The following is a 57208-nucleotide window of genomic DNA, read 5'->3' as shown; positions in this document are numbered from 1 at the left end:
TCGTCGTCTGCCGGGGATATTTGCGTGGTGCCCGGTGTCAGCGTCGACCACCGAGATGGATGCCGGATGTCCACACGATGCATTCCCCGTGAACTGACCCCTCCGGAGTCCGACCAGCGCGCCGAACGCGGCCGGGGTGACAGCAACAGCGACCGTGCATCAACAGCGCCCGTCTTATTTTCTTGGATGCGAAACACGCGCCCACCCGCGCCATCCGGGTCGCCGAGGTCTCCGAGGTCTCCGAGGTCTCCGAGGTCTCCGAGGTCTCCGAGGTCTCCGAGGTCTCCGAGGTCTCCGAGGTCTCCGAGACCATCGGGCACGTCACCGGTACCGACTGTCGCCGGTCGGACCTCGCTCGATCGCAGGAGCCCAGCACGGACCGTCCGGCGGCGGAGTGTGCTCGTAGCCCGGATCGCAGGGCAGCACCTGCGGCACGACCCCTGCCCGTGCCGACGCCTGTGCCGGTGGCGATTGCGGCGCGGATTGTGGAGTCGGTGTGCGTGGGGCCGCTTCCTCCAGTGCAGGAGCATCCGCGAGCTGCGTTTCCGTCTGCGGTGGCGCCTGCACCGATCGCGCCCGCCCCGCAGCCGCCGGGTTCGTCGCCGCGGTCGGCGCCGTCGCCGATGGCGGCGAGGCCGGCCGCGCCGCGCTCGACACCGGGGCGGGGCCGGCGACCTCCGGCGAGGACGATCCCGACCCGAGGATCACGCCGCCGACGACAGCGAGGATCGCCGCGAGCGCAAGGCCGGCGACCATGACCCGGCGGCCCCAGTCGACCGGAACGCGCACAGGAGTGAGCCCGGCGGCGGGCGGCGGCGGTATGGTCGCCGCGCGAGTGGCAGCGGGCTCCGGTGGTGTCGCCGCCGCGCGAGCGGTAGCGGCCAGCTCGCCCACCGACCGATAGCGCCGCGCGGGTTCGACTGCCGTTCCGCGGGCGATCACCGCATCCAGGCCGACGGGCACCGTCGCGATCACCGACGACGGGCGCGGCGGCAACTCGGTTCCGCTCGACGACGGAAACAGCGTGCCGGTGAGGCATTCGTACAACACGGCGGTCAGGCCGTAGACGCCCGACGCGGCGCCGACAGACGTGGGGAGCCCGACGTCGGTCAGTTGGATCAGCCCGCCGTCCTGCACGAGGACGTTCGCCGACGCCACCTCCGGCTCGACCAGTCCGGCCGCACGGCCTCCAGCGCCGACGCCAGCTGCTCGACCACTCCGACCGCACGAGGGACCTCCATCGCGCCGGTGGACCGGAGCATCGTCCGCAGTGTCGTGCCCGGGGTGATCGGCGTGGCGAGGAAGAGCCGGTTGCCGATCTGCCCGAAGTCGTGGATCGGCAGCACATGCGGGTTCCGGATGTGCGCCGCGATGCCGGCTTCCCGGTCGAAACGATCGCGGTACTCGTCGTCCTCGGTAGCTTCCGGCGGCAGCGCCCGCACCGCGACGTGGCGAGACGTGACGGTGTCGAACGCCGCCCAGACCTCGCCGGTCCCGTCCACCGACAGCGGACGGCCCAGCCGGTACCTGCCGAATAGGGCTCCACCCTGCATCGTCACTCTCCCCCGCTCGAACCGGCCGCGCCCGCGGCACCGGGCACTGGGCAGGGCCGACCCCCGCCGCCACCGGAATTCTATGCGGTGGATGCCGGTGGCGTCGCGCTCGATTCGTGAACCGCCTTCGTGTGCAGCACCTTTCGTTTCCGGGGTTGAGGAACATCACTTCCCGATCCGGTCCTGAGCGGCGATCCGGTGCGCAGCGGAGCTCCGATCAGGGGACACCGCAGGTGGCCGGCACCGGCCCGCAGGGGCAGTGACACCTCACCGGTGCGGCCTTCGGGAGGCGGCTGGCGCCGAGGTGGGGTTCGGGGGGTGCACGGCAATGGGAGCGGGTTGTCCGAGCAGCGGGAGCCGCTGGTTTGGGTTTTGGGCGCGTTCAACAAAGTTGCGGCCCCCGGGTTCGGCACACTAGGGGGCATGGCGGATCAGCAACGGGAGAAGTCGTGGTCGGCCCGGTACGTGTCGCTGTTGGCGACCGAACTCGCCGCCCGCGGCGTGCACTACCCGGACGAGATACTGGCGGTGTTCATCGACAGCAACGCCGCCACGGTCGCCGCGATCGCCGGCATCAGTGAGCTCGACGACCCAGCGTTCGTCCGCATCGATTGGAAACACTAGCCCGCTCCGGGGCGGGCTAGTTGATGCGTTCCCCGGACGAGTCCGGCGTTGCGCGGCGGAAAGGGTTCGCCATCGTTGTATTCGCGTTCGAGAACCGCGAGGTAGTGGGCGAGGGCTTCGTCGACGAGGTCGGACCAACTGTCGGGGGCGCCGGCGATGTGGCCGATCGCGGCGACGGCATTCAGGCCGTCTTCGACCTTGGCGCGCGTGATATAAACCAATTCCTGCTTCGTGTCCGCGGGAACCCGTCTGGTGGTCTTCTGTTCCTCACCGAGGACCACCGACCCCGATTGGGGTTCGGCGAGGGTGGCCGCTTCTCGTGCGACGTCCACGCCCTGCTCGACCAGGTTCGGCAGTCGCCGCTTGCGGCGTTCGACGGGGCTGTTGGCGAGTCCGGGCTCACGTGTCACGCTGATCAGGAGATCCTTCCGACGAGTTCTCGAGCACGTCCCACCCTGAGGGACGCCTGCGCGGGTCTGGGGGCGGCGTTCGAGGGGGTTGTTGGCGAGTCCGGCTTTACGTGTCGCGCTCATCAGGAAATCCTTTCGACGAGTTCTCGGGCGGCGTCGCGGTAGGCGCGTGCCGCGGACGAGGACGGCGCCCACCTGACGACGGATTCTTCGGCGCTGTAGCTTTCGCTGACACGGACCGACTTCGGGATGATGGTCCGCATCGTCTGGTCGGGATAGCTCTCGCGGAGCGCGGCAAGGACCTGCTGGTCGATGACCTGGCCGAGTTCGACGCGGCCGCACAGAATGTGATTGAGCCGCGCAGTCGGGTTGAGCAACTCGACCTGCTCGCTGATGTAGTTCTCGATCCGCATGAGCGCTTCGAGTTCCATCGCGCCCGTCATGACAGCGGCGAGCACCTCGGTGCAGGCGACGAGTGCGCTGATGGTCAGGTGGTCGAAGTCTCCGGGGCAGTCGAGGAGATTGAAGTCGACGTCGGGGGCGCCGGCGAGGGCTTTGCGCAGGACGCCGTGCGCACCGGGCTTCTTGAGGAAATAGGGCCCGACGGAATCGAGTTCCTTGGTGGCAGGAACGAGGTGGATCCCGGACGCGGTGATCGTGGTGGCATCTTCGATGCTCGCCACCATCATCAGCACCGACAGGACATCGTTGTCGACGGCTTCGGGCGTGGCGCCGAGCCAGGTGGTGGCGTTGCATTGCGGATCGAGGTCGACGACACGGACGGTGTAGCCGGCTTCGACGAGGGCTTGGGCGAGGTTGACGGTGCTCGTGGTTTTGGTGGAACCACCTTTATGGTTGACCACCGCGATGGTGCGGGTCATGGGCCTGTCCCTTCGTGAAAAAATAGTGACGTAACTTGCACTGATCCGTCAGGGCGTTCAGTGTCGCGTTGACGTTTCTCGTTCCGGCGGAGTCCCGCGATCATCGCTGACGGCGGACGATCTACTGTCACTATCGCGACGAGCAAACAGGTCGCCACTCACTGCCCAGACCGGTGATCCGTCACCGTCCTGATCTGCGGGGTTCCGCGGATTGGTGTGGCGGCCTGCTTCTCCCGAATCGATGCCATCAGCTCGGTCAGGCCGGTGTCGGCCGCGATCAGCGCCGCAATGTAGTCGTTCGCGGTCATGCCATGTGCCTTCGCGGCGCTGGCAGCTGCTTCTTTGAGCTCCGGTGGCACCAGCGCCTTGACTACAGCACGGGTTCCCTTACTGGGCCGCCCTCGGCGGCGGGAAGCAACGATCTCGGCCATGCCCGCAATTCTGGGACCCGAAAGTCGAACGACCTAACCGCCACGCCGCACCCTCAGAATTTCTCGCGGCCGGTCATTGCTTGCAGTGTTGCAGAACTCGACGACAGGAAGTACTGACCTACAAACGTTTTCGGACGGGTTTTGCGACACTCAACGATTCGATAACGAAAGGTCGCCGGCGTGTGACTCCCAGCGCTGTCTGGCACGTTTTTGCCGGCGCTATTTGGCACGGTGCCGATCGGGCGAGGTGGCGGCAACACGGGCGACCCTGCACGCCGAGCACCTCGGTGCCCTGGTTCGTGGATCGGCTGGGCATGCCGTTCACGGTCGATGGTTGACTGGTGTCGTGCCGACCTCAGACGCCGTACGACGGCTCGCCGAGCAGCTCATGGCCGAGTTGTCCCCGCAGCAGCAACAGATGGTCTTGGGCGCGATCGGGGCGGATCGTTCGATGGCGTTGATCGAGAATGCGCTGCGAATCCCCGAGCCCATGGTCGGTGATGCCCCGACCCGCATCCGCGGCTTTCGGGTCCGGCTCGACCTGGTCGGTGCCAAGCCCCCGGTGTGGCGGCGGCTCGAGCTGCCCGGCGACCTCGCCCTCGACCGGCTGCACGTGGTGATCCAGGCCGCGATGGGGTGGCTCGACGGCCATCTGCACCGGTTCCGCACGGGCAGCGATCCCCGGTCGCCGTACTTCGTCACACCGTTCGACGTCGAGGAGGGCGAGGACGGCGTGCTCGAAGACGGGGTCCGGCTCGATCAGGTGCTGACCGGCACCGGTGACCGCCTCTGGTACCAGTACGACTTCGGTGACGGCTGGGACCACGTGCTCGCGGTGGAGGCGGTCCTCGATGAGCCGCCCGCCGAGGTGCGCTGCACCGGCGGTCGGATGGCCTGCCCGCCCGAGGATTGCGGTGGGATCTGGGGTTACACGGAGCTGGCGGCGTGGGTGCACGGCGGGTGCGACCCGTCGTCCGTCCCGCCCCCGTTCGAGGACGCCGGCCACGCCCGCGACTGGCTGCCGCTCGACTGGCACCCCGACCAGTTCGACGTCGACGAGGCCAGCACCGCCCTCGCGGCGGCGGTGGCCGCGCCGGTCCCCGTGGCCGGGGAACTGGCCGCGCTGCGCGAGCAACTGGAGCGGGGCGGCAACCGGGCACTCACGCAGCTGCTGGAACGGTCGGCGTCGCCCGCCGCGGTCGAGGTGACCGAGGCAGACGCTGCACACCTGATCGAGCCGTACCTCGTACTCCTCGACCTGATCGGTGACGGGGTGCGGCTGACGAGCGCCGGCTACCTTCCGCCGGCACTGGTCGAGCAGCTCGCCGAGCGGACCGGCGTAACCGGTTGGTGGATCGGCAAGGCGAACCGCGAAGACCTCACGTGGCCGGTCGCGCAGCTCCGCGACAGCGCGCGAGTGCTCGGCCTGGTGAGTGTGCGCAAGGGCCGGCTGGCGCCGACCGCGCTCGCCCGCCGGAGCGGTAACCAGCCACTGGCGCTGTGGCGGCACATCCTGTCCCGACTACCGGTGAGCAGAACCGAGTTCGACCGACAGGCGGGCTGGCTGGCACTCGCCGTCGTCGGGAGCGGCATCCCGGCCGAGGAATGGAAGCGCGAGATCCGAAACCTGCTGCTCGGCCTCGGCTGGCGCGTCCAGGGCAGTCCGTCCCCCGACCGCGTCGCCGTCGCCAGCCCCACGCTCGACGTCCTCGAGCTCCTCGTCGGGAAGACACGCGGCAAGATCACCGGCACGGATCCCGCCGTTGCCGCCACCGCCCTCGCCGTGATCGGCCCCGACCGCTGACCCGAGCACCCCTCGGACTCAACCGCCCCTGGTTCTATGTCATGGAAACGATGGTTCGCGAGACATCGACCGTTTCCCCAGGTCACGGGTGTCACGTTTCCCGTGTCCGCGGCTATGGCACGTGCTCGGGGGTTCGTTTTACGCTGGACGGGTGCGGATCGGTCTGGCCCGGGTCTCCACCCGCGATCAACACCCCGAAGCGCAGCAGGACGCGCTCCGCGCGGCCGGGTGTGAGCAGGTCTTCACCGACACCGCCTCCGGGGTGCTGGCCCGCCGGCCCGGTCTGGACCAGGCGCTGTTGGCCGCCCGGCGTGGCGACCAGCTGGTGATCACCCGGCTCGACCGGTTGGGGCGGTCGTTGGCGAATCTGATCGAGTTGTCCGCGATGCTTCAGGAGCGCGGGATCGATCTGGTGGTGCTCGATCAGGGGGTCGACACCTCGACGGCTGCGGGGCGGATGTTCTTCTCGATCCTCGGGGCGATCTCGGAGTTCGAACATGCGCTGCTCTCCGAACGGACCGCAGAGGGGTTGGCCGCGGCCCGCGCCCGCGGCCGAACCGGCGGCCAGAAGCCGAAGCTCGGCCCGCGTCAGGTCGCCCTCGCGCGGGCGATGTACGAAGAGACCGGCGACGACGGCAAACGTCGATACACGGTGGCGCAGATCGCCGCCGAGTTCGGGGTGACCCGTCCGACCATCTACCGGCACCTGAGCGCGGCGATCTCCGCCGGCGGCGCGCGCGGTGCTGTTACCGGCCCGGCTCGATGAGCACCCCGGGCCGGGGCCGGGCCGATCCGATGACGGTGCTGCGCCCGCATCTCGAGCACGGCGTCCCGCTGACGCGGGCGGCGGCCGCCGGTGGGGTATCGGTCCGCACCGCCCGCCGCTGGCTCGCCGCCTACCGGGCGGGTGGGCCGGCCGCGCTGGCCCGGCGTCCGCGCGCGGACCGCGGCACCCGCACGCTGCCCAACGAGTGCGTCGAGCTGGTCGAGGGACTGGCGCTGCGGAGGCCGCAGCCGTCGACCGCGCACATCCACCGCACCGTCACCACGATCGCGGCCCAGCGGGGCTGGCCCGCACCGAGTTACGAGACCGTGCGCACGATCGTCGGCGGGCTCGATCCAGGTTTGGCCACCCTGGCCCATCAGGGCGCGACCGCCTACCGGGACCGGTTCGAGCTGGTCTATCGCCGCGAGGCGGCCCGCCCGAACGAGGTGTGGCAGGCCGACCACACCGAACTCGATCTGATGATCCTCGACGCGGCCGGCACACCGGTCCGGCCGTGGCTGACGACCATCCTCGACGACCGCAGCCGTGCGGTCGCCGGATACACCGTGTTCCTCGGCGACCCGTCCACGCTGCAGACCGCGTTGGCACTGCGGCAGGCGATCTGGCGCAAGACCGACCCGCGGTGGGCGGTGTGCGGGCTGCCGGATGTGCTCTACAGCGACCACGGAGCCGACTTCACCTCCGCCCATCTCGACCAGGTGTGCGCCGACACCCGGATCCGGCTGGTGCACTCCACCCCCGGCGTGCCGCAGGGCCGCGGAAAGGTCGAGCGCCTCTTCGGCACCGTCACCACCGAACTCCTCCCGAGGTTGCCCGGCCACATCCCGCACGGAACCCACGGCAAGCCCGTGACCGCACCGACATTGACGCTGGCCGAAGCCGACGCCGCGATCGGCGAATTCATCGTCGACACCTACCACCGGCGCGCACACTCGGAAACCGGTGTCCCGCCGCAGCAGCGGTGGCTCGCCGGCGGATGGCTGCCGCGGATGCCCGACTTGCTCGAACAGCTGGACTTGCTGCTGCTCACCGTGACCCGCCCGCGCGTGGTGCACCGCGACGGGATCCACTGCCACGGGCTGCGCTACCTCGACCTGACCCTGTCGGCGTATGTCGGCGAACGGGTCACCGTCCGCTACGACCCCCGCGACCTCGCCGAGATCCGCATCTACTACCGCGACCAATTCCTATGCAGGGCCGTGTGCGCGGAGCTCGCCGACGCCACCATCTCCCTCAAGGACCTCCAACGAGCCCGCACCCAACGGCGCCGCGAACTGCGCGGCACGCTCACCTCCCGGCGCAGCCTCGCCGACGCGCTGACCACCACCGGCGCAGGCCCGATCCCCGACACCGCACAACTCACCCCGCGCGACCGCGGCGCCGCGGACTCCGACCATGACCGGCCGGCACCGCAGAGGCCGCGCCGGCGATTGAAGACCTACCGCGAGGACTGACCCGACAACCACCCGAGGCGAGGTACCCGTGAGCACATCGAAAACCCGCGAACCGCCGCTGCCTCCCCGGCAGAGCGACACCGCCGCCGCACTCATCGGCGACGCCACCCCGGTGCGGCGCGACGGTCCACCGTTCCTGGTGACCAAGGAACACCGCCGATTCGTCGAGTTCGCCGACGCGGTGCGTCGCAACCGCTACATCGGAGTGTGTTTCGGGCCCGCGGGGATCGGCAAGACCCTGTCCTCACGGGTCTACAGCGGCGCCGACAACTGGGAGCAATGGTTCCTCGACCGCTACCTCAAGGACCCCGCCATCCCGAAAATCATCGACACCGCCCGCACCGCGATGTGGACCCCGAAGGTCACGACCACACCCCGCAAACTCGACCGGGCGATCCCCGCGCTGTGCCAACAGGTGTCCTGGGCGATCGAATGCCACCACCACCCCGACTACGACCCGCTCGCCTACAGCGACGGCCGCGGCTGCGGCTACACCGAACTGCTCATCGTCGACGAGGCCGCCGACTGAAAGCCACCGGCCTCGAACAGCTTCGGGACTTCTTCGACCGCCATCACCTGGGCCTGATCCTGGTCGGCATGCCCGGACTGGAACGCCGGCTCGAACGCTACCCACAGCTCTACAGCCGCATCGGCTTCGCCCACCAGTACCGGCCGCTGAGCGATGACGAACTCGCCTTCGTGCTCGAGCGACACTGGAACCGGCTCGGCCTGGCGCTCAACGCCGACGACTTCACCGACGCCGAGGCGATCGCCGTGGTCGCCCGCATCACCGGCGGCAACTTCCGGCTCATCCACCGCCTGTTCGGTCAGGTCCAACGCGTCCTCGAACTCAACGACCTGCACACCATCACCCGTGAGGTCGTCGACGCCGCCCGCGACACCCTCGTCATCGGCACCTGACCACCGACAATCACCCGAGGACGATCTGATGACCAGGATGCTCGGATACGCCCGCATCACCTCGCTCGACCGGAGCCGCCTCGCGCTCCAACACGACACGCTCGCCTCGGCCGGCTGCGAACGCATCTTCACCGACACCACCCCCGCAGCGGGCGCCCCGCAACCGCAGCTCGAGACCGTCCTCGCCGCGCTCGAACCGACAGACCTGCTCGTCGTGTGGTCCCTCGACCGGCTCGCCCACTCGCTGACCCACCTGCTCGGCACCGCCACCCGAATAACCGATAACGGCGCCGGCCTCTGGTCGATCACCGAAGACATCGACACCAGCGACCCGGACACCGGTACCCACGTCCTCGAGATCTTCGCCGCACTGTCGACCTGCCAACACGCCATCCGCCGAGAACACGCCCTGATCGGACTCGCCGTAGCAAGGAACCGGGGCCGTGTGGGCGGGCGACCCCGCGCCCTCACCCCGGTGACCGTCGCCCAAGCCCGCACCATGAAGGCCGACGGCGCCACCATGACCGCGATCGCCCAGGCGCTCGGTGTGGGACGCAGCACCGTGTACCGCTACCTCACCTGATCAGCACCGACCGAACGAGCCAAATAGCGTCGGCAAAACCGTGCCAGACAGCGCTGGGAGTCACACGATCGAGAGTTGAAAGTTATCAACTGTGACGTGTCTCAGAAACCTGTCTCAGGCTCTGAATTGCCCGCTGGTAGGTGTCGGACGTTTCTGAGACAGTCTTGCCTGCCGTATTGGGGTACCTGAGAGTGTCAACCGCCGACCAGTCGTTGGATCTTCAGAGAGACGCTCTGGCGGCCGAGAACTGTTTACGGGTGTGGGAAGAAGTTGCATCAGGTGCCCAGAAGGAGCGGCAGCAGCTGCAACAGGCTCTCGACAGCCTCCGCGCCGGCGACACCTTGGTGGTGTGGCGACTAGACCGGCTGGGCCGCTCGCTGAGTCATCTCATCGAGACGGTAGGACTCATCGAAAGCAAAGGGGCGGCTTTCCGGAGCCTGACCGAGGGAATCGACACTTCCACGCCCACAGGGCGATTGGTGTTCCACATATTCAGTTCCCTCGCCGAGTTCGAACGCGAGTTGGTCAAGGACGCACCTTGGCCGGGCTGCCTTTCATCATGACCACAGCGGGCAACTGGCCGTCCCTGACGCCAATCGGGGAATCTATCGCACCGACTATCTCGTTTTGCGGCGGTGATCTCGCGCCGCCTATGGAATGCGTTCTCAACCGAGCTGGCCGACCGCACGATTCGATTCATTCACCGAGCGTCCGCATAAGGATCGCCGGATTTCATCGGTTCTCAAACTTCCGGTATATGGGGTGTGCCAGGATTTATCTGGGTAAATACTCGGGCCGAGCCCGAACACAAGGTTCGGGCGGTCGCCATTCAGGGTGGTCGACATGCGGTTTGTGAACCAGATAACGGCGATTGCGTTTGTCTCGATTCTCGTCAGCTCAGCGTGTAGCAACAATTCCGATCCGTCCGGTTCGCCACCGACGACTGTGGCTCATCCGCCGGCGGAGTTTGTCGAGGGTCCGTGCGCGAAGACGCCGAATCCGGTCCCACTGCTGGAGAATGCTCGCTGCGGGGAATTGGTGGTACCGGTGAACCGCACCAGAGAAGACAGCGGAACCTTGCGCTTGGCAGTAGCGATCGTTCCGTCGGAAACGCAGCCGCCGACCAAGGCTCCGATCGTCTTTCTCATGGGTGGGCCCGGTCAGGATGGGGTCACGGATCCCCCGATCAACCCGGACGTCCCGCTGAACCGTGATCGCGATCTGATCCTGATGGGACAGCGCGGCAACATGACGTCCAGCTCGCCGTTGCCCTGCCCGGAGATTTTCGAGTTCTTCGCCCAAAGGATCGGAATGGCATGGAACGCTGAGTCCACGCGGGATGCGTACGTAGAAGCGGTGAAGGAGTGCCACGACCGCCTGGCTCCCACCGTTGACCTCTCGGCGTTCAATTCGACCGAGAGCACCTATGACCTGATTGATTTACGCAAGGCACTCGGCCTCGAGAAGTGGAATGTGTTCTCCCACTCGTACGGTACCGACCTTGCGCTGATCTACATGCGTCACGACGCCGACGCTATCGAGTCGATCGTGTTCGACGGAGTGACGCCTCCATCGGCTGGTGCCCTGGGGTGGACCTGGGCCAGCGCTCGCCAAGCATTCGACAACATGGTCAAGGCGTGCGAGGACCAGCCAGCATGCAAAGAGCGCTATCCCGACCTGGGGGCCACGTTCATCCAGTTGGTCAATGAGCTCGAGGCGAAGCCCATCACCACGACGGTCAACGTTGAGGGTGTAGGAGAGACGAAGGTTGTCGTCGACGGCGGAATGCTGCTGAACTGGTTTGTCCCCGTGGCTACCCATCTACCGAAAGAGTTCCCATCAACGGTCGATGAGCTCGCAAACGGGAATGCGCAGCCCATTGCGTCGCGGTGGGCCGAGGTGTGGGGGCATCCGGAGAGGGGCGTCCTCCATTGGGGCCTCACCCTGAGCATTTGGTGCCGTGAATGGATCCCGTTCGAGACCGTCGAGCAGTCAATGCAACAGGCGGAAAAGGAATTCCCTGAGCTGCCGGAGTCCGTTCGGGCCCAAGCGCCGCAGCTGCCGTTCCTGCGCGACGCCTGCGAAGTGTGGGACGTGCCGAAGGCCCCTGACTCGATCCGAGACATCACCGTCAGTGACATCCCTTCGCTTGTGCTGTCGGGAACCTACGACGGGCAGACCGGAGCGGTGTGGGGCGACTACATCGCGAAGGATCTCTCGCAATCCATAGTCGCGGTAGTGCCCGGAGCTGCACACGGTGTGTATGCAGAGCCACCGTGCGGAGCCGAGATCATCGCGTCGTTTTTCGACAATCCGGAGAAGCCGGACACATCCTGCACGGACACGACGCAAGTGCCGGCATACGACATTCTCCCGCCACGCTGATGGCGACCGAGGTGTTCGCCGTCAGTGGCCCTGCGTTGTCGCGCCGGGCGGTGCTTGGCGGGGCGGTCGCCGGGTTGACGGTGCTCATGTCGCCGGCATGTTCGTCGAAGAAGTCGACCACCACAGCCACGAGCGTCCCGGCGAACGCGAAGGACGCGTTCAACGAGCTCGACACCAAGATCGACAAGGCGATGAGGGACTACGCGGTCCCCGGGGTTGCGGTTGGCGTCATTGCCGACGGTGAGGAGTACATCAAGGGGTACGGGGTCACCAATGTCGACCACCCGACCCCGGTGGACGGCGACACCCTGTTCCGGATCGGCTCCACGACGAAGACGTTCACCGGAACGACCGTGATGCGCCTCGTCGACGAGGGCAAGGTCGATCTGGAGGCACCGATACGCCAGTATCTGCCCGATTTCGCGGTCGCCGATCCAGACGCCAGCGCCACGGCGACGGTGCGACAACTGCTCAACCACACCTCGGGGTGGCTCGGTGACGATCTCCAGGACTTCGGTCGAGGTGACGACGCGATAACCAAATTTGTGGCGTCGATGACCCGGCTCCCACAAAAGACCCCGCCGGGCACGGTCTTCGCTTACAACAATGCGGGGTTGGTGGTGGCGGGCCGGATCGTCGAGGCCGTGACTGGATCGGTCTACGAGGACGCCGTCCAGAAGATGCTGCTGGACCCGCTCGAGTTAAGTCACACCCGCTTCTTCTCGGACCAGATAATCGGCCAAAATATCGCCGCCTCACACAACGTCGACGACGGAAAAGCCGTTGTGGATCCGAGCTTCTGGTTCTTCTCGCGCAGTTGCAACCCGACCGGATCGTTGATTTCCAGCGTGCGGGATCAGGTGCGCTACGCGCGCTTCCACCTCGGCGACGGCACTACACCCAAGGGAGATCGGTTGATGAGCGAAGACTCGCTCATCGCCATGCGTTCCAATCCAGGCGTCGGCGGCACGCTTCAGGTCGAACTCACCGGCATGGGAGTGACATGGATGCTGCGGCCGTCCGCGGAGAACGAGACGATCGTCCAACATGGCGGGACCTGGGCGGGCCAACGATCCGGGTTCTTCATGGTGCCCAGCCGTAACTTCGCCATGACCGTGCTCACCAATTCCGAGGGTGGAGGGAAACTGCTCAACGAACTGTTCGCCGAGGACTGGTCGCTTCGCCGCTTCGCCGGACTCAGTAACCTGCCCGCGACGCCCCAGAAGTTGAGCACGGCCGAGTTGGCGCCCTACGAGGGGGCGTATGCCACTGACGACATCGATCAATCGGGCACCCAGGGAACCGTCGTGATCAACTTCCGCGGCAAAGACGGCCAGCTCGTCGGCAACATGAGCGACGCCCCGGATGGCACCTACCTGCCGGATGAGCAGACAGTCCCGAATCTCGGTCTTGCGCTGTACAAGACCGACTATGGGCTCGACCTTGGCCCCGACCTCAAACCCACCGGCACCCGATCCAACTTCGTTCGGGGGTCCGATGGGAACGTCGCCTGGTTCAGCAACCACGGACGGCTCTACCGGCACCTGCAGTAAACAGCCGATCTACCCCGGGGAAGCCGGTGGCGCAATGCGAAATTTGAATCAGTTCACAGTCCTGGCTTTTGCTGTGGTTCTCGCCAGCGGGGCATGTTCGAGTTCGCCGTCCAGCTCGCCGCCGACCACCGTGGACCATCCGCCGCCGCAGTTTGTCGAGGGGCCCCGCGCGAAGACACCGGAACCGGTGCCACTGCTGGCCAACGCTCGCTGCGGAGAGCTGGTCGTGCCGGTAAACCGCACAAAGGGCAGACGGTCCGACTACGCGGTTGGCCATCGCGATCATTCCCTCGAAAAACGCAGCCACCCACCAAGGAACCAATCGTGGGGGCCGGATCGGTCATCTGATGCAGTGCCGGGGCGGAAGATTGGATAAGGGCCTTATCAACTTCTGTCGAGATCTCCTGAGTGGGGACTCGCTCATCGTTTCGGGCGCTTGATGGCGGGGTAGCTTCCCATTGGGATTGCCGCGCGGGCGGCGTGGATGTTCATGGTGTTGGGGGTGTAGCCGAGCAGGGCGGCGAGGGATGCGGCGTCGATTTCCTTGCTGAGGTCGTGCAGTGCGGCGTTGCGGGCGGCTCGGATGTCGATGCCGAGTTTTCGGAGTCGTTGCATCAGGGTCTGTTCGGTGAGGTGATGTCCGGCGCGGGTACCGGGGAAAAGCCAGCGTGATTCGTGGTTGGTCGTTTTCTGGTTTGCGTGGCTGTCGAGGTGTTGTTGTAGGAGGGGAAGCAGGGGTTCGGGCAGTGGGGCCGGGAGGGTGCCGATCCTGACTGTGGGTCCGGGCGGGGTGGTGGTGATGTCGTCGAGAGTGAGTTCGGCGATCCTGCGGACAGGGATGCCGTAGAGCAACAGCAGGAGTGCGGCGATGCGGGTGGACAGGGTGATGTGGTCGGCTTCGATGGTGGTGCGGATGAGTTCGAGTCGCGTGGTGGAGGCGGCCAGCGGCGTGGTCCGCGCTGCGCGGTGTCGGATGGTGAATCGCGCTGCGATGCCCGTGCGATGGCGCCACTGAATGAAGCTGCGGATGGTGCGGCGGGTGGTGGTGCCTTCACTGAGGTAGGCGTCGAGGTGTGCTTGCCGCAGGTGGGCGATGGTGGTGTGGTGTTCGGTGCGCAGCCAGGTCAGAAACTTGGTGGCCTCGGTGATCTCTTGTTTGGCGGTGCGGGTGGCGTTGTCCATGTTGCGACCGGTATCGGGAACACGCAGTCGGCGTAGGTGATGCCAGCGGGCGAATTGTTCGATAGGAGTGTGGATTTCGGGTGTCGACTGCAGTGTGGCGAGTCGTTGGTCGAGCCAGGTTTCGAAGCGGGCCAGGCGGGGATCACCGCGGCTGGGGAGCATGTGGTGGTGGACTAGCATTTCGCGTAGGTGTTCGGCGCTGCGCGAGGGCGGAAGAGCGTCGAATGCGGGGTGGGACAGGTGAAGTTCGCGACTGCCGATGCGGGCGAGCAGGTCGGCGGTGGTGGGGTGGCGCATCCAGGTGAGGATGCTTTCCGGGCGGGGAACGGCGGCGAGGGTGGTGATGAGTCGTTTGATCCGCAGATCCGGCGGTGAGCTGGGGTTGAGGATGCGTTCGAGGTCGTGGGTAAGCGCTACCGCCGTGCCCGTGAACCGTGATCGCTGCTGTTGCGGTGCCGGCGGTAACGGGCTATGCCCGCGACGGACTTCTTTGGCCGGGGGCGGGCGCGAGCAACCAGCACCACACCCGCCGCGAGGAATCCGGCAGTGGTCACCGCGACCACGACCATCGCCGGCGCGGTCAGCGCACCGAGCCCGACGACCAACGCGACACCGGACATCGCACCCAGCGCCAGGCAGACCACCCCGGCCAGCATCGTCACGACCCTGACCACGAGCACACTCTCGTCCCCCGGGCGCGAACTCATCGCGTCCCGTCGCCCCGAGCGTCGGGGCCGGCGGCCGGGCACCGACCGGTGCTCGAGACCCGACCGGCCGCGCTTGTTGGTGGGCCGCCGCGGTGTTCGGTGCCGCGGCGGACCCGTCATTGGATGCGGGGATCGTTCTCGGCGCCGGGACGTGGGAGGATCCGTTGGCCGGTGAGGGCCTCGACGACGCCGGCGATGTCGGTCGTGGACAGTTGCTTCTCCGGCCGAGGGTTCGGGATGCGCTCGGGCCGCGGGTTGCCGGGTGTCTGATTCGTCATGAGCGGGATGCCCCATCCGGTCGAAGGTGCTGGGCGCGAATCCCACCGTATGCGCGCGCCGCAACCAGGGTGTTTCGTGAAGGTGAGGTCGACATGACTTCTCTCCCCCGGCTCGCCGCCGCGGCCCGGTCGGTCCGGTACCCGACTGGCCCGCACGGCGGAGCCTGGCTGGCCGATACTGGGCGGGTGCAGCACTTCCTCGCCGACCACGAGTTCGCGGTGACCGCGGTGATGTCCGGCCTCATCGTCACGCTCGCGGTCGCGGCGGCCTGGTCGATCTTCCAATGACGCGTGACGTCCTCGACGAGGGATCGCGAACGCGAGCGGTTCGCCTGACTCCGCCCTACCCGGCGCTCTTGAAGAGAGAGTTCTTCGTCGAGGAAGCCGGCACGACCTCCAGCCGCTGTAGCTCAGCGCCGGCACCGGCGACGTCACCGTCAGCTTGGTCGAGTATTTGCAGGCCTTTCTCAACTGCCCGCCAGTCCGCTGACAGGTCGAAATATCCCAGGAGATCAACGACCTCGGCGACCCACCGTTTCGCGCCGCGTCTGTCACGTCGCAGCTGGGCGTAGTAGGTCACCATGGCGTCGCTCGCCGACTTCTTGCGCTGCCCCCACTTCTCGCCCTTCCGGGCCGCCTCACTGGCCAGTCGCCACAGCTGTGCAACGTCGACGTGCCGATCCAGCACCGGTTCCCTCACACCTGGCACAGTAGCGATCCAACCGGACACGTGACAGCGACTTTGCTGCACGTAGCCGATCCCCCACACGGTTCGTCGCCGCGATCGGTGTCTCACGAATCTGTCCGTCAGAAACGGTCGTTTGTGTGGGGGGATCTGACCGGTCGGCCATCTCCGCGCAGACCCGCCATTGTTCGAGCGCCGGGGCAGGGCGGGAGAATCCTACCGCCGACGCTCACCGCAGTTCCCGCGCGATCGCTCGGGCCGCGCGGCGAGCCTGCTTCGCCGCGAACCCGATCTGCGACGGCCTGGGCACGAACCCGATGAAACGCAACCTCTCGGCGGCCGGCTTTTCACCGGTGGCGTGCGGCCAACCTCGCTCGTCCAGTACGCCGAGGTGCCCGACCAGCTTTTCGAGTTCCTGGCGGAACCCCGTCGCGCAGACCATCGCCTCCGGGTCGATTCGCACACCGTCCACCAGCCACACGCTGTCCGCGTCGAGTGACTCGACTCCGCGAACGACCTCGATGGACCTGTCTCGGATCGCGGCGATGAGCTCCTTGTCGACGATCGCCGGTGCCACGCCGAGGCGGGCGCTGCGGGCGAAGATCCCCTCGTCGGGGATCGGTAATCCGAACTCGCGCAGGTCGCCGATGCTCCTCTCCCGGCCGAACCGAGCGATTGCGTCCGCGATAGGGACCGGGGCATGGTAGAGCGGCGTCGCGATGAAGTCTCCCGGTATGCCACCAGGTCCCTGGCGGAGCATGATGTTCGGCGGCGTGCGAGCCGAAAGCCAGACCTTTGCCGCGCCTCCGGTGGCGAGGTCGTAGGCAATTTCCATGCCCGAGCAGCCCGCTCCCACCACGAGGACCCGTTTCCCGTTGTACTGCGAGGGATTCCGGTACTGCGAGGAATGAACCAGTGCACCCCGCCAGTCCCCGCGTCCGGGCCAGTCCGGGACGAAGGGCTCATGATCGAAGCCGGTCGCGACCACCACCTCGGCAGCGTCGACCGAACCGGCAGCGGTGGTCAACCGCCAGTGCCCGCCGGTTAGGTCGAGCCGTTCCACCGGGCAGCCCAGGCGCAGCTCGATCCCGTCCGCACGTGCGTGCCGCTCGAGATGCTCGATCACCTGTTCCCGCGTGGGAAAGGTCGGTGTGCCCTTGGGGTAGGGGCGGTTCGGCAGGTGGGAGAACTGCCTGCCGGTGTTCAGTCGCAGCCGGTCATAACGAGAGTGCCACGACGAACCGACTTGGTCGGCTCGGTCGATCAGCAACGGGTTGATGCCACGGTCGGCGAGGGCCACCGCCGCCGCGACCCCGGAGGTGCCGGCACCGACGATTGCGACTTGATGCTCGCTCATCGTGTGCTCCTTGGGTGTTGTCTTGTTTCATGCGGTTTCGGCGACAATGACGCTCATCGGGCCGGTGAGCGAGCGATGGTCGCGGTAGCGCCAGCCAGTGTCCTGCAGCCAGGCGATGCCTTCTCCGACGCTGTAGACGTCGCCGTGTTCGAGGTGGACCGCGAACTCGCCCGCCATCAGGGCGGCCGCGACCGGCTGGGTGTGGGTAGGGTCGGTCCAGAAGTCGGCAATCAGCAGCGTGGCGCCGGGTGCGGCGACGTCGCGAATGCGTTGTAGCAGCGCACGATTCTGCTCCGGCGACCAGTAATGCACCAGGTTCGCGACCAGGAAGGCGTCGTATCCGGCGGGCAGCGGGTCGGCCAACGCGTCGCCGGCGCATACGTCGATTCGCCCCTCCAGCCCGACCGACGCGATGCGGTCCTGCGCGGTCTGGGCAACCGCCGGCAGCTCGAACACGGTCGCGCTCAGTTGCGGGCAGTGGCGCGCCACCGCGATGGACCAGGAGCCGGTGCCGCCGCCGATGTCGAGGAGTCGATGACTGCCGGACAGATCGACCGTGTCCGGCAGGGCGAGCGAGGGGCCGGCCGAAAACGCCTCGACACCGATCGAGGCGGTGGGTTGCAGGGCGGCGTCGAGGTCGAAGATCTGGCGTTGCGGCCCGCGGGCGAGTGCGCCCGCCAGGTCTTCCCACGCCGGGAAGCTGATCTTGTCCCAGAACCGCAGCAACGGACGCAGGTCGGCGGGCGATCCGCCGGCGAGGAACGCGGCCGCCGTCTCGGTATTGACATACCGTTCGCCTCGGCGTTCGAGCATACCCAGCGCGACCATGGCGTCGGCGCTGATCCGGGTGGCTCGGGCAGTAAGCCCGGTGCGGGCGGCCAGGCCATGCAGGTCGGTGGGGCCCTCGCCCAACGCCTCGAACAAACCGAGTTCGCTGGCGGCGAAGAGGTGTTTGGCGGCCATGAACCCGGCCGCCAGCTGCATGATCGGCTCCGGGTCAGGCAGGTCGTGGTCGGTTTCGGCGGAGGTATGGGCTGTCATCGTCATGCAACCAGCGTCGTCGTTGTCGGTTCTGCGTCATATCCCTGAATCCTGGGGAATTCACCCAGATTTCTGGGGTAGGCAGCCCTAACCTGCTGGGATACACTTCGGACATGGCGCAGAGCTTGCTGCCACGCGTCCGCGATCAGATCTCGCGTGCCGCCGCCGACCAGCTGGACTGGGTGGGGTACAGCGCGCGAATGAGCGAGGCCCTGCGCACGGTGATCCCACATGATCGCTGCTGCTGGCACACCGTCGACCCGGGCACCATCCTGTTCACCGGCAGCGTCAACCGGAACGTTGGGTGTTCCGGATCCTGGTTGGCGCACTACGAATACGAGGTCGAGGACGTCGACAAGTGGGCGTTTCTTGCGCACAGTGGCCGCCTGGCGGGTGCACTTAGTCTCGATACCCACGGAGATTTGTCCCGCAGTGCACGGCACCGTTCGCACGAGGCGTACGGAATCGGCGACGAGCTGCGGGTCTCCTTGGTGTCGGACGGGGTCTATTGGGGTGCAGCGGCATTCCTGCGCGATGCGGGCGCGCCGTGGTACACCGCCGAGCACGTCCGCGCAATGGCCGCGCTGGCGCCCGCGCTCGCGACCGGTCTGCGACGTTCGATGCTCCACGAGGTCGAGGCCGCCGTGACGACCGTGGAGTACGGCCCCGGCGTGGTGGTCTTCGACGCCGCGGGCAACCCGGAATCGGTCTCACCCGCCGCGGAACGCTGGATCGACGAAATTGTCGAGGTCCCGGCGCCGTCGACGCCGTTCGAATCGAAGGTCGTGCAGGCCATCGCGGCCCGGGCGCGGGCGATCGAACCGGGCACCGATCCGCTGGAACTTGCCGCGCGCTCGCGGGTACGCACGCGATCCGGCGCCTGGCTGTTGCTGTACGGGACCAGGCTTTCCGGCGTCGAAGACGGACGCACCGCCGTCATCATCCAACCCGCGACGCCGCAGGAGATCGCGCCCGTCATCGCCATGGCCTACGGACTGTCCCAACGCGAATGCCATCTCACTGCGCTGTGCATCCAAGGGCGATCGACAAGGGAGATGGCGCACGCAATGTCGTTATCCGTCTACACAATTCAAGACCACATGAAGTCGATCTTCGACAAGACCGGGGTGCGCAGCCGCGGGGAACTGGTGGGGCAGATATTCCTCGAGCACTACGCGCCACGCTGGGAGCTTGCGGCATCCCCGCCATCCGGATGGTGGGCGAAGGGTATCAACTGAATTCGCCGAACTCTCAGCTGTGCGGATCTGCTTCACGGCCAATGGCGCGCCAACCAAGAAGGTTCACCGCCCGAACCATCTCTCCTTCCACGACGCTGCCGCTCACCGACAGTTTGCCGTCGACCAGGAAGGTGCCCTCGCACATTCTGTCGCCGCCGCAGCGAACGGAGGGGCCCCGATTCCCTCCGTTCGTCCTGCAAGCCCAATCCCAATTCACACGACCAACGGCGGCTCCGCGAGTCCGGCAGGCAGCGCCACATAAAGCCGCGAAATCAATGCCACTTACCGCCGTGAGTCACAGCTGAATCCGCCGGTCAGAGGGCATGTCGAAAAGGATCGATTCCGTCACATGCCTCAGTCTTGTGGACTGTTTCGGGTGCGGGAGGCTCGTTGAGGTGCCAGGTAGGTAGCGCTGGGAATGGTCCGACCCGGTCGCCCGGATGCACGGCTACCACCCGGGCGAAATCACCCCCACCACCGAACTTCTGCTCGCCCACAAACATCCCGACGACCACGCGCAGGTCGCGGCACTCTTCGACAAGATGATCCACGCCGGTGAGCCGTTCAGCAGCAAACACCGCACTACCGCGCAGAGCACCATCGCGACGAGGCGGCGCACGGGGCCGGTGTTCATCCCGGGGCCTATTCAGTTGCCGTCGTTGTCCGGTACGCCGGCTCCGTCGAGTGTGTCGGAGAATGCGAGTAGATGACCGGCCTGGGTGACGAACCCCGCGCGGTGGGGAGTGCCCGCCGAGTTGGGCGACGACGTTCGCGCCGTACCCGGCGGCCAGGGCGCGCCGGCGGATCGGCGCGTGCACCGACGCCCCGGACAGGGCGTTCTCGGAGAGGCTGCCGTCGTCCCGACAGGTGAGTTAGGTACGGCATGCCTTATAGACTCGGTCGGTGCCTAGCCAGTCCGTCCGTGTAGAGCGCCCCGATGTGGGGTTCGCGCGCGCGTTGGGAGGATTCGGCGACGCACCGGCACTGGTCACACCGGACGATACGGTTACCTACCGCGAACTGGCAGAACGCGTCGAGCGGCAGGCCTCGCAGCTCGGCGGGACCCGCCGTCTGGTGCTGGTCGCCGGCACCCACGAGATCGATCTGATCGTCACCTACCTCGCTGCCCTGTTCGCCGGGCATCCGGTGCTGCTGGCACCGGGCGACAATCCCGACAGCCTCGATGGCCTGATCGCCGCGTACCGGCCCGACGTCGTGGTGCGGAGCACCGACGGGCGCACGGTGGTCGAGGAGCAGCGTGTGGGCTCCGCGCACCTGCTGCACCCCGACCTCGCGCTGCTGCTGAGCACCTCCGGATCCACCGGATCACCGAAACTCGTCCGTCTCTCGCACCGCAACGTGCAGACCAACGCCGAGTCGATCGCGGAGTACCTCGACATCCGCGACACCGACCGTGCTGTGACGACGCTGCCGATGCACTACTGCTACGGGCTGTCGGTCATCCACAGCCACCTGGTCCGCGGTGCCGCCCTGGTCCTCACGACTCTCTCGGTCACCGACCCCGGGTTCTGGGACCTCGTCCGGACCCACCGCGGCACCACGTTTGCGGGGGTGCCGTATACCTTCGATCTCCTGGACCGGATCGGGTTCGCCGACATGGATCTGCCCGACCTACGTTACATCACGCAGGCCGGCGGGCGGCTCCCGCCGGACCGCGTCCGAGCCTATTCGGAACTGGGACGACGCCGGGGCTGGGATTTGTTCGTCATGTACGGGCAGACGGAGGCGACCGCCCGGATGGCGTACCTGCCACCGGAGCTCGCGCCCAGCCACCCGCAGACGATTGGACGGCCGATTCCCGGTGGATCCTTCCGGCTCGAACCGGTCTCCGACGCCCCGGAAGGCACCGGTGAGCTGATCTACACGGGGCCGAACGTGATGCTCGGCTACGCCCACACCCCCGACGACCTGCGCCTCGGTGACGATCTCGGCGGCGAACTCTGGACCGGGGACCTCGCCCGGCACACGGGTGACGGGTTGTACGAGGTGGTCGGCCGCCGCAGCCGATTCGTCAAGGTCTTCGGACTGCGGATCGACCTGCAGCACGTCGAGTCGGCACTCGCGCAGCACGGGCTGACGGCCTGCTGCGTGGGCGGTACGGACGAGCTCATCGTGGCCGTCCAGGACGGCGGCGACGTGGACGGCGTCCGGCGCGCGACCGCGCGGGCCTGCGGTCTTCCGCTCGGAGCGGTTCGTGTGTGCCTCGTCGATCAGCTTCCGCGGACCTCCACGGGCAAACCCGACCTCCGGGCCGTGGCCGAGCTGGCACACGGGTACGAGCCCCCGCGTGTCGAGAGATCGCGGACAGGCCCCGATACAGACGCCGTACGGGCGCTGTATGCCGACATCCTCCGCTGCCCACACGTAACCGACGATAGCTCGTTCGTGAGCCTGGGCGGAGACTCCCTGTCCTATGTACGGATGTCCCTGCGTCTCGAGGAGATGCTCGGCTACCTCCCCGAGAACTGGCATACAACCCCGATCGCGGATTTCGTGCCGGCTCCGCGGCTGCGCCGCCGGTGGCGGACAGTGGAAACCAATGTTCTGCTCCGCGCGGTCGCGATCGTTCTGATTGCAGGCTCGCACATTCACCTGTTCACGGTGCTCGGCGGAGCGCACGTGCTCCTCGGGATCGCCGGCTACAACTTCGCCCGATTCCACCTCGGTACGGCCGAACGGACCGAACGTGTCCGCCACGCACTCGGGAGCGTCGCCCGGATCGCGATTCCCAGCATGGTGTGGATCGGGTCGGTCATCGCCGTGACCGGGGACTACCGCGTCACCAGTGCGTTCTTGCTCAACGGAATTCTCGGTCCGGACGGGTGGTCCGCCGAGTGGAGATACTGGTTCGTCGAGGCGATCGTGTACATCGTGCTCGTCGTCGCCGCCGTGCTGTACATCCCGCTCGTCGACCGCATCGAGCGCAGGCACTCGTTCTGGTTCGCGATGGGGTTCGTGGCACTCGGCATGCTCACCCGATACGGGCTGGTCGACGTCGACGACGGGCGCAATCGCATCCTGACCGCGTCGGTGGTCTTCTGGCTGTTCGCCCTCGGCTGGGCCGCCGCCAAGGCGACGACCGTATGGCACCGCCTCTGCGTCACCTCGGTGATCGTGGCCACGGTTCCCGGGTTCTTCTTCGGCGAGACTCGACGGGAAATCATCGTCGTCGGTGGGCTCTGCCTGCTGGTGTGGCTCAGATCCGTCCCCTGCCCCACCCTGTTGAGCCGTGTCGCAGGGGTGTTGGCGAGCGCTTCGCTCTACATCTACCTGACGCACTTCCAGGTGTATCTGCCGCTGCGCGCCGACCATCCCTGGTTGGCGCTGGCCTTGTCGATTCTGGTCGGCATTCTCTACTGGCAGGCGGTGACATTCGTACTCGTCCTGCGCCGACGACCCGCTGCCTTGCGTTCGGAACTCGACCGGATCCGGATCGCCTCGATCTTTGGTTCGATCCAGCATGTCACGGCAACAGGACAAATGACTGCCAACCGACAGGCGCATTGATTGCAGGCACGCCCTCCCCACCTGATACGCGGTCCACCAGAATCCAGGTGGTTAGGTTTGCCAATCCTGCACGTGGCATCATTTTCCTGGAGACGGCCGGGAGAGGTCCCGCTGCGGAGGAGGACGAACGATGAGGATGCGGATCGGACTGATGTCGGGGCTGGCACTGGCCACCGCCGCGGTGATGACGGTGTCGGGATGCTCGGACTCCGGTTCGGACAGCGGCACCGACTCCGGCGGAGCCAACCAGATCACCGTCTACAACGCCCAGCACGAATCGCTCACCCAAGAATGGGCCGACGCCTTCACCGCGGAGACCGGCATCGAGGTCGAACTCCGCAACGGCAGCGACACCGAGCTCGGCAACCAACTCGTAGCCGAGGGGGACCAGTCGCCGGCTGATGTGTTCCTCACCGAGAACTCCCCCGCGATGACGCTGGTCGAGAACGCCGGGCTGTTCGCCGACGTGAACCAGGACGTCCTCGACCAGGTTCCGAGCCAGTACCGGCCGTCGAGCGGCAAGTGGACCGGCATCGCGGCCCGCTCCACCGTCTTTGCGTACAACAAGGACATGTTGCCCCAGGACCAGCTGCCGAAGTCGCTGCTCGATCTGCAGGACCCCGCATGGAAGGACCGCTGGGCCGCCTCCCCGTCGGGGGCCGACTTCCAGGCCATCGTCAGCGCACTCCTCGAGCTGAAGGGTGAGGACGCCACCCGGGCGTGGCTGGCCGGGATGAAGGACAACGTCCGCACCTACAAGGGCAACGGCACCGTGATGAAGGCTGTCAACGCCGGGGAGATCCCGGGCGGCGTCATCTACCACTACTACTGGTTCGGCGATCAGGCCAAGACCGGTGAGAACAGCAACAACGTCGCGCTGCACTACTTCAAGAACGAGGACCCCGGTGCGTTCGTCAGCGTCTCCGGTGGTGGCGTCCTGAAGTCCAGCACGAAACAGGATGCGGCGCAGCAGTTCCTGAAGTTCGTCACCGGACAGAAGGGGCAGGAGGTCCTGCAGACCGGGACGTCGTTCGAATACACCGTCGGCAGCGGTGTGCCGGCGAACCCGAAGCTCGTTCCCCTCGCCGAACTGCAGGCGCCGCAGGTCGACCCCGCGAAGCTCAACAGCCCGCAGGTCACCGAACTCATGACGGAAGCCGGTTTGCTCTGAATCTCGCACTGATCGGCCGAGAGCGGTCGGGAGGCGCGGACACGACTCGTCGACCGACCGCCCAGCCGGGCATGCCACTGCCCTTGGCCGTTGCCGCGGTGATCGTGGTGGCCGCATCGTTCATCCCGCTCGGCTACATCATCGCCGCGAGCATCGACACGGGCTGGGACACCGCGTCGGCGCTGCTGTTCCGGCCCCGGGTCCGCGAATTGCTCACCAACACCGTGATGCTGGTCCTGGTCACGGTGCCGATCTGCGTCGTCGTCGGCGTCACGGCCGCCTGGCTCGTCGAGCGCACCCGGGTGTCCGGGGCGAAGGCGTGGGCGGTGCTTCTCGCGGCGCCGCTGGCCGTTCCGGCGTTCGTGAACAGTTATTCGTGGGTGACGGCGATTCCCTCCCTCGGCGGGCTGCACGGCGGTGTCCTCATCGCGACCCTCTCGTATTTCCCGCTCGTCTACATACCCGTGGCGGCGACGCTTCGCCGGCTGGACCCCGCGGTCGAGGAATCGGCGCGCGCCCTCGGCGCCGACCCGTGGGCGGTGTTCTTCCGCGTCGTGGTGCCGCAACTGCGGCTCGCCATCGCCGGCGGCGCGCTGCTGGTCGCCCTGCACCTTCTCGCCGAATATGGCGCGTTCGTGTTCATCCGGTTCGACACGTTCACGACGGCGATCTTCGAGCAGTACCAGTCCACGTTCAACGGAGCCGCGGCGACCATGCTCGCCGGTGTCCTGGTGCTGCTGTGCCTGACCCTGCTGGTGATCGAATCGGTCGTCCGCGGCAGCGCCCGGTACGCCCGGATCGGGTCGGGGGCCGCGCGCCGGGCCGTCCCCGCCGAACTCGGCTGGCGGTATTCGCCGATCGTGATGCTGTTCCTCCTGCTGATCGCCGCGTCCGTCGGTGTCCCGGTGGTCAGTGTCCTACGCTGGCTCGTCATCGGCGGGAGTGCGGTCTGGGAACTGGACGGCCTTGCCCCGGCGCTGGTCCAGACCCTCGGCTTCGGCATCGCCGGCGCCGTCGTGACGTGTGTACTCGCGTTCCCGATCGCCTGGATCTCGATCCGCCACCGCGGACGATTCAGCCGGTTCCTCGAGGGCGGCACATACATCTCGAGTTCGCTGCCCGGCATCGTCGTGGCGCTGGCGTTGGTCACCGTCTCCATCCGCTACCTCCATCCGCTCTACCAGACGGTCACCGTCGTGATCGCGGCCTACGCGCTGCTGTTCCTGCCGCGTGCCCTGATCAATCAGCGGGCCGGGCTCGCGCAGGCACCCGTCGGGCTGGAGGAGGCGGCGCAGTCGCTGGGCATCTCTCCGCTGTCGGCGTTCTTCCGGGTGACACTGCCACTGGCCGCCCCGGCGACGGCGGCGGGCGGGGCACTGGTGTTCCTGGGGATCGTGAACGAACTGACCGCCACCCTCCTGCTGGCACCGACCGGTACCCGCACCCTGTCCATGCAGTTCTGGTCGTTGAGCAGCGAAATCGATTACGCCGGTGCCGCACCGTACGCGCTGATCATGATCGTGCTGTCGCTGCCGATGACGTATGTGCTCTTCTCCCAGTCGAAAAAGGTGGCGGGACTATGACATTCGCACTCGAAGTGGATGGCGTCGACAAGTCGTTCGGCGGGGCGGCGGTCCTCCGCGGGGTCGCGTTCGCGGTCGAGTCGGGGTCGACCACGGCAATCGTCGGACCGTCCGGCTGCGGCAAGACCACCCTGCTCCGCCTGATCGCGGGTTTCGAGAAGCCGGACGCCGGCACCATCGCACTGGCCGGCCGGGTCGTCGCGGGCGGTGGATGGGCGCCCGCGCACCGGCGGTCGGTGGGGTACGTCGCCCAGGACGGTGCGCTGTTCCCGCACGCCACGGTCGGCGCGAACGTGGGGTTCGGGCTCCCTCGCCGGGCCCGCACCCCGGCGAGGATCGCCGAGCTACTCGAGATGGTCTCGCTCGACCCGTCGTACGCGGCCCGGCGACCCGACCAGCTGTCGGGCGGGCAGCAGCAGCGCGTGGCACTTGCGCGGGCGCTGGCCCGGGAACCCGAACTCATGCTGCTCGACGAACCGTTCTCCGCGCTGGACGCCGGGCTGCGGGCAAACACCCGGAGGATCGTCGCCGACGTCCTCGCGAAGGCAGCGATCACCACCATCCTCGTCACCCACGACCAGCCCGAGGCCTTGTCGTTCGCCGACCGGGTTGCGGTGATGAGCGCGGGCCGGCTCGCCCAGATCGGCACCCCGCGCGAAATCTATTCCACCCCGATCGACGTCCCCACCGCGGAATTCATCGGCGACGCCGTCGTGCTGTCGGCGCACGTCGACGGCGACCGGGCCCGCTGCACCCTCGGCGACGTGGCCGTGGCATCGAACGGCGTCCACGGGAACGCCCGAATCATGGTGCGGCCGGAGCAGATCGAACTCACCCCGGACGGCGCCGGAGTATCCGGGACGGTCGTCGACGTCGAGTACCTCGGGTCGGAGATGCTGCTCGGCATCCGCCTCGACACCGCGGACCGTGACGTTCCCGAGCGGGTCACCGTGCGCCGCTTCGGCGCCACCACCCTCGCCCCCGGCGACCGTGTCGGCATCCGCGTCCTCGGGAAGGCCGTGGCGTACGACCTGTGAGAGCTTCCCCCACGCGGGTGGCGGTCGACCGCGGTACCAGTAGGGGGCGCACGCCCGCTCATCTAGACCGGGCAGGCGCCTACACGGTGGCGGCGGGGACGGGAACCTCGGTTGGAGGGTGGGCGCGGAGGTAGGTGAGCAGGCGGCGTAATCCGAAGGACCACTCGGACAGGGTCTCGGTGGCACCGACCTCGTTGATCAGGGCGGCCGAGGTGCTTGCTACGGATGGTGACGACGTCGCCGGTCCTGTGGGTGAAGCCTTGCCCGGCCAGGTCGCGGTCGACGGTCGGCGGTCGGCGCGAACAGGGTTCCGGTGTAAAGGGCGAAGCCGTCGGGGTACTGGTGATGATCGCCCATGGTCGCCGACACCAACTCCTCGAATGGCCGGCTGATCCGGGCGAGGCTGTTGGTGCCCTCCATCGTGAATCCATCTGTGCCGTCGACTCGAAGCCGAATCTCTTCGGCGCGGACCGTGTCGAGGGTGAACGACTCGTCGAACAGCCGGATGAAGGGTCCGAGGGCGCTCGAGGCGTTGTTGTCCTTGGCCTTGCCGAGGAGCAGAGCGCTGCGGCCTTCGACGTCGCAGAGGTTGACGTCGTTGCCCAGGGTGGCACCCACCATGGTGCCGGTCGAGTTCACGATCAGCACCAGCTCGGGCTCCGGGTTGTTCCACGACGAGAACGACGGGATGCCGATTTTCGCGCCCAGGCCCACCGACGACAGCACCGGTGCCTTCGTGAAGACTTCGGGGTCGGGGCCGATCCCGACCTCCAGGTACTGCGACCACAATCCCCGCGCGAGCAGGATCCGCTTGGTCTCGGCGGCCTCGGCTGATCCCGGGCGCAAGGTGGCGATGCTGCCACCGAGGGTCTGCCCGATCAAGGCCCGCACCAGCGCCGGTGTCGGCGCGATCGCGAGTATCGCGCGGGCGTCTGGCATGGCAACGTTTGTGTGGCCGGCGCCAGCGAATGCGTCGAGGAATCCCGGGTAATACTCGCGCAGCAGTGCCCGCAGCTCCTGGGTGGCCTTGGTGCGCCGCCAGATCGCGCCCTGCGCGGCGCGGGCGAGCACCGTGATTGCCCGCGCGAGGTCGCTGTCAGAGGGCAGCGTTCGGTGAGCGCGCGTCGGTGCGCAGAATGTTCGCCAGCGTCGTCGCGTCCACGTGATCGGACTTTTTCCGTGCCATCGAGTGGCGATCACGGTAGCGGGCCACCGCCATCGGGTTGATGGCGTAGACGTTTCTCCCCAATCCACGCAATGCAGCGACGCCTACATCATTGCCGATACCGCCCGCACCATGCCGCACACCCTGCGCCGGGTCTTTTGCCGGCGACGAGGCCCTCGCCGAACCCCGTGGTCCTCGTCGGATTCGACGACGGCTGCCGGCGAGGCCACCCGGGTCAGCAACCGGAACGTACGAAGGCTATCGAGCAGCGATTGCCTGATTGATCTCCGCGACGAAATTGTCCAGGACGAAGGGTATGGTCAACGGGTTCGGCATGGAGACCGCATCGCTGACAATGGGATCCAGACTGATCAGTCCACCCGATCTGACCACATCGAGATTGGTGAACGCAGGCTGCGATTCCATCTCGATACGCGCCTTCTCGTAGTTGTCGAACAGCAGGTAGTCGCATTCGAGAAGGTCGTAGTTCTCGGCGGAGATCTCGAAGTTGAGTTTTCCGGCGAATCGCTCTTTCAGGGCGGGTGGCGCGGTGAAACCCAACTGGGTAAGCAGCTGTGCACGTGCGGCTTCCGGGCTGAAAGCCCGGAGATTCCCATCGCTCCAGCGGATGACGAGGGCCGCGCTCTTGCCTTCGAACTGAGGGTTTTCCGTGCGAGTACGGGTGATCAGCTCCTCGACACTCTGAACTTCCTGCTTCGCCTGTGCCGGCAGTCCGACAGCCGCCCCGATGCGGGTCGTCACTTCCTGCCAGGGCAGGACCCAGTCCGTTTGGTCGGCGGCGTGCAACACGGTGGGCGCAATTGCACTGAGCTGCTTGTACAACTGCTCGTCGATCGCGTTGTTGACCACAATGATCAGATCGGGAGCTGCCGCAACGATTGTTTCGATGTCGAAGTCGGTGGTGGCATTGGCCAGTGGCGTGGGCTCCGCGCCCTGGACGCTCGAGTCGGCCCATACGCCGATGCCGTCGTCGGTCGATCCCTTCCAGACCGGGACCAGGACCGGAGTCAGTCCGAGTGAGAGAAGGACGTCGGCGTCGCCGATTCCGACCGCAGCGATTCGGCTCGGTGCCTGTTCCACCGTGGTCGACCCGAACTTGTGATCGATCGTGACCGGGAAGGCGTTCGGTTCTGCGTGCCCACCTCCGACACTCGGCTCCGAGTCGACGTTACCGCCGTCCCCACATGCGGTGAGGACAAATCCAGCCACGGTCGCGAAGGTGACGGACAGCATTGCACGGCGACTCAAAATTGGGTTCACAGCATCCTCATCTTCAATATTTGGGTATCCTAACCATAGTTGATCAGGTTCACGGGGGTATCGGCCACCTGGGCAAGGTGAGGCGAGGAAGCTGCGCCGATCCCCAGATCCGCGCCGCTGGCGTATCGAGCGGATGAAGCCCTGACTCGTCCACCGCCGGCGCCTTGTCCCTTCGGCGGCGCGGTCAATCCTGGTGTCCAGCAGCATGGACCGGCGGCCCGATCTGGGTGGGCTCGACGTGCTGCGATCTGCTGCCGTCGACGGCTTGCCGAAGCTCGGGGCGACCTGAATGTCAGGTCGATGAAGGAGATGATCAATCGTCCAGTTTGCACGCGTCGACGGTTCAGTGGCAGCCGCTACGGGTTTACACGGCCCGGCAAGTTAGGTTATGCATTCCATGCTTCTGTTCCCGGTCTCTCGATTCGAAGGTGTGTACAGGTGACGCTCTCCCGTCGGCAGTTCATGTTCGCCGGTCTCGGCACCACGGCGCTGGTCGCCTTGGCCGCGTGCAGTTCCACTGATTCGTCGTCGGGTGGGTCCGGAAATCCGGCGTCCGGCGGCACTCTGCGGGTCGGTGCCCTGGGACAGCCCTCGAAGATCGAGCAGGATCCGCATCAGACCTTGAGCAACGACAGCGACTTCCTGATCACCTCACTCGTCTTCGACGCATTGACGGTCCCGGGCACCGATCCGAGCGTCGCGCCTCGGCTGGCGTCGGAGTGGGTGCAGCTCGACGACCTGCGCAAGTGGAAGTTCACGATCGCCGACGGTGCCACCTTCCACGACGGCACCCCGGTCACCTCCGACGACGTCGTCTGGTCGCTGCGACGGCTGCGGGAGGTCGCCGGCGAGACGAAGGTCCCGGTGGCCTCCGCCCAGGACATCGTCGCGGACGGACCGAACGCGGTCATCATCACCACGGCCTCCCCGAACCGGGAACTGCCGCTGCTCCTGCGGCTGATGACGTTCACCGTCAAGAAGGACACCACCGATTTCACCGCGCCGGTGGGAACCGGTCCGTTCAAGCTCGAGTCCTACAGCGACGGCAACGCTCGCCTGGTCCGGAACGAGAACTGGCACGGCGGAACACCGCTGCTCGAGGCGATCGAGGTGACCCGGTTCGACAGCACGACCGCGATGGCCAACGCCGTGATTGCCGGGCAGATCGATCTTGCCTCCAATGTCGGTGCGGTTGCCGGTCGTACCGCCGACGGTCGGGGCGATCTGACCGTGGTCCGCCGCTCCAACGACGTGGTGATCCCGATCGTGATGCGGACCTCGGACGGGCCGTTCGCGGATCCGCGGGTGCGGGAGGCGCTGCGGTTGGCCGTCGACCGTGACGCCATGGTCAAGCAGGTGACCTCGGGCTACGGGACCATCGCCAACGATGTGCTCGGCACCGGCGATCCGACGTACGACTCGTCACTCGAGCAGCGCAGCCGCGAGATCGACCGCGCGAAGCAGCTTCTGGCGGACGCGAACTTCGACACCGGTCAGACGTACACCCTGTTCACGAAGGAGGAGGCGGCCGGTGAGGTCGACTCCGCCAAGCTGTTCGCCACGCAGGCCGCGGAGATCGGCGTCAAGATCGATGTCGTCACCCAGGATGCGAACGTCTTCTACGACGGCACCTGGCTCAAGGCGCCGCTGTACACCGCGAACTGGGGCACCAACGACTCGGTGATCTTCTTCGCCAGCAAGACGATGTACTCCGGCACCAAGTGGAACGAATCCGGCTTCAAGGACCCCGAATTCGACGCCGCCTACCTCGAGGCCCTCTCGGCCGCCGACGACACCACCTACCAGGCGGCAAGCAAGAAACTCCAGGAAATCCAATACGACCGGGGCGGCTACCTCGTGTGGGGCATGGCCGACGGCGTCGACGTCGCCTCGTCGAAGGTGCAGGGCCTGCCCCAGCTCGGCGGATACGGCCGCGTCCAGCTCGAAAAGGCGTGGCTGTCGAGTTGAGCGACACCGACACGGTAACGCCGGCAGCGGTTCCCGCTGCGGCCATCGTGTCCCGGCGGTTCACCACCGTCGGGACGCGGGTCTCCGCAGTCATCGCGCAGCGGTTGCTGTTGTTGTTCCTGGTCCTGGCACTCGCGTTCGTCGCCGTCGATCTCCTGCCCGGCAGCGCGGTGAAGTCCGCCCTCGGCCGTGATGCGACCCCCGAGCAGATCGCCGCCCGCGAGCACGCCCTCGGACTCGACCGCGCGTTACCCGTCCGGTTCGCGACCTGGCTGAAAGGGTTGCTGACCGGCGACCTCGGCACCACCGTGCGGGGGACGCCCATCACCGACATCCTGGCAGCGAAGTTCCCGAACACCCTCCTGCTGGGTGGGCTCGCGCTGGTAGTGACCACCGCGGCCGCGATCGTGGGCGGCGCGGTGTGGGCGATGCGCCCCCGCGGTGTCGCCGCGCGCATGCTGTCCCCGGCCACCACCATGGTGATCGCGGTGCCCGAGTTCGTGATCGCCACCCTGTTGGTGTTCGCGTTCTCGCTCGGGACGGGGTGGTTCCCGGCGGTGACGATCACCAACACAGCCGGCGCTCCCGCGGACGCCTCGATGTTGATTCTTCCGGTGCTGGCACTGGCCATTCCGCAGTCCGGCTGGAACATCCGCGTCACCCGCGCGGCACTGCAGGAGGCGTCGCTCGCCCCGCACGTGCACGCGGCGGAACTCGACGGACTGCCGCGCCGCCACATCCTGCTCCGGCATATTCTTCCGATCGCGCTCCCGACCATTGCGACCTCGCTGGCCACGTCGGTCGGCATGCTGCTCGGCGGGGCGCTGGTGGTCGAGACGATCTTCAACTATCCGGGGATCGGTTCGGTCCTGGCCGGTTCGGTCGCCGACCGGGACGCGGTGCTCGTGGCCTCGGTGGTCGCGTTGACCGGTGCGGCGATCACCCTGGTGCTGCTCGCTGCCGATCTTCTCCGCGCGTGGTCGGTGAAGGGGCGCCCATGACACGAGGATGGGTTCGGCCGTCTGTGATCGCGCTTCCCGCGCAGCTCGTCGTCGGGTGCGCGGTCGTGGGGCCGTGGGTCGCTCCGCATCCCGTCGACGAAGGTGTCGACATCCCCTATGCGGAACCCTCCGCCGCCGCGCCGTTGGGCACGGACCATCTCGGTCAGGACGTGCTCAGCCATCTCCTTGTCGGTGGCTGGGGGTTGTTGCTGCTCGCCGCCGTCATCGCCGTCCTGGTCACGGCGCTCGCCGCGGTGATCGGCACCGTCGCCGCCCTGCGGCCCCGGGTGGGCGCGGTCATCGAACGCTGCACCGACGCGTTGATGCTGCTGCCGCCGGTTCTGGCGATCCTGCTGGTGATGTTGTCCTGGCCCGAGTCGGGTGCGGTCGGGTTGGTGGCGATCGCTGTTCTGATCGGAACGCCGTACTGCGCCCGGGTATTCGCGGCGGCGGCCAGTGGTATCGCCGCCACCGGGTATGTGGAGGTGGCCGTCGCCAACGGGGAGCCTCTGCCGCATCTCGTGCTGCGCGAAGTCCTGCCCAACTTGCGCAGCACGCTGACCACGCAGCTCGGTCTGCGGTTCGTCGAGGCCATGTACCTGGTCAGCACGGCCGCCTTCCTGCAACTGCCGACCACATTAGGGCGGTCGAACTGGGCGCTGATGGTCCGGGAGAACAGCGCCGGCATCCTGCTGAACCCATGGTCGGTGGTCGCCCCGAGCCTGGCGATCGGAATCCTCGCCGTCAGCATGAACTTCACGATCAACGCGATCCGTGCCGACCGGAATCCGGTGCGCACATGAGCGAACCACTGGTGATCGCGAACGACCTTACGATCACCGCCCCCGGCGGGGCACGTGCACTCCTCGAGAACGGCTCGATCGCACTCCGCCGAGGACGGATCACCGCGATCACTGGCGAATCCGGTTCCGGCAAGACCACCCTGATGCAGGCGGTCCTCGGCTACCTCCCACCCGGTGCCCGGCAGGTGTCGGGCAACGTTCACGTGCTCGGACACGACGTGCTGGCGATGCCCACCGAACCCCTGCGCCGACTACGGCGCGAACACCTGGCCTTCGTCGGCCAGGACCCCGGTTCGGCGTTGAACCCGACCATGCGAGTGCGAGCCCTGCTGACGGAAGTCGCCAAGAACCGCGACAACAGCGATCCCGCCCGGGTCCTCGCCCGGGTGCAATTGCCGGAGTCCGTTCTCCACCGGCGACCCGGAGAGCTCTCCGGCGGACAACAACGACGGGTCGCACTGGCCCGCGCATTGATGCGCGGCGTCGATGTCCTTCTGATCGACGAACCGTTCGCCGGATTGGACGCACGGGTACGCCAGGAGATCGTCGAGGTGGTGCGCGCGCTCGCGAGCGACGACGACGTGGCGATCGCGGTGTCTGGCCACGACACAGCCACACTCGAATCACTGGCCGACGACGCGGTGCACATCGGAGCGCCCCCGACAGCCGTCTCCAATACACGGACCGGCGCCGTGCCGGGGCGTGACCGGCCCCCGATCGCACTGTCGGGTACGGCACTCGGGCTCACCCGCGGCGTCGTGCCCGTTCTGTCGGACGTCGACATCGTGACCCACCGAGGTGAGACGACCGCCATCGTCGGTGAGTCGGGCGCGGGCAAGACCACGCTCGCCCGGATTCTCGCGGGGCTCGAACCCGACGCGACCGGCACGCTCCACCTCGACGGCACCGAAATCGCGCTGCGCAGTTCACGGCGGCCGCGGCAGGCCCGGGACCGGATCCAGCTGGTGCCACAGAATCCGCTCTCGACGCTCAATCCGTCCCGAACCGTTGCCGAGAGCCTCGAACGACCGTTGGTGCGGCGGGGCACCAGGGCGCGGGCGACGCGCGCGGCCGAGATCGGGTCATTGCTCGATGCCGTGGGCCTCACACCCGACTTCGCGTCGCGGTATCCAAGTGAGTTGTCCGGCGGCCAGCGGCAACGCGTGTCGATCGCGCGTGCGTTGGCCCACCAGCCCGACGTACTGATCTGCGACGAGGTCACGTCCGCGCTCGATCACGCCACGGCGACGTCCATCATGGACCTCCTGCACACCGTGATGGCCGAGAGGAATTCCTCGCTGATCGTGATCAGCCACGACCTCGATCTGGTGCGGAGCTATTGCAGCGACGCACTCGTCCTCGACCACCGACGACTGATCGACACATGCGCGCCAGCGAATATCTCAGCGCCTCAAAGCTTTACGCCACACAGGTAATGTTTAAGTAAAGGTCGCTGGTCAGCCGGGTTTGTCAATGTGAGATAGGGCACAGTGGGTTTCGGTGGGGCAAAGATAAAGGTTAGCCTTCCCTATATGACGCCCGTGAGCTGTTCACGACATATGTAGACGTGACGTTGCGCCACTTCACCTTTCGCGCCGTCTCGTCTCCCCTCGCTCGATCACACCCTTCGTTGCGTAACCGAAAGCTGGGTACTGCATGTCCACAGCACAATCGCTCGTTACACAGAAGCTGTCCGCCACCAGCGCCGCGACCACCGCAGATATCCTCGCTGCGGCCACCGACGCCTATGGGACCGTCGACAATCCCGACCTCATCCGTGACGCTGCCGACATCGCCAAAACATTTCCTGCAGAGCTCCTTTCCGCCTGCGAGATGGAACGCGGCGGCATCGGATTCCGGGTGATCGCAGGATTCCACCTCGATGACCAGGCGATCGGGCCGACACCGGCGCGGTGGAGGGACGCCGATCCGCACCGGGGCGCCGACTGGGACATCCTGATGCTGCTCCTGGCTCACGTCTTCGGAAAGCCCTTCGGCTGGTCCGGCCAGCAGGACGGCCGGCTGGTCAACAACATCGTCCCCTCGCGCGGACACGAGCGCGAGCAGACCGGCGCGAGCAGCACGGTCCTGCTCGAACCGCACACCGAGGACGCCTTCCACCCGGGCCGCTGCCACTACCTCCTGCTCGGCGGTATGCGCAATCACGACGACATCGGCACCACGCTGTCGTCGGTCCGCGAGGTGGACCTCGAACCGGCGGAGTTCGTCGAATTGGCCAGCGCCACACTGCCGATCCTTCCGGATACCTCGTATGAGGCGAATCCGTCCGCCGGCGCGCTCCCCGCCGGCACGGAGTCCGCGGCGCCGGTCGTGCCGACGCTCTGGGTGGGCGAGGATGGGCTGTGTCTGCGCTACGACCCGGCCTACACCCCGCTGGAGGAGGCTCCGGAACGGTATCGCCGCGCCTACGACAGCCTCTCCAAGGAACTGGCCCGCAACGCGCGCACCGTGTCGCTGCGAGCCGGTGAAGTCCTGGTCATCGACAACGACGTAATCGTCCACGGACGCGTGCCGTTCACCCCCCGCTACGACGGAACCGACCGCTGGCTCAAGCGCATCAACGTCCGCGTACCCGGCAAAGACCGTCCCGCCGCCGAAGAATACGAGGACGGCTACGGCGAGGACGTCGTCGACCCACTCTCCGCGCACCCCGTCTACTCGGAGCGAACCACCTCAAAATGACCTACCCTGCAAGCACTCTCATTCTCACCGCCAGCGACCTCGACAAGGTGCAGGTCACCTCAGGCGACGTCCTCTCCGCTGTGGAGACGGCCTACGACGCCTTGTCATCCGGTCACTCGATCAATCCGGGAAAGCTGACCGTCGCTCCCGGCGACCGGCGCTCGGTGGCCTATTCGATGCTCGCCCGGGACGGGCACAGCGAGACGGTGGCGTTCAAGACCTCGTTCAAGTTCGATCCGCACCGTGACCGGACCCGCAAGCGGTACTACACCACCCTCTCGCTCTACGACGACACCACCGGAGCACCGATCGCACTGATGGACTGCGGGCGGATCGGCGCGCTGCGCACCCCCGCGGTGTCGGGGCTGCTCATCCGCGGCTGCGCGGTACCCGACGCATCGACGGTCCTGGTCGTCGGCTCCGGCACCCAGGGACGTTTCGCACTGCCGCTCGCTCTGGCCGCGCACCCGCAGTTCACCGACCTCGAACTCTTCGCCACCCACCCGGACGGTATCGCCGCCGTCCAGGACGAACTGGCCCGTCAGTGCCCCGGACGCACCGTGCGGATCAGCACCGACCTCGAGGAATCCGTCCGGCGCGCCGACGTCATCCTCGCCGTCGCCGGCGAAGCCACCCCGGCGGACATCCCCTCCGAGTGGATCAGGCCGGGCGCGGTCACCATCCTCGTCGGCTACGGACTGTCCGCGTCCACCCTGTCCGACGCGGACTACGTCGTGGCCACCAGCGCCGAGCAGATGCGCACCACCGGCACCGACATGGCCGGCCCCGACGGTGTGCTGCGCGGCGTCGACGCGGAACTGCCCGACATCCTTGCGGGCAGGGCGCGTGCGCGGCGCACCCCGCACGACCGCGTGTTCGCCTACAACAGCGGCCTCGTCGTCACCGACATCGCGCTGGGCCTGCTGTTCGTCGACAAGGCACGCGAACAAGGACTGGGTAGCACATTGGATCTGTGGTCATGACCGTGGTGAACCGGATGCAGTCGGTGCCGCTGCCCCCGTTGACCACCCCGTGGACCGACGCCGTCACCGGCGACGCCCGGCTGCTGCGCTCGGTGTCGGACGCGTTCGGTGGGCCCGTCCATCTCCTCGACCCCACGCGATTCACCGCCAATACCCTTGAATTCGCAGGAGTGTTCGACGACGCCGGTGTCACCGGCACCGTCTACTTCGGGAAGAAGGCCAACAAGGCATCCGCCTTCGTCGACGCGATCGCCGACCTCGCCGCCGACGACCGCCGCACCGGGCGGCACCGCCGGTTCGGCATCGATGTGGCCAGCGCCGGAGAGTTCCGTCAGGCCCTGGCGGCGGGCGTGCGCGGATCGGATCTGCTGATTACCGGACCCCACAAGCCCACCGAACTCCTCACCCTCGCAGTGCGTCACGACGCGATCGTCACCGTCGATTCACCCACCGAACTGAAGGCCCTCGCCGACCTCTCCCGAGGGCTGCGGGTCCGCATCATGTTGCGGGCGCTCCCGAGCGGCACGACCAGCCGTTTCGGAATGACCGACGACGAACTCACATTCGCGGAGAAGCTCGCGTCCGAACGGCCGATCGACATCACCCTGCTCGGCTACAGCTTCCACCTGTCCGGGTACAGCATCCGGGACCGCCGTGACCACGCGCACCGGATGATCGATCGCATCCAGACGGTCCGCCGAACCGGCCGCCTCGCCCCCGACACGATCAGCCTCGGCGGCGGACTACCGATCAGCTATGTGCACCAAGAGAATTGGCAACAGTTCCTCGATCCCCGGACACCGCACCACTTCCACGCCGGAAAGACATTCGACAGCTACTACCCCTACTACTCGGCCACCACCGGCGCCGCCGCACTCCGGGCCATCCTCACCGACACCGATTCCGGGGCCACCCCGCTCGCCCACGTCTGCCAGGACAACGACATCTCGCTCTTCGTCGAACCCGGCCGCGCGTTGCTCGACCGGGCCGGCGTCACCGTCTTTCCCATCCTCGGGGTGAAAGACCGCAGCCCCGGCCTCATCATCGTCGACGGCACCAGCCTGTCCCTGTCCGAGCAGTGGTTCGACACCGAGTTCGTCCCCGACCCCCAACTGGTCGCCGAACACACACCCGTGAACGAGCTCCCGTTCTTCGCCTCGGTGGGCGCCTCGACCTGCCTGGAATCGGACATGCTCACCTGGCGGGTGATTGAATTCCCGTACCGCCCCACCACCGGCTCCTACCTGGTCTATCACAACACCGCCGGATACCAGATGGACTCGAACGAGTCCGCATTCCACGACATGCCGATTCCCCCGAAGGTCGTGGTGACCCTCGACGACGGACACCCCCGATGGACCCTCGACCGCCGCGAAAACTACTGACAAGCTCAAGGTTTGGAGAACACCATGACGACGAACAGAGATGAACCAGAGACATCCGCCCGCGGCAGGGTCGTGACCCGGGTGTCCGACCTGATCGGCTCGACACCGCTGCTGCAGCTCTGCGCCTTGGGCAACGGCACCCGATACCTGCTCAAACTCGAGCAGTTCAACCCCACCGGCTCGATGAAGATCCGGATGGCACGGCAGATGGTCATCGACGCCGAGACCTCGGGTCAGTTGCGCCCGGGCGGACACATCATCGAATCCACCTCGGGAAACACCGGACTGGGCTTGGCCGTGGTCGCCGCCGAACGCGGCTACCGCTTCACCGCCGTCGTCGACAACCACGCGGCCGCCGAAAAGCTGCGCTCCATGCGGGCCATGGGCACGAATCTGCACTTCGTCACCGAGGACGGTGTCACCGAACTCGCGACGTCGGCCCGCGAAGACCTGGCCGAGCAGATGGCGGCGGAGGACCCCGAGGGCTGGTTCCCCGAACAGCACAACAACCCCAGCAACGCCGCCGGGTACCGGGCCCTCGCTCAGGAACTGATCGACGACGCCGCCTCCCCCATCGATGCGCTGATCTGCGCCGTCGGCACCGGGGGCTCGCTGTTCGGCACCGCCCGCGAACTGCGGCGTCTCGGACAGGCCACCGCGGTGATCGGCGTCGAACCGGTGGGATCGATCGCCTTCGGCGGACCGGGTGGCCCCTACCACCAGTCCGGGACGGGCACCCCTCCCGGCGCCACAATCGGCACCGCGGTCGACTACGACCTTCTCGATCAGGGCGTGAAGGTATCGGATGTCGACGCGTTCGCCACCGCCCGCGCCCTCGCGCGCCGCGGTGGGCTCATGGTCGGCGGCTCGTCCGGTGGGGCGATCTTCGCCGCCCTCGACATCCTCCCGTCCCTTCCCGCGGGCAGCGCGGTCGTCACGATCATCTGCGACGGCGGCGAAAAGTACCTTGATACAGTCTTCGACGACGAATGGATGACGCGGCACGATCTCCTCGACCCGGCCGCGGAACTGCACGTCGACGCCAAGCTCGACGCGGCCGGAGTACCGCGGTCCCGCCCGGTTGCCGAGCAGATTGTGGCCGAGTACGCATGACACACGGAAGCACAGGAACCATCGCCCCCACCCAGAGCTACCGGCGCACCAGCCGCGAACTCGCCTATCTGTCCGCTCCGATCGCGCTGACCCAACTCGCGCAGGTCGCGCTGACCACCACCGACACCGTCATGATGGGTCTGATCAGCATCGAGGCGCTCGCCGCCGGCGGCCTGGCGATCACCTTGTTCAACCAGCTCCGGACCATGGGCGTCGGTCTCGTGACAGCCGTCGGCAACCTCGTCTCCGGTGCGGTCGGACGCGGAGAACGCACCGGATCACAGACGACGACCTCCGAGACGGAGGACGAGATCCGCGACATCGTCCGGTCCAGCTTCCTGATCGCAACCGTAGCGGGACTGCTCGGCGGCATCCTTCTCGTCGCCCTCGGCTACGGGCTGCGCTTCGTCGGGCAGGACGCCGGGGTGCTCGACATGGCCATGCCGATGCTCGCCGCCCTCGCGCCGGGTCTGATTCCCTGCCTGTGGTTCCAGGTCATCCGGCAATACACCGTCGGGATGCGCCGCCCCAAAGCGCTACTGCTGATCACCATCGCGTCGGTCCTGATCAACATCGGACTCAACTGGGTGTTCATCTACGGCACCTTCGGGATCCCGGCGCTCGGACTGCCCGGCATCGGCATCGCCACGTCCCTGGTCTACCTGGTGACGTTCCTGATCTTCGCGGGGATGGTGCGACGCGACGAGACGCTCGCACCGATGTTCAGCCTCGCCATGCACCGCTCGAACCCCGGCACCGTCCGCAAGATTCTGCGGCTCGGTGTCCCGATCGCCGGCACCTACGGCAGCGAGGCCGGCCTGTTCTCGGTCACGGCGGTGATCATCGGCAGTTTCGGGGCGCCCGCGCTGGCCGCACACACCGTGGTCAACCAGCTCACCTACATCGTCTTCCAAGTCTCGGTGGGCATTTCGCACGGCTCGTCCATCCTCGTGAGCCGGTTCATCGGACTCGGTGAGGCGATCAAGTCGCGGATGACGGCGAAGGTCGCGTTCTCGCACGGCGCGATCGTCGTCGCCTGCGTCGGAGCGGTCTACCTCCTAGCCCCGGAAGCACTGCTGAGGCTGTTCATGGACACCTCCGACGAGGCGGCCACCTCGATCGCCGTCACCCTGCTCGCCATCGCGGTGTTCCAGCAGTTCGCCGACTCGGCCCAGAACATCGGTATCGGCCTGCTCCGCGGCGCCGAAGATACCACCTCGAGTTTCGCGATCACCCTGATCGGTTACTGGGTGGTGGGTCTGCCCGTCGGACTGCTGTGCGCGTACGGGCTCGGGCTCGAGGCCCCGGGGATGTGGATCGGGCTGTCCTGCGGGCTGCTCACCGCCGCGGTCCTGCTGGTCCGCACCTTTCGGAAACGGGTCGACGCCATCGAGGCCCAACTGACGGCCTGAACACGGGCACACCGGGACGTCGATGCGATCCGGCAGCCAGCTGAGGTGGCGGTCGACTTCTGAACGACTGGAAGGTCCTGCACGTGTGGGGCGTGGCGTCTCGGACGCGCTACGCGATGCCGTGCCGTCGGATCAGCTCGCGGCGCGGCGGGTCATGCTGGTTCGGCCAGTCCACCACCACAGTCCCGCGGCCGCGGCCGCCACCGCCACAGCGAGAACCCACCAGGGTGTGGCGAGGCCGGTGGCGCCGTCGTCGACGAGGTCGTAGATCCGCCCGACGCCCAGCGACGCGAGGAGGGTCAGGAGCCCGCCGAGCGTGTTGAGCATCCCGAAGTGGGCCCCCAGGTTGCGTTCACCCGCCAGGATCGCGATCGTGTCCCGCATCGGCGGCACCATCAGCATCTGTCCCAGGTGCAGCAGACCCACCCAGACGACCAACCCCACGAGTTGCGCCACCGCGGAATCCGGCGCACACAGCACGGTGAGGACGGGCGCGAGAAACGACGCGGCCACCACCCCCATCCCGGCGACGGTGGACGTCCGGTGGCCCAGCCGGTTCGCGACCGCCACCGTCGGCGACTGCCCGAAGATCACGAGAATCGCCGCACCCGTGAAGAACCAGCCCAGTGCCGCCTGCGATCCCACTCCTCGTTCGAGCTGTTCGGGCAGCATCAGATACAGCTGGTTGTAGGCCGCCAACTGGGCCCCGCACAGCGCCGCGAAGACGAGAAACCCACGATTGGTCAGGACCGTCCGCCACACCTGCCGCAGGCTGCCGGGTGCGCCGGCAGACGGCTGGTGCGACGTGGACACGTCGGCGGGGAGCCAGATCGCGAATGCCACCCACAGTCCGGTGAACAGCACGGCCGCCGCGACCGCGGTCCACAGGAACGGCACCACCAGGAGCACGGCACCGAGAGCCGGACCGACGACCGTTCCGAGCCGGCTGCACATCTGCTCGAGCGCGAACAGTTCGGTTCGACGGAGAACCCCGTCCTCCTCCAACTGCCGGCCGAACGCCGCGTCGGCGGCCTCGACGGCGGGAGCGAACAGGGCGGCCGCCAACCCGACCAGGAGTACCCCGGCGATCATCGCCGCGAACGTCGACGCCACCCCCAGCACGAGGAATCCGACTACCCGCAACGCGATCCCCAGCAACACCAATGGCCGCACACCGAATCGGTCGGCGAGGCTTCCCCCGAGGAAGAACAGGCCCTGCTGACTGAACGTGCGAAGACCCAGAACGAGCCCGACCGCCCAACTCGCCAAGCCCAGATCCTCGGACATGTGGACGGCGAGAAACGGCACCACGAGGTAGAAGCCCACATTGAACAGGACCATCGAGACGAGAATCAGGCGAACAGGTGCCGGGAGGGCGCGTGCCAGTCGCAGCGAGCGCGCGAAAGAGCTCATGGGGCGGGCACGCAGCACAGAAATCACCGGCCTGCGAGCGGGGAATGCGTGCGCAAAGACACGTCGAGTCGCTCCAGAACCGGCAACGCATCCGACCATGCCCGCGAATCGTCCGGATGCAGCCGCCCCAGCTCACCGGCGAGCACATCGATGCGGCGCTCCGCCCGGCGATCACGCCGCGCCGCCCGGGCCCCGGAGAGGGCGAGAGTGCTCACCCTGCCGTCGGCGGGATCCGGTCGACGATCGAGCAGGCCTTTGCCTGCCGGCGTGCGCACGAGGGTGCTGACCGTGATGGGACGCAATGACAGTCGGCGTGCCACCTCACCGATTCGTGTGCCCGGATGGTTCCCCACATCGTGGAGAACCCCGGACTGGGCCGCGGGCAGGGTCTCGTCCGCACCGAAGGTGTCCATGTACTCACCCAGAGCCCGGCATAGTTCGAACGCGGCATCGATGAGAGCGTGAGAGAGGCGGTCGGGCTGGTGCACTGTCATACTCTATCCATCCGCTCGGATCGCTGAATCTCGCAGTCATCTGTGAGTTTCGTGTAATCGTGGCCGGTGAACGGACTCGCGGGCCACCAGTTCGATGGTGACGGCCACCGCGCAGGTTTGGGCCAGGAGTAGTCCGACGAGGACGAGGATCTGCACTGCTCCGGCTTGGACAGCGGAACCGCTGGCCAGCAACACGCCGACAAACGCCCCGGGAAGCGTGACCAGCCCGACGGTGCGGGTCTGGTCCAATCCGGGTAGCAGCGCATCCGTCGCGGCCGACCGGACGACCTCCATGCGGGCATCACGCACGCTCAGTCCCAGGCTCAGCGCTGCCTCGACCTCACCCCATCGGTTCTCGATCGCGTCGAGTCCCTTGCGGGCGGAGAGTGAGGTTGCCGTCATCGCTCCCCCGAGCACGATCCCGCCGACGGGAACCAGGGCCACGCCCTCGAGTGGAACCACCCCACTCACCAGCATCAACGGGAGCACTGTGCCGACCCCGGCAAGCAGGGCCAACGCCAGCCACGCCGCCGACCAGCCGGCCTCTGCCCGCCGCCCCGCAGTCCACACTGCCGCCGCGAACATCACCACGAGAACCAGGATCGATGACCACAGATGAGCCAGTGCGGCGGCAAGAATCAGGGACACAGCAGCGAGTTGCAGTGCGCCGCGAATGGCCGCCCGTGGCGCGATGAGCGGACTACCTAGCGCGGCAAGGCGGTAGATCACCGCCGCGCACAGAACCATGACCGTGCACAACACCGCCAGTCCGACACCCGGATTGGCCAACGAGGTACTCACCGGCTCAGTGTTCCTCACCTCTCGCCCGGACCGAAAACCGCTCCGAGCGAGGGGTGAGGTGTCGCTTCCGAGATGCCGCGACCAGGTCGTGCCGCTGATCGCGAAGTAGCTGCCTCTGCGCAAGGCGCGTTTCCACGCCGGCCAGTTGTGTTCTCGCGCGGCCGTGACCCATCGGAGGTCACTGGTCTCGACCCCGGCCAGTCCTGCCTCGTGCCAGATTCGCCGAGGATCGACCATGGACGAGATTGCCGACAGTGGGGTGCCGCTGCGTTTCGTGACCGGTGAGGATCCACCCGAATTCTCGTATGGTGGAATCAGTTTCAAGACTCGCTACATCGCTGCCAGCCGGTGGCGGTCCGTTCGGTGCGCGCTCTCCACTGCGGCGATCCGACCGCTGGGACCGACGATGTGCGACCACTTCTTGACCGCCGCGACCGGTTCCGGGAGTAGCCAGATTAGATTTCTGCTTGCTACTCGACGCCGAGCATCACCTCGGTGGACTTGACCAACACGGTGGCGGGCTTGCCGGCCTCGAGGCCGAGTTCCTCGACGGCTTCCTTGGCGATGGAGGCGGTGACGATCTGCTCGCCGCCATCGAGGCGCACCTTCACCGTGGCCATCACCGCCCCGACCGTGACGTCGGTGACCGTGCCGGCGAGCTGATTGCGGGTCGACAAACGCATGAGTGGGGTCCCCTCTTTTCGGGTTGATGGTGTTCGCCACGAACGGTACACCACGTCTGGGAACCTGAAATCTGTTGCACACTAGCTGAATTCGAAGATTCGGAGTGATTAGCGGTGGGTGTGTGCATCTGCGGTCCGGCAGGGACGTTGCCGCCGCGACACTGTCGACCGGGCGGGGTGGTTGTCACGAGGCCCGGCGTGGTTTCGTCAGGCGAATCGGATGATCGACAGGACCCCGACGACCAGGCAGTAGACGGCGAACGGGGTCAACGTCCTGGTCGCAAAGTAACGGGTGAGGAACTTCACGGACAGGTACGCCGCGATACCGGCAACGAGGGCCCCGACGAGGATTTGCCCGTGCATGCCGTCGCCCTGTGGGCCGGCGAGGGTGGGCAGTTTGAGGACGCCGGCCGCGAGGATGACCGGGGTGGCCAGCAGGAAGGCGAACTTGGCGGCGTCCTCGTGGCTCAGGCCGCGGAGCAGGCCGCCGACCATCGTCACGCCCGAGCGGCTGATCCCGGCGAGGAGGGCCAGACTCTGGATCACCCCGATGCCCGCCGCCTCCCGATAGGTCAGGGCGGCCAGGGCCCGCTCCCGCGGTTCGTCCGACACCGCATGTGCGTGTGCCCCGACCGCGGCGGGTTCGACCGCCGCGGCGGCCCGCCGTCGCAGGACCTCGCCGGCCGCGAGGACGACCCCGTTGACCGTCAGAAAGACTGCCGCAGCCAGCGGTTTGGCGAACAGGGTGCGAAGCGGGTGTTCTAGGAGCAGGCCCGCGGCCCCGACCGGGATGGTGGCCACGATGATCAGCCACGCCAGCCGCTCGGTGGACGTCTCGATGCTGCGGGTGCGCACGGTCGTGAGGAACGCGCCGATGATCGCCACCCAGTCCCGGGCATAGAAGATCAGCAGCGCGACGGCCGTCGCGACGTGCAGGGCGACGACGAAGGCGAGGAACGGGGTGCCGGAGTCGGAGTCGCCCTCGGTGACCAGGGCCTCCCACGAGCCGCCGAGCCACGCGGGCAGCAGGACCGAGTGGCCCAGGCTCGAGATGGGGAACAGCTCGGTCACACCCTGGAGGGCGCCGAGAACGATCGACTGCGGGTAGGTCGGTGCAGACACCCGGACAGCATGGCCGCCACGGCGGCCATCGGCAAATTCAGCGGCACCTGTTCCGATGTTGCGGCACAAGGATTTTCACTGAACCCACGGAGATGGCTTGCCGACGGTACGCGATGATCGTTGAGAATTCACTGAGAGAGTGAAACCGACCAAATAGTTTGCGCGACAATTGGTTTCGATGTCCGTTTACGGATTGTTATGTTCGTGGCGGTCAGGCACTCGACGCCGTCCGTTCATCGCGTGTTACCCGCGGGCCGTAACGCTGTCGCGGGATCGGAATACCGGTCCTGGCCCACGCCAGCCTCCCCGACGGTTCCGCTCGGATGCGCCCACTGCGCACGCAGCGACCGTCCTCACGAGAGACACGACATGAACCAGGACAGCACGAAATCCCGGCTGCGCCGGATCCTTTCCCCCGCCCGCACCGCCACCCTCCTCGGCCTGGCCGCGCTCGCCCTCGGGCTCGGCACCGGCACCGCCGACGCCGCGGTGATCCCGATCGCCGACAGCACCGCCACCAAGACCACCGTGCTCGGCACGAACCTCGAGATCGTGCAGTCCGGCCAGTGGCTCAACAACGTCATCCCGCTCAACGGCACCCCGTTCGACAAGGACGTCTTCTTCGGCGGCAACACCGCCGTCACCTCCAGCGGCGGTGCCCCGATTACCGCCGGCACCCTCGACGTCGGTGTCGAGGTCGGCTACCTGCTCGATGTCTCCAACGGACTCTCGCTCGGTGGCAAGGTCGGCATCACACCCCAGGAGGGCCTCGGCCTCCCGGTCGGCGGCCTGCCCACCCTGACGATGTCGGTGCAGACCCCGCTCGAGGGCAACTGGGTGGTCCCGATCCGCCCGGGGCAGATCGTGGCCGTCTCCCTCGACAAGAAAACGATGACCACCGGCAACGGGAACGTCAACCTCGACAACATCCACTTCCAGATCAACGGCGCCGCCGGCCCGGTGTCCATCCGCACCTACTCGCAGTGGACCGCCTCCACCAAGGAAACCGACGACTCCTTCGCCGCCTACGGACCCCCGATCACCCTCTAAAAGGCCTCGGCCGACGATCCCGCACCCGAGGCGGCTCGGCCCGGTCCCACCCCACCCCACCGAATATCAAGGGAGAATGCTCATGTTGTTCGACGTCCTGCACTTCGTCGTCAAGACCCCCACCACCAGCCTGCTCGACGCCATCATCCAATCCATCCAATGGATCGCCGGATCCTCCACCCAGACCGTCTGACACCCCACCCGACCCGCGCGGACCCCGCCCGCACCACGGCGATACAGCATCACATCCTGCACACCGCCAACCGAATACGACCACCACACCAAGCCGGGCGCCGATCTGCTCTCACCACGCGCCCTGTGTCAGGACGGCAGTCACCACAAATCGTCCTGCGATGCCGATCAGTTTCGGTGGCGGCGCCACCGTGACCGGGCTCGGTCTGCTCCGTGGTGTCGGGGTCCGTGGTGTCGGGGTCCGGTCCGTGGTGTCGGGGTCATCGTCGCCGCGATCTCTCAAGGACTGCCGCTGATGGCCGCCCTCGCGCAGATGTCCGTAGCCCGCCGGCTCACCACGTCCTCGTCCCATGGTCCGCATCCCGCGGTCGGTCGGGCGAGGCCAACGGTTGGGGCGAGGACAGCCACGGTGGGCGGCGTTCAGTTCGCTCACGACGGTCTCACCGCGCATTCAGATCACCAGGGTCGCCGGCACCGAGCAGGCGGTGATGCGACCCATCCGCTCAACCCGCCGCGGTCGTCACCGGGCAATGAGTGGGCTCGATCGGGTAGACCTCGGCATCGGCGGGTCCCTCCGGCCTCAGCGCTTTCTCAGCGCCACCCGCAATACTGGCGTCCATGTCCATTGTCAGCGGTGTGCCCGTCCACGTGCTGCGCGTCCAGGAGGAGGCAGGCCGATGAGGGTGCTGGTCGTCGAGGACGAAACGCGGTTGGCGAATGTGGTTCGACGTGGCCTCGAACTCGAGGGGTTCGTGGTGGTCACCGCCGCTACCGGTGAGGACGGTCTGTGGCGCGCCACCGAGGAAGCCTTCGATGTGATCGTTCTCGACATCATGCTGCCGGGAATCAACGGATATGAGATTGTCCGTGCCCTCCGCGCCAAGCAGATCTGGACTCCGATTTTGATGCTGACCGCCAAGGACGGTGAGTATGACCAGGCCGACGCGTTCGATCTCGGTGCCGATGACTACCTGGTCAAACCGTTCTCTTTCGTGGTGCTCGTCGCCCGCTTGCGTGCGCTGGTGCGCCGCGGCGCTCCAGCGCGCCCGGTGTTGCTCACCGCGGGTGATCTGAGCCTTGACCCGGCGCGGCGACGCGTCATGCGTGGTAACGAAGAGTTGGCCCTGACTCCCCGCGAATTCGGGGTCCTCGAGTTCCTGTTGCGTCACCCGGACACTGCCCTGACGAAGGGCGAGATTCTGCGCAACGTGTGGGACGCGCACTACGTCGGTGACGAGAACATCGTCGAGGTGTACGTCGGTTATCTCCGTCGGAAGATCGACGCCCCCTTCGGCGCGCACACCATCGACACGGTCCGCGGCGTCGGATATCGGCTCACGACGGCTCCGCCGAACTCACCGAACTCGCCGGACTCGCCGGAAGGGTGACCACGACCTGCACCCCGCCCTGCGCACTCTCACCGATCCGCACCGAACCGCGGTGGGCGGACACGATTTCCGCGACGATGGCCAAGCCGAGGCCGGAGCCGCCGCGGTCGCGTTCACGGGCGTTGTCGAGTCGCACGAACCGTTCGAAGACCCGGGCCCGGTCGGGCTGCGGGATGCCCGGCCCGTCGTCGGACACCGTGATCTGCGCGGTGTCCCCGCGCCGTGACACCTCCGCGTGCACAGCATGTGCGGCGAACCGGACGGCGTTGTCGATGAGGTTGCGCACCACACGCTCGAGTTGGGTGAGGTCGCCGCGGATCCGCACGGGGGCCAGTGATGCGGTGACCGTTTTACCGGTCTCGCCGCGGGCGCGGTGGACCTCGGTGTCCACCACGTCGTCGAGGTCCACGTCGCCGAGCCGCAGCGGCAAGCCGCGCTCGTCGGCGCGGGCAAGGAGCAGCAGATCGTCGACCAGCAGGTGCATCCGGGTGACCTCGGGCAGCAAGGTTTCCCGTACCAGTTCGCGGTCGAGTAATTCTGGTCGGGCGTCGGCCAGTTCCAAGGCCATGGTGACGGTGGCCAGTGGGCTGCGCAGCTCGTGTGATGCGTCGCCGACGAATCGGCGTTGCGCGGTGTGGCCGGCCTCGAGTCGGGCGAGCATGTCGTTCATGGTCCGCGCCAGCGCCGCGATTTCGTCTCGGGGTGCGGGCACCGGAATCCGTTCACCGAGGTCGGTACTCGAGATCGTGGCGACCTGGGTGCGGATTTGTTCGACCGACCGCAGGGAGCGCCGTACCAGTTTGTAGGTCACCACTGCGGCGACGAGGGCGATGATCGGACCGCCGAGGGCGAGCAGCCCACCCACCGTGGCGAGGGTGGCTTCCACCGGTTCCTCGCTCGCTCCGACCAGGACGGTGTACTCACCTCCGACGCCGCGGGCGCCCTGCACGGTGATCCGCAGATCCGCACCGGGTTCGGCCCGCCCGGTCAGTCCCGGCACCGGCGGACCACCGGCAGGTGGCCGCACATCGGTCGCCGGAGTGCCGGGGTCGGTGTCCGATGTCCGCACCACCTGTCCGGCCCGGTCGACGACCTGAACGAGCGTGATGCGTTGAGTGGTGTCGAGGAGCTGACTGTCGAGGTCGGCGGGTGGGTCCGACCGCAGGCTGGTGGTGATGTCCTGGGCTCGGGCGGTTGCGGCGTCGTCGAGGGCGGAGAGCAGGGACCGGTCCAGTACGAACAGCAACGCCGCCGCCCCGAGCCCCAGGGCGATGGTCACGACCGCACCGGCGACCAGTGCGGATCGGATCGCCAGCCCCCACAGCGACGGTCTGAGCCACTCGGGTACGGATCTCATGCGGCCATCATCCGCCATCCGGTCCTTCCGGGAGGCCGACGACAACCGCCGCAGCGGCGGACACCAGACGGGTCGGCGCTCCTCTCAGCGTCATCACAGCGGCGCGGGCAGACACTGACGGTGTGGGAACACCGCCACGTCAGGATTGGACACGGTTGTGCGAGCGGACCATGCGGACGGCTCTGGTGGGGGGCATGGCCGCGCTCGCGATCCTGTGGTCCGACCCGGCGATGGCCGACCCGGTGCCGGATGCGACGATCCGCTACGTCGCCATGGGCGATTCCCGCGCCGCGGGCCCATACCTGGCGCCGATCTCGCTGCACGACGGTTGCTTCCGGTCGATCGAGGGATATCCGGGGGTTGTGGCCCGGGCGCTGCCCGCCGATTCCTTCACCAACGTGTCCTGTTCGGGCGCGACAACCGAGAATCTCACCACCGCACCCCAATCCACCGCCACCGGTGCGGTACCACCGCAGATCGATGCCCTGCGACCTGACACCACGCTCGTCACAGTCAGTATCGGCGGCAACGACATCGCGTGGCAGTCCCTGGTGGCACCGTGTTACACCACCGTCCCGGGCACCGATGCGCGCTGTCGCACCGACCCGGAGACCATCCGTGGAATGACTTCCGCACTCGCCGCGCTGGAGCCGAAGGTGTCCGCGGCGCTGGCCGCCATCGAGCAACGTGCGCCGACGGCCCGGGTGCTGCTCGTCGGTCACGGCGGTATCTTCGGTGCCCACGGTTGCTGGCCGAACACTCCCACCAGCGACGCCGACGCAGCCTGGATCTCGGGCTTCTTCGTGAGGATGAATCAGGTTCTCGCCGCCGCGGCCACGACCACCGGCGCCCGGTTCGTGGACGTTGCGACTGCCGCCATCGGACACGATGCCTGCGCCGGACCCGATCAGCGATGGTTCGAAGGCCTGCTCCCACAGTCTTTCGCCCAGTCGCTGCACCCCACCACCGCCGGAATGCGGGCGATCGCCGCCCGCGTCCTGACCATCTCGGGTGCATCCCCCGAGTAGGCAGGCCATTGAGCAGTGGCTCGTGTTGTCACCGTCCATCTCGTGTTGTCACCTCCTGCTCCCGGCGCTCCCCGGTCCGGCTGGTGCACCGAGATCGACCGCCGATCGAGGCGGGTTCTCGGAGGTGGATTCTCATTCCGGCCGGGGTTCTCTGACTTTTCCCCGTTGACGGTGAAGTGGAACACATCGCGAAACCCTCACACTCGGATGGGCGCTGAGGCGGTCAGGAACGTTGGTGCACGGGTTCCCGCTCGGCTGCGGTCTGCTGGTGACGCAGGTGGGTGTAAACGATAAGGGCCAGCACTTGTTTCCGCGCAGGCCGAGGACGAGGTCGGCGGGAACGAGGTGGTCGGGAATGTCGTTGTGACCGTCGAGGTTCATCGGGTGAATGGTGCGCCGGGACGGGCGCATTGGCCCGGATCACCGGTGGGCGTCGGGATGCTGTCCGGTTGGAGGACCGCACCCTGTCCTCGACGCCGGGCGCGCAGTCCGTTGATCACCAGCGGCAGAATCGACACCAGCACGACGGCGATCAGAATCACCTCGATGTGACCGCGAACGAATGCGATTCCGCCGAGCAGGTAGCCGAGCACCGGCACCCCGACTCCCCAGGCAACGCCGCCGATGACGTTGTAGACGGCGAAGGTGCGGTACGGCATCCCGGACGCGCCGGCCATCACCGGCGCGATCGTGCGGGCAACGGGAACGAAGCGGGCCAACAGGATCGTGCGCGGCCCGTAGCGGCCGAAGAACCGCCGCGACTGCTCGAGTTGTTTCGGACCGATCCGGCTGGCGCCGGGCCGATGAAACACCGCGTCCCCGGCCCGCCGGCCGATCAGAAACCCGAGTTGGTCACCGACGATCGCCGCGGCCGGGATGGTGAGCAGCAGCACCCACAACGGCGCGAACGGATCCGGCTGCGCGGCGAAGACACCGGCCGTGAACAGCAACGAGTCGCCCGGCAGGAAGAAGCCGACGAGCAGACCGGTTTCGATGACCACGGCACCGAGGACACCGAGTAACCCCAGGGTGCCCAGCAGCGTCGAAGCGTCCAGTAAGCCCAGTCCCAGTGCCACATTCATGCCGCGTATCCCATCGTCGTCGGGTCGCTGCGACCCGAGTGCGTGTAGTTCTCGTCCGGACTTGCGGCCCCCCGGGCGCGGGTCCGGTCCATCCAGGTCGTGTAGAGCGCCCCGCCGATCACCGCGGCGAGGCCACCGAGGAGCATCCCGCCGACCACGTCGGTCAGCCAGTGTTCACCGAGGTACAGGCGCGTCACCGACACCACCACGGTCACCACCGCGGCCAAGATCAGCAACAGGGCACGACGGGTCGGCGGCAGGGCGTACCCGAACATGACGGCGGCCATCGTGAACAGCGCCATGGCCCCGGTGGCATGCCCGGACGGAAACGAATGGTCCGTCTCGAGCAACACCTGGGACACGATCGGCGGGCGAGCACGCCCGACAACAGATTTCGTCACGGTGGAGGCCAGCGCCGCCGCACCGACGGTCCCGATGAGAATCAGCGCGGGGATCGGTGAGCGGGCCCGCCGGGAGTGCACCGCGCCGATCGCGACGGCGAGGATGATGGTTCCCGCCGGCCCGCCGGCGTCGGTCACCGCGATGGCCGGCCCGGTCACCCAATCCGACCGGTGCGCGGTGAACCAGCCCAGGACCGCCGGATCCGCACCGGTCAACCAGCCCCCAGCCCTGACCTGATAGGCCAGCGCGACGAATGCCCCCGCCAATCCGGTGCACTGCATGGCGATCGCCGCCGCGGCCGGACCCCGGCGATCACCCTGTAGGCTCCGCCAGGCCGACGCACCCAGGAACATCGCCGCACCCCCGACCAGCACGGCCAAGGCCAGGGTCGCGGCTCCGCCCTGATGGATGTCGGCAACCACCTCGTGGGCCCGGCCGACCAGGTTGGCATGAACCGATGCATCGTGGGCCGACGCCGATGACACAGCGGGCTGTACTACTTCACTCACACCCGCAGTATCAGAGTCGGTAGCTGTGGAGCCGCTGAGAGCGGGACGGCGATCACACCCGGCCAGCCCGGGAGGGTGAATTTTCGGCACGAGCAAGCGCACGGCCCCAGGCGTTCGTCGGTCGCAACCCGACACCGATGGTGTTGCGGCCGCAGAGAAACCTTCCGTCCCTGCTGGGACGGGCCGGGCAGGAAGTGTGACTGCGGGTCCGTCACCGCCGCGGTCTGCCGCCCGAGGATGCCGGTACCTCGTTCGCAGCTCTCAGCCAATCCTCAGCGTGGCAGACGTACCGTCGGAATGGGTTTTCCTTATGACGGATGCCCTTATGACGGATACGGAGTCACCATGGTTAATCCAGCATCCGAACCTGCACCGGACGATCGGCCCACCCGAAGCGGGCCCGCCGCCGACACAACTGCGATCCCATCGGCCCGGGCGAGACCCATCAGCAATGCCGGCTGGGCCGTGGCGTCATTGCTGTTCTTTTGGCCGCTGGCGTTCTCGGCCTTCCACCATGCGTTCGAGGTCTACCCCCGATGGGCCGAGGGCGATATCGACGGCGCCGAGTACGCCTCCCGCCGGGTGCGCAAGCTCGGGCAACTGTCGCTGTGGATCTTCGGCGGCTTGCTGCTGCTGGCGATCGTCCTCTACGCGATCGCCGCGATTGTTCTGATCACGCACGGCGGCGAGGGAGGCGACTGGCACGACCACATGCGCGACTGACCCCGAGAGAAAATACTCTGCGGTGAGCGATGGACTTTCGTGCATCCGTCGAGCCGAGGGAGCGAGGGTGCCCACGCTCCCCCGACGACACCAGAGCCCAACACAGAAAGACCGCCGGCGCTACCCCCTCTCAGCGTTTCCACAGCACCCGCGCACCAGACTGGAAGGGTGTCCGGCACTGTGCCCCTCGTTCAGGAGATGGTCACCGAGGTCGTGACCGAGACCGCGACGATGGAGATCGCACTGACGGTCCTCGGGATCGCCCTGGCGGTGTTCGTCGCCGGTATGGTCGTCGCCGGGTCCGGGCAGGCGAGCGGGCTGCGCACCGCGGCGCCGGCCCTGGCACTGGGCATTGTCTGCGTTCACATCCGCGACGGTGGTTGGCTGACCGGTGCCGACCGTTCCATCACCGCCGTGCTGGCGGCACACCACAGTGCAGGACTCGATCACCTTGCGACCGTGGGCATCGCGCTCGGCGCCCCGGCGGTCGCGATCGCCGCGGCCGCGGCGGCCGGGATCGTGCTGATCCGGCACGGTTGGTCGGTGCCGGTGGCCTCGATCATGCTGGGTGCAGTGATGGGCGCCGTGTTCGCGGGGGCGGCCCTCGGCACCGTGCTCGGGCCGGGCCGGGCAGTTGTCGGGGTGTGGCAGCCGGTCGACACCGGGAACGCGTTGGCGTCGAATCTCGCCGGGACCGCCACGCTGCTGGGCATGGCGGCGGTGATCGCCGGTATCGGCCGCAGCCGCACCCTCCGGGCGGTGCTTGCCGCCGCCGTGGTGATCGCCGTCGTCGCTCTCGCCGGAGCACGCCTATATGTCGGAATACCCCTGACCGAGGTGGTGGCGGGAGTGCTGGTCGCGGCGATCTGTCTGACCGTGGGGCACGCCGTGCTGGCGGCGTTCGCCTCTCGGCTGCCACCCGGCCCTCTCGGAGCGGCTTCCCAACCTGGGTTCGTGCCGGCGCCCGGATGATTCACCGGAAGGGGTCCGCGCTCACCACACTCGTCGAGTTGCGGCAACTTACTGTGGGCAGGTGATGATGGTGCTATGCCGATCGTCGGTCGGCTCGCGAGATTTTCGAGCCGATGATGGCCTCCGGATCCGCGGTGTCAGATGCCGGAGGTGAGACATGAGGTTCTCCGGTCTCGCGGCACCGGGGTGGCTGGTGTTCGCCGCCGTGGTTGGCGCGCTGTCGATCGGTTACGTGTGGGTACTGCGTCTGCGGCGCAAATACACTCTGCGGTTCACCAATCTGGAACTACTCGAGACCGTCGCTCCCACCCGGCCCAGTTGGTCACGGCATATCCCACCAGCATTGCTTCTGGTGGGGCTGCTGCTATTGACCGTCGCCCTGGCCGGACCGTTGGCGCAGACCAGAGTTCCACGCAACCGTGCCACGGTGATCCTCGCGATCGACGTGTCACTGTCGATGCGCGCAACCGACGTGCCACCCTCGCGGCTGGCCGCAGCCCAGGCCGGCGCCAAAACGTTCGCGGACAACCTCACCCCCGGCATCAACCTCGGACTGGAGGCGTTCGCGGGGACGGCGTCGATGCTGGTCTCACCGGTCACCGATCACACCGCGACCGACAACGCCCTCGACCATCTGCAACTCGCCGAACGGACCGCGACCGGGGAAGCGATCTTCTCCGCCCTCCAGGCGATCGACACCCTCGCCGGTGTACTCGGCGGAGGCAGCACCCCGCCGCCCGCCCGGATCGTCCTCGAATCCGACGGCAAGCAAACCGTGCCCGCCGACCTGAACGATCCGCGCGGCGCGTTCACCGCGGCCCGTCTTGCGAAGGAGCACAACGTCCCCATCTCCACCATTTCCTTCGGCACCACTCATGGTGCGATCGACCTCAACGGCAGCCACATCCCCGTCCCCGTCGACGACGAGTCTCTGCGGCGGATCGCGGAGTTGTCCGGTGGCTCGTTCTTCACCGCGACCAACGCGGACGAACTGCAAGCCAGCTACCAGAATCTGCAACAGCAGATCGGCTACGAAACCCACCTCGGCGACGCCAGCCGACCCTGGCTGATCCTCGGATCCATCCTGATCGCGGCGGCGGCCGGCACCGCACTCGTTCTCCACCAACGCCTTCCCTGAATACGCGAACGCTGCGAGGCCCACACGCGCGCCACCATGGTCCGCGACCGACGCCGTGTCGATACGTACTCCGCTCGGCGCAGCAGCGAAGAACGATCCGTCCGGAGTCGGTGTGAGGTCGTCACCATGACAACCATGGGTGGTGCGTGGATCCGTTCGAAATTTTGCGTCGATGACCATCTGGATCCCCCGCAGCCTGGCCGCTTTCGCCACCGACCCGAGGTGACACCCCACTCGCCGCGAAGAAAACTGTGAACCCCCACTTCCGATGCCTCGCTATCTCAGATCAATGCGGATCGGGCGCAGGGCGAACTGCGACGCCTTCGACCCAAGTCTCTTTCTGGCCACCGCAGCGCATGACAACCGTGTAGTAACTTCCTGCAGGAATGCTGGTGAGCGTCACGGTGTGAGTCTTATTCGGCGCCAGACTGACCTCTTGCGAAGCGATCGACCTTTTCGATTGATCCAGCACGCCGACGTCACAGTCTCGCGCGGTGTTGTCGCCCTTGGCGGTCACAGTCACCTTGCCCGGTCCGCCGACTGCGGCCATCGTCGCGTCGGCCGATGCCGCTCCCGCTGCCAGCGCGGCAAGCGGGACGGCCACCACGATTGTTGCGAGGAGGGAGCGTGAGCCCCTCTTGACGGTCGTGTTCATGTTCATGATGGTCAGTCCCCATATTTCGGGGCGGCCATGAAACCGTCAGAGAGGGCACCTCTCGACCGATGTCGTCCTGGCGTATTCGTGACCGTCGCGTGGATGTCCGGGATCCCCGGTGGCGGTTCGAGGGCCAGATCGAGGCTCGGTCCACCTTCATCGTAGGCCGGGCCGTCACAGCCGAATCCGAATTCTCAGGAACGCCACAGGTCGACGGGACGCCCGTCCTCTTTAACCCGCGAGCGGTCTGGAATGTCCTCACACTATCGGCGGAGAAGCGGTCCGGACGGTGGGGTCTACGACCCCGAGTAGAACGGTTGGTAGCGAGATCTCAGGAATTTCAGAAATTCTGCGGGGCGCACGTTGACCGATCTGTCGTTACTGTCGGGGCCGATCCCACTCGTGGTCGCCGCCACGGGTGCAGCGGGCGGTGTGTGGTTGATGACCGGGCGGGCCGGGTGGTTTCGGCGCCGGGCGATACCGCTGTGCGCCGCCGGGGCCGGCGTACTCACCGGGTGCCTCTGGTTCTGGATGGAGCGAGTGTGGCGTCCCCTCCCCGACCCGATACCCCTCACCGTCTACCTGTGGACGGCCCTCGCCCTGTGGGCGGTGACAATGTTGGTCCCCCGCATCCTCATCGCCCCCCGCCGTATGTGGGCGGCGGCGGTGTCGGTGGTGGCCGCCGCCGCGGTGGTCGCGGCCTGCGCAGTACAGATCAACCTGTACTTCGCGGCCTACCCCACGGTCGGCGCAGCCATGGGGTTCGAGCATGTGACCCGCATCGACTTCCCGGAAGTTCCCCCTCCCACACCGACACCGATCTCGGGCCGACCCCTCGAATCCATGTGGACGCCACCGGCGGACATGCCGCGGGCGGGCAAGATCACCTCGGTGAACATCCCCGGGGACCGTTCCGGGTTCCACGCTCGCCGCGCCGAAATTTATCTTCCTCCCGCCTATTTCACCGATCCGCGACCGCAGTTCCCGGTTCTCGTGTTGCTGGCCGGGCAACCCGGCCAACCGAAAGACTGGCTCACTGAACCATCCCGGGTCTCATGCACACACTGTCATTTGTGTGCGACCGGTTGATCGGCACAGTGTTCAGCGTAGTACTTGGCTTCGTACTCGGCCGGTGGGATCCGCCCGAGACGATGCATGAGCCGGCCGGTGTTGTACCAGTGCACCCACGCCG

The 57208-nt window shown here is 67.2% G+C and carries 51 protein-coding genes and 4 pseudogenes; 33 read left to right on the top strand and 22 right to left on the bottom strand.

Going from position 1 to position 57208, the window contains the following annotated elements; genetic code table 11:
- Positions 1 to 363: 363 nt before the first annotated feature.
- Positions 364 to 1553: pseudogene (locus ACFWAY_RS34080) on the bottom strand (serine/threonine-protein kinase); the annotation flags it as partial.
- A gap of 423 nt (positions 1554 to 1976) precedes the next feature.
- Between ACFWAY_RS34080 and ACFWAY_RS34075 the strand changes: the two are divergent.
- Entirely contained in the window at positions 1977 to 2177 is a 201-nt protein-coding gene (locus tag ACFWAY_RS34075; protein ID WP_378513648.1) for a hypothetical protein, read from the top strand.
- On the opposite strand, the gene ACFWAY_RS34070 is transcribed toward ACFWAY_RS34075, so the two are convergent.
- From ACFWAY_RS34070 to ACFWAY_RS34060, 3 genes are all read right to left on the bottom strand, one after another.
- Positions 2174 to 2710: a hypothetical protein gene (locus ACFWAY_RS34070; RefSeq protein ID WP_378513647.1), complete on the bottom strand. Its 537-nt coding sequence runs from the start codon at positions 2708 to 2710 to the stop codon at positions 2174 to 2176. The two genes, ACFWAY_RS34075 and ACFWAY_RS34070, sit on opposite strands and share 4 nt — an antisense overlap.
- Complete coding sequence (locus ACFWAY_RS34065) at positions 2710 to 3468, bottom strand: ParA family protein (RefSeq protein WP_378513646.1); 759 nt, start codon at positions 3466 to 3468, stop codon at positions 2710 to 2712. The genes ACFWAY_RS34070 and ACFWAY_RS34065 overlap by 1 nt, the downstream gene beginning before the upstream one ends.
- A gap of 158 nt (positions 3469 to 3626) precedes the next feature.
- A complete protein-coding gene (locus ACFWAY_RS34060) occupies positions 3627 to 3899 on the bottom strand; it encodes a hypothetical protein (RefSeq protein WP_378513645.1) in 273 nt (90 codons plus the stop codon).
- 346 nt (positions 3900 to 4245) lie between these two features.
- On the opposite strand from ACFWAY_RS34060, the gene ACFWAY_RS34055 reads away from it, so the two are divergent.
- The 8 genes and pseudogenes from ACFWAY_RS34055 (at position 4246) to ACFWAY_RS34020 (ending at position 13386) form a co-directional block, all read left to right on the top strand.
- Positions 4246 to 5703 carry a plasmid pRiA4b ORF-3 family protein gene (locus ACFWAY_RS34055; RefSeq protein WP_378513644.1) on the top strand — a complete coding sequence of 486 codons (1458 nt, stop codon included), beginning with the start codon at positions 4246 to 4248 and terminating at the stop codon, positions 5701 to 5703.
- Between the two features lie 151 nt (positions 5704 to 5854).
- Positions 5855 to 6469 (top strand): recombinase family protein, encoded by a 615-nt coding sequence (locus ACFWAY_RS34050; RefSeq protein ID WP_378513643.1) that lies wholly within the window; start codon positions 5855 to 5857, stop codon positions 6467 to 6469.
- On the top strand, positions 6466 to 7944 hold the full coding sequence (locus ACFWAY_RS34045) for a Mu transposase C-terminal domain-containing protein (protein ID WP_378513642.1): 1479 nt from the start codon (positions 6466 to 6468) through the stop codon (positions 7942 to 7944). The genes ACFWAY_RS34050 and ACFWAY_RS34045 overlap by 4 nt, the downstream gene beginning before the upstream one ends.
- 112 nt (positions 7945 to 8056) lie before the next feature.
- Positions 8057 to 8865 (top strand): annotated as a pseudogene (locus ACFWAY_RS34040) (AAA family ATPase).
- A gap of 28 nt (positions 8866 to 8893) precedes the next feature.
- Positions 8894 to 9448, top strand: a complete 555-nt coding sequence (locus ACFWAY_RS34035; RefSeq protein WP_378513641.1) for a recombinase family protein — start codon at positions 8894 to 8896, stop codon at positions 9446 to 9448.
- A gap of 191 nt (positions 9449 to 9639) precedes the next feature.
- A complete protein-coding gene (locus ACFWAY_RS34030) occupies positions 9640 to 10011 on the top strand; it encodes a recombinase family protein (RefSeq protein ID WP_378513640.1) in 372 nt (123 codons plus the stop codon).
- 280 nt (positions 10012 to 10291) lie between these two features.
- Positions 10292 to 11833, top strand: coding sequence for an alpha/beta hydrolase (locus ACFWAY_RS34025; RefSeq protein WP_378513639.1), 1542 nt, complete (start codon positions 10292 to 10294; stop codon positions 11831 to 11833).
- Positions 11833 to 13386 carry a serine hydrolase domain-containing protein gene (locus ACFWAY_RS34020; protein ID WP_378513638.1) on the top strand — a complete coding sequence of 518 codons (1554 nt, stop codon included), beginning with the start codon at positions 11833 to 11835 and terminating at the stop codon, positions 13384 to 13386. The genes ACFWAY_RS34025 and ACFWAY_RS34020 overlap by 1 nt, the downstream gene beginning before the upstream one ends.
- Before the next feature lie 420 nt (positions 13387 to 13806).
- On the opposite strand, the gene ACFWAY_RS34015 is transcribed toward ACFWAY_RS34020, so the two are convergent.
- The 3 genes from ACFWAY_RS34015 to ACFWAY_RS34005 all read right to left on the bottom strand — a co-directional run bounded on the left by ACFWAY_RS34015 (position 13807) and on the right by ACFWAY_RS34005 (position 15553).
- On the bottom strand, positions 13807 to 14865 hold the full coding sequence (locus ACFWAY_RS34015; RefSeq protein WP_378513637.1) for a recombinase XerD: 1059 nt from the start codon (positions 14863 to 14865) through the stop codon (positions 13807 to 13809).
- Between the two features lie 116 nt (positions 14866 to 14981).
- A complete protein-coding gene (locus ACFWAY_RS34010; protein ID WP_378513636.1) occupies positions 14982 to 15275 on the bottom strand; it encodes a hypothetical protein in 294 nt (97 codons plus the stop codon).
- A 116-nt stretch (positions 15276 to 15391) separates the two neighbouring features.
- Positions 15392 to 15553: a hypothetical protein gene (locus ACFWAY_RS34005; protein WP_378513635.1), complete on the bottom strand. Its 162-nt coding sequence runs from the start codon at positions 15551 to 15553 to the stop codon at positions 15392 to 15394.
- Positions 15554 to 15646: 93 nt separating this feature from the next.
- Between ACFWAY_RS34005 and ACFWAY_RS34000 the strand changes: the two genes are divergently transcribed.
- Positions 15647 to 15841, top strand: a complete 195-nt coding sequence (locus tag ACFWAY_RS34000; RefSeq protein WP_378513634.1) for a hypothetical protein — start codon at positions 15647 to 15649, stop codon at positions 15839 to 15841.
- A 55-nt stretch (positions 15842 to 15896) separates the two neighbouring features.
- On the opposite strand, the gene ACFWAY_RS33995 is transcribed toward ACFWAY_RS34000, so the two are convergent.
- The 3 genes from ACFWAY_RS33995 to ACFWAY_RS33985 form a co-directional block, all read right to left on the bottom strand.
- Positions 15897 to 16253, bottom strand: a complete 357-nt coding sequence (locus tag ACFWAY_RS33995; RefSeq protein WP_378513633.1) for a hypothetical protein — start codon at positions 16251 to 16253, stop codon at positions 15897 to 15899.
- A gap of 214 nt (positions 16254 to 16467) precedes the next feature.
- Positions 16468 to 17595, bottom strand: coding sequence for a flavin-containing monooxygenase (locus tag ACFWAY_RS33990; protein WP_378513632.1), 1128 nt, complete (start codon positions 17593 to 17595; stop codon positions 16468 to 16470).
- A gap of 27 nt (positions 17596 to 17622) precedes the next feature.
- Positions 17623 to 18642, bottom strand: a complete 1020-nt coding sequence (locus ACFWAY_RS33985) for a methyltransferase (protein ID WP_378513631.1) — start codon at positions 18640 to 18642, stop codon at positions 17623 to 17625.
- A gap of 107 nt (positions 18643 to 18749) precedes the next feature.
- On the opposite strand from ACFWAY_RS33985, the gene ACFWAY_RS33980 reads away from it, so the two are divergent.
- The 6 genes and pseudogenes from ACFWAY_RS33980 (at position 18750) to ACFWAY_RS33955 (ending at position 27193) form a co-directional block, all read left to right on the top strand.
- Positions 18750 to 19874 carry a helix-turn-helix transcriptional regulator gene (locus tag ACFWAY_RS33980; protein ID WP_378513630.1) on the top strand — a complete coding sequence of 375 codons (1125 nt, stop codon included), beginning with the start codon at positions 18750 to 18752 and terminating at the stop codon, positions 19872 to 19874.
- A gap of 410 nt (positions 19875 to 20284) precedes the next feature.
- A pseudogene (locus ACFWAY_RS33975) lies at positions 20285 to 20515 on the top strand (PAS domain-containing protein); the annotation flags it as partial.
- A gap of 262 nt (positions 20516 to 20777) precedes the next feature.
- Complete coding sequence (locus ACFWAY_RS33970) at positions 20778 to 23402, top strand: AMP-binding protein (RefSeq protein WP_378513629.1); 2625 nt, start codon at positions 20778 to 20780, stop codon at positions 23400 to 23402.
- A 130-nt stretch (positions 23403 to 23532) separates the two neighbouring features.
- Entirely contained in the window at positions 23533 to 24573 is a 1041-nt protein-coding gene (locus ACFWAY_RS33965) for an iron ABC transporter substrate-binding protein (protein ID WP_378513628.1), read from the top strand.
- Between the two features lie 71 nt (positions 24574 to 24644).
- A complete protein-coding gene (locus ACFWAY_RS33960) occupies positions 24645 to 26156 on the top strand; it encodes an ABC transporter permease (RefSeq protein WP_378513627.1) in 1512 nt (503 codons plus the stop codon).
- Positions 26153 to 27193 carry an ABC transporter ATP-binding protein gene (locus ACFWAY_RS33955; RefSeq protein ID WP_378513626.1) on the top strand — a complete coding sequence of 347 codons (1041 nt, stop codon included), beginning with the start codon at positions 26153 to 26155 and terminating at the stop codon, positions 27191 to 27193. Before ACFWAY_RS33960 ends, ACFWAY_RS33955 begins: the two co-directional genes overlap by 4 nt.
- A 219-nt stretch (positions 27194 to 27412) precedes the next feature.
- Here the strand turns inward: ACFWAY_RS33955 and ACFWAY_RS33950 are convergent, their stop codons facing one another.
- Together ACFWAY_RS33950 and ACFWAY_RS33945 are read right to left on the bottom strand one after the other, a co-directional pair.
- A complete protein-coding gene (locus ACFWAY_RS33950) occupies positions 27413 to 28264 on the bottom strand; it encodes a fumarylacetoacetate hydrolase family protein (protein ID WP_378513625.1) in 852 nt (283 codons plus the stop codon).
- A 25-nt stretch (positions 28265 to 28289) separates the two neighbouring features.
- Positions 28290 to 28442 carry a transposase gene (locus ACFWAY_RS33945; protein ID WP_378513624.1) on the bottom strand — a complete coding sequence of 51 codons (153 nt, stop codon included), beginning with the start codon at positions 28440 to 28442 and terminating at the stop codon, positions 28290 to 28292.
- Positions 28443 to 28445: 3 nt separating this feature from the next.
- Between ACFWAY_RS33945 and ACFWAY_RS33940 the strand changes: the two are divergent.
- Positions 28446 to 28604 (top strand): annotated as a pseudogene (locus tag ACFWAY_RS33940) (transposase); the annotation flags it as partial.
- 12 nt (positions 28605 to 28616) lie between these two features.
- Here the strand turns inward: ACFWAY_RS33940 and ACFWAY_RS33935 are convergent.
- Positions 28617 to 29846: an ABC transporter substrate-binding protein gene (locus ACFWAY_RS33935; protein ID WP_378513623.1), complete on the bottom strand. Its 1230-nt coding sequence runs from the start codon at positions 29844 to 29846 to the stop codon at positions 28617 to 28619.
- A 255-nt stretch (positions 29847 to 30101) separates the two neighbouring features.
- Between ACFWAY_RS33935 and ACFWAY_RS33930 the strand changes: the two genes are divergently transcribed.
- From ACFWAY_RS33930 to ACFWAY_RS33890, 9 genes are all read left to right on the top strand, one after another.
- Positions 30102 to 31607 (top strand): ABC transporter substrate-binding protein, encoded by a 1506-nt coding sequence (locus ACFWAY_RS33930; protein WP_378513658.1) that lies wholly within the window; start codon positions 30102 to 30104, stop codon positions 31605 to 31607.
- Positions 31604 to 32608, top strand: a complete 1005-nt coding sequence (locus ACFWAY_RS33925) for an ABC transporter permease (RefSeq protein WP_378513622.1) — start codon at positions 31604 to 31606, stop codon at positions 32606 to 32608. The genes ACFWAY_RS33930 and ACFWAY_RS33925 overlap by 4 nt, the downstream gene beginning before the upstream one ends.
- A complete protein-coding gene (locus ACFWAY_RS33920; protein WP_378513621.1) occupies positions 32605 to 33411 on the top strand; it encodes an ABC transporter permease in 807 nt (268 codons plus the stop codon). Before ACFWAY_RS33925 ends, ACFWAY_RS33920 begins: the two co-directional genes overlap by 4 nt.
- Positions 33408 to 34847 (top strand): ABC transporter ATP-binding protein, encoded by a 1440-nt coding sequence (locus ACFWAY_RS33915; RefSeq protein WP_378513620.1) that lies wholly within the window; start codon positions 33408 to 33410, stop codon positions 34845 to 34847. The genes ACFWAY_RS33920 and ACFWAY_RS33915 overlap by 4 nt, the downstream gene beginning before the upstream one ends.
- Positions 34848 to 35067: 220 nt before the next feature.
- Positions 35068 to 36114, top strand: coding sequence for a TauD/TfdA family dioxygenase (locus tag ACFWAY_RS33910; protein WP_378513619.1), 1047 nt, complete (start codon positions 35068 to 35070; stop codon positions 36112 to 36114).
- Complete coding sequence (locus ACFWAY_RS33905; RefSeq protein ID WP_378513618.1) at positions 36111 to 37097, top strand: ornithine cyclodeaminase family protein; 987 nt, start codon at positions 36111 to 36113, stop codon at positions 37095 to 37097. Before ACFWAY_RS33910 ends, ACFWAY_RS33905 begins: the two co-directional genes overlap by 4 nt.
- Positions 37094 to 38482 carry an alanine racemase gene (locus ACFWAY_RS33900; RefSeq protein ID WP_378513617.1) on the top strand — a complete coding sequence of 463 codons (1389 nt, stop codon included), beginning with the start codon at positions 37094 to 37096 and terminating at the stop codon, positions 38480 to 38482. Before ACFWAY_RS33905 ends, ACFWAY_RS33900 begins: the two co-directional genes overlap by 4 nt.
- A 24-nt stretch (positions 38483 to 38506) precedes the next feature.
- Positions 38507 to 39595 (top strand): PLP-dependent cysteine synthase family protein, encoded by a 1089-nt coding sequence (locus ACFWAY_RS33895; protein WP_378513616.1) that lies wholly within the window; start codon positions 38507 to 38509, stop codon positions 39593 to 39595.
- A complete protein-coding gene (locus tag ACFWAY_RS33890) occupies positions 39592 to 41007 on the top strand; it encodes an MATE family efflux transporter (protein ID WP_378513615.1) in 1416 nt (471 codons plus the stop codon). Before ACFWAY_RS33895 ends, ACFWAY_RS33890 begins: the two co-directional genes overlap by 4 nt.
- A 132-nt stretch (positions 41008 to 41139) precedes the next feature.
- Here the strand turns inward: ACFWAY_RS33890 and ACFWAY_RS33885 are convergent, their stop codons facing one another.
- From ACFWAY_RS33885 to ACFWAY_RS33865, 5 genes are all read right to left on the bottom strand, one after another.
- Entirely contained in the window at positions 41140 to 42420 is a 1281-nt protein-coding gene (locus ACFWAY_RS33885) for an MFS transporter (RefSeq protein WP_378513614.1), read from the bottom strand.
- Between the two features lie 23 nt (positions 42421 to 42443).
- On the bottom strand, positions 42444 to 42914 hold the full coding sequence (locus tag ACFWAY_RS33880) for a MarR family winged helix-turn-helix transcriptional regulator (protein ID WP_378513613.1): 471 nt from the start codon (positions 42912 to 42914) through the stop codon (positions 42444 to 42446).
- Positions 42915 to 42950: 36 nt separating this feature from the next.
- The gene (locus ACFWAY_RS33875) at positions 42951 to 43715 is read right to left on the bottom strand and encodes an ABC transporter permease (protein ID WP_378513612.1); all 765 of its coding nucleotides are present in this window, start codon (positions 43713 to 43715) and stop codon (positions 42951 to 42953) included.
- 470 nt (positions 43716 to 44185) lie between these two features.
- A complete protein-coding gene (locus ACFWAY_RS33870) occupies positions 44186 to 44398 on the bottom strand; it encodes a molybdopterin-binding protein (protein ID WP_378513611.1) in 213 nt (70 codons plus the stop codon).
- 207 nt (positions 44399 to 44605) lie between these two features.
- Positions 44606 to 45520 carry an undecaprenyl-diphosphate phosphatase gene (locus ACFWAY_RS33865; protein ID WP_378513610.1) on the bottom strand — a complete coding sequence of 305 codons (915 nt, stop codon included), beginning with the start codon at positions 45518 to 45520 and terminating at the stop codon, positions 44606 to 44608.
- A gap of 369 nt (positions 45521 to 45889) precedes the next feature.
- On the opposite strand from ACFWAY_RS33865, the gene ACFWAY_RS33860 reads away from it, so the two are divergent.
- On the top strand, positions 45890 to 46570 hold the full coding sequence (locus ACFWAY_RS33860; protein WP_378513609.1) for an MspA family porin: 681 nt from the start codon (positions 45890 to 45892) through the stop codon (positions 46568 to 46570).
- Positions 46571 to 47439: 869 nt separating this feature from the next.
- Entirely contained in the window at positions 47440 to 48150 is a 711-nt protein-coding gene (locus ACFWAY_RS33855) for a response regulator transcription factor (RefSeq protein WP_378513608.1), read from the top strand.
- Here ACFWAY_RS33855 and ACFWAY_RS33850 read toward each other — a convergent pair.
- Complete coding sequence (locus tag ACFWAY_RS33850; RefSeq protein ID WP_378513607.1) at positions 48098 to 49507, bottom strand: ATP-binding protein; 1410 nt, start codon at positions 49505 to 49507, stop codon at positions 48098 to 48100. The genes ACFWAY_RS33855 and ACFWAY_RS33850 overlap by 53 nt on opposite strands.
- 194 nt (positions 49508 to 49701) lie before the next feature.
- Between ACFWAY_RS33850 and ACFWAY_RS33845 the strand changes: the two genes are divergently transcribed.
- Complete coding sequence (locus ACFWAY_RS33845; RefSeq protein WP_378513657.1) at positions 49702 to 50535, top strand: SGNH/GDSL hydrolase family protein; 834 nt, start codon at positions 49702 to 49704, stop codon at positions 50533 to 50535.
- A 377-nt stretch (positions 50536 to 50912) separates the two neighbouring features.
- Here the strand turns inward: ACFWAY_RS33845 and ACFWAY_RS33840 are convergent, their stop codons facing one another.
- Positions 50913 to 51617: a DedA family protein gene (locus ACFWAY_RS33840; protein WP_378513606.1), complete on the bottom strand. Its 705-nt coding sequence runs from the start codon at positions 51615 to 51617 to the stop codon at positions 50913 to 50915.
- Positions 51614 to 52528 (bottom strand): phosphatase PAP2 family protein, encoded by a 915-nt coding sequence (locus tag ACFWAY_RS33835; protein WP_378513605.1) that lies wholly within the window; start codon positions 52526 to 52528, stop codon positions 51614 to 51616. The genes ACFWAY_RS33840 and ACFWAY_RS33835 overlap by 4 nt, the downstream gene beginning before the upstream one ends.
- 345 nt (positions 52529 to 52873) lie before the next feature.
- Here ACFWAY_RS33835 and ACFWAY_RS33830 point away from each other — a divergent pair, with 345 nt between their 5' ends.
- From ACFWAY_RS33830 to ACFWAY_RS33820, 3 genes are all read left to right on the top strand, one after another.
- Positions 52874 to 53251: a CD225/dispanin family protein gene (locus tag ACFWAY_RS33830; RefSeq protein WP_378513604.1), complete on the top strand. Its 378-nt coding sequence runs from the start codon at positions 52874 to 52876 to the stop codon at positions 53249 to 53251.
- A gap of 168 nt (positions 53252 to 53419) precedes the next feature.
- Entirely contained in the window at positions 53420 to 54223 is an 804-nt protein-coding gene (locus tag ACFWAY_RS33825) for a hypothetical protein (RefSeq protein ID WP_378513603.1), read from the top strand.
- A gap of 157 nt (positions 54224 to 54380) precedes the next feature.
- Positions 54381 to 55361 carry a VWA domain-containing protein gene (locus ACFWAY_RS33820; RefSeq protein ID WP_378513602.1) on the top strand — a complete coding sequence of 327 codons (981 nt, stop codon included), beginning with the start codon at positions 54381 to 54383 and terminating at the stop codon, positions 55359 to 55361.
- A 286-nt stretch (positions 55362 to 55647) separates the two neighbouring features.
- Here ACFWAY_RS33820 and ACFWAY_RS33815 read toward each other — a convergent pair whose 3' ends face one another.
- On the bottom strand, positions 55648 to 56016 hold the full coding sequence (locus ACFWAY_RS33815; RefSeq protein ID WP_378513601.1) for a hypothetical protein: 369 nt from the start codon (positions 56014 to 56016) through the stop codon (positions 55648 to 55650).
- Between the two features lie 363 nt (positions 56017 to 56379).
- Between ACFWAY_RS33815 and ACFWAY_RS33810 the strand changes: the two genes are divergently transcribed.
- Positions 56380 to 57105: a hypothetical protein gene (locus tag ACFWAY_RS33810; protein ID WP_378513600.1), complete on the top strand. Its 726-nt coding sequence runs from the start codon at positions 56380 to 56382 to the stop codon at positions 57103 to 57105.
- Positions 57106 to 57208 lie beyond the last annotated feature (103 nt).

It is taken from the genome of Rhodococcus sp. NPDC059968 (assembly GCF_042738615.1).
Lineage (GTDB): Bacteria > Actinomycetota > Actinomycetes > Mycobacteriales > Mycobacteriaceae > Rhodococcus_F.
The sequence above is the reverse complement of the archived record's forward strand: the minus strand, read 5'-3'. Positions and strand labels throughout refer to the sequence as shown.

Excerpts from the sequence above, each read along its gene's own strand:
- ACFWAY_RS34065 (WP_378513646.1), bottom strand. The coding sequence starts at position 3,468 with ATGACCCGCACCATCGCGGTGGTCAACCATAAAGGTGGTTCCACCAAA.
- ACFWAY_RS33990 (WP_378513632.1), bottom strand. The coding sequence starts at position 17,595 with ATGAGCGAGCATCAAGTCGCAATCGTCGGTGCCGGCACCTCCGGGGTC.
- ACFWAY_RS33980 (WP_378513630.1), top strand. The coding sequence starts at position 18,750 with ATGGCGCAGAGCTTGCTGCCACGCGTCCGCGATCAGATCTCGCGTGCC.
- ACFWAY_RS33900 (WP_378513617.1), top strand. The coding sequence starts at position 37,094 with ATGACCGTGGTGAACCGGATGCAGTCGGTGCCGCTGCCCCCGTTGACC.
- ACFWAY_RS33870 (WP_378513611.1), bottom strand. The coding sequence starts at position 44,398 with ATGCGTTTGTCGACCCGCAATCAGCTCGCCGGCACGGTCACCGACGTC.
- ACFWAY_RS34010 (WP_378513636.1), bottom strand. The coding sequence starts at position 15,275 with ATGAGTTCGCGCCCGGGGGACGAGAGTGTGCTCGTGGTCAGGGTCGTG.
- ACFWAY_RS33905 (WP_378513618.1), top strand. The coding sequence starts at position 36,111 with ATGACCTACCCTGCAAGCACTCTCATTCTCACCGCCAGCGACCTCGAC.
- ACFWAY_RS34060 (WP_378513645.1), bottom strand. The coding sequence starts at position 3,899 with ATGGCCGAGATCGTTGCTTCCCGCCGCCGAGGGCGGCCCAGTAAGGGA.
- ACFWAY_RS34005 (WP_378513635.1), bottom strand. The coding sequence starts at position 15,553 with ATGACGAATCAGACACCCGGCAACCCGCGGCCCGAGCGCATCCCGAAC.
- ACFWAY_RS33930 (WP_378513658.1), top strand. The coding sequence starts at position 30,102 with ATGTTCGCCGGTCTCGGCACCACGGCGCTGGTCGCCTTGGCCGCGTGC.
- ACFWAY_RS34015 (WP_378513637.1), bottom strand. The coding sequence starts at position 14,865 with ATGCGCCACCCCACCACCGCCGACCTGCTCGCCCGCATCGGCAGTCGC.
- ACFWAY_RS33935 (WP_378513623.1), bottom strand. The coding sequence starts at position 29,846 with ATGCTGCTGGACACCAGGATTGACCGCGCCGCCGAAGGGACAAGGCGC.
- ACFWAY_RS33845 (WP_378513657.1), top strand. The coding sequence starts at position 49,702 with ATGGCCGCGCTCGCGATCCTGTGGTCCGACCCGGCGATGGCCGACCCG.
- ACFWAY_RS34045 (WP_378513642.1), top strand. The coding sequence starts at position 6,466 with ATGAGCACCCCGGGCCGGGGCCGGGCCGATCCGATGACGGTGCTGCGC.
- ACFWAY_RS34020 (WP_378513638.1), top strand. The coding sequence starts at position 11,833 with ATGGCGACCGAGGTGTTCGCCGTCAGTGGCCCTGCGTTGTCGCGCCGG.
- ACFWAY_RS34035 (WP_378513641.1), top strand. The coding sequence starts at position 8,894 with ATGACCAGGATGCTCGGATACGCCCGCATCACCTCGCTCGACCGGAGC.
- ACFWAY_RS34025 (WP_378513639.1), top strand. The coding sequence starts at position 10,292 with ATGCGGTTTGTGAACCAGATAACGGCGATTGCGTTTGTCTCGATTCTC.
- ACFWAY_RS33815 (WP_378513601.1), bottom strand. The coding sequence starts at position 56,016 with ATGAACACGACCGTCAAGAGGGGCTCACGCTCCCTCCTCGCAACAATC.
- ACFWAY_RS33960 (WP_378513627.1), top strand. The coding sequence starts at position 24,645 with ATGCCACTGCCCTTGGCCGTTGCCGCGGTGATCGTGGTGGCCGCATCG.
- ACFWAY_RS33985 (WP_378513631.1), bottom strand. The coding sequence starts at position 18,642 with ATGACGATGACAGCCCATACCTCCGCCGAAACCGACCACGACCTGCCT.
- ACFWAY_RS34000 (WP_378513634.1), top strand. The coding sequence starts at position 15,647 with ATGACTTCTCTCCCCCGGCTCGCCGCCGCGGCCCGGTCGGTCCGGTAC.
- ACFWAY_RS33920 (WP_378513621.1), top strand. The coding sequence starts at position 32,605 with ATGACACGAGGATGGGTTCGGCCGTCTGTGATCGCGCTTCCCGCGCAG.
- ACFWAY_RS34070 (WP_378513647.1), bottom strand. The coding sequence starts at position 2,710 with ATGAGCGCGACACGTAAAGCCGGACTCGCCAACAACCCCCTCGAACGC.
- ACFWAY_RS33955 (WP_378513626.1), top strand. The coding sequence starts at position 26,153 with ATGACATTCGCACTCGAAGTGGATGGCGTCGACAAGTCGTTCGGCGGG.
- ACFWAY_RS33855 (WP_378513608.1), top strand. The coding sequence starts at position 47,440 with ATGAGGGTGCTGGTCGTCGAGGACGAAACGCGGTTGGCGAATGTGGTT.
- ACFWAY_RS34075 (WP_378513648.1), top strand. The coding sequence starts at position 1,977 with ATGGCGGATCAGCAACGGGAGAAGTCGTGGTCGGCCCGGTACGTGTCG.
- ACFWAY_RS33880 (WP_378513613.1), bottom strand. The coding sequence starts at position 42,914 with ATGACAGTGCACCAGCCCGACCGCCTCTCTCACGCTCTCATCGATGCC.
- ACFWAY_RS33830 (WP_378513604.1), top strand. The coding sequence starts at position 52,874 with ATGGTTAATCCAGCATCCGAACCTGCACCGGACGATCGGCCCACCCGA.
- ACFWAY_RS33915 (WP_378513620.1), top strand. The coding sequence starts at position 33,408 with ATGAGCGAACCACTGGTGATCGCGAACGACCTTACGATCACCGCCCCC.
- ACFWAY_RS33885 (WP_378513614.1), bottom strand. The coding sequence starts at position 42,420 with ATGAGCTCTTTCGCGCGCTCGCTGCGACTGGCACGCGCCCTCCCGGCA.
- ACFWAY_RS33895 (WP_378513616.1), top strand. The coding sequence starts at position 38,507 with ATGACGACGAACAGAGATGAACCAGAGACATCCGCCCGCGGCAGGGTC.
- ACFWAY_RS33840 (WP_378513606.1), bottom strand. The coding sequence starts at position 51,617 with ATGAATGTGGCACTGGGACTGGGCTTACTGGACGCTTCGACGCTGCTG.
- ACFWAY_RS33860 (WP_378513609.1), top strand. The coding sequence starts at position 45,890 with ATGAACCAGGACAGCACGAAATCCCGGCTGCGCCGGATCCTTTCCCCC.
- ACFWAY_RS33820 (WP_378513602.1), top strand. The coding sequence starts at position 54,381 with ATGAGGTTCTCCGGTCTCGCGGCACCGGGGTGGCTGGTGTTCGCCGCC.
- ACFWAY_RS33850 (WP_378513607.1), bottom strand. The coding sequence starts at position 49,507 with ATGAGATCCGTACCCGAGTGGCTCAGACCGTCGCTGTGGGGGCTGGCG.
- ACFWAY_RS33910 (WP_378513619.1), top strand. The coding sequence starts at position 35,068 with ATGTCCACAGCACAATCGCTCGTTACACAGAAGCTGTCCGCCACCAGC.
- ACFWAY_RS33965 (WP_378513628.1), top strand. The coding sequence starts at position 23,533 with ATGAGGATGCGGATCGGACTGATGTCGGGGCTGGCACTGGCCACCGCC.
- ACFWAY_RS33890 (WP_378513615.1), top strand. The coding sequence starts at position 39,592 with ATGACACACGGAAGCACAGGAACCATCGCCCCCACCCAGAGCTACCGG.